Origin of the sequence: Paraburkholderia sp. CNPSo 3274 (assembly GCF_024206475.1) — a bacterium.
Classification (GTDB): Bacteria; Pseudomonadota; Gammaproteobacteria; order Burkholderiales; family Burkholderiaceae; genus Paraburkholderia.
The window spans coordinates 1-57671 of the sequence record NZ_JAMBPR010000015.1; the positions used below are offsets into that span (position 1 = coordinate 1).

Genomic DNA, 57671 nt, shown 5'->3' on the forward strand with positions numbered 1-57671 from the left:
ACCGGCACGCAGATCACGGCCTTCACGCCGAGCTTCGCCGCCGAAAGCGCCACGCCCTGCGCGTGATTGCCCGCCGAGGCGGTGATCACGCCGCGCTCGAGCTGCGCGGGCGTGAGATGCGCCATCTTGTTGTACGCGCCGCGCAGCTTGAAGGAGAACACCGGCTGGTTGTCCTCGCGCTTGAGGAACACGGCGTTGCGCAGGCGCGCCGAGAGATTCGGGGCGCGCTCGAGTTCGGTCTCGCGGGCGACATCGTAGACGCGGGCGGTGAGGATTTTCTTCAGGTAATCGTCGTGGGAGGCCATGCGAGGGCGCGCCGGGCGCGGGTTTAGGGCGGGAAAGCGTAAATGATAGCGCCAACGGCTCCGGCGCTGGCGGCGCGGGCAGGCGGCTGGCGCTCGATGCGGCAGCGCTATTCACCGACCGGCCGGAAGGCAAATCATCGTCAAAGCGCGCGCAATCCGGCGCGAATCACCCGTCTACGCAAGTGAATCTTGTGTGTTCACCAAGTTCCTACGCCGCGTCAGCGCGGGTGCGGATCATGCGGTAAAATCCTTTTTCGAAACAAGGATCGGATGATGCACTGGCAACCTCGGAGAGCCCATTTGATGCCCGCACGGCGCGTGACCCGCCCGGCGGCGCAGCGGCACGCCCGCCACGCACGATCGTGTCGCTAAATCCGAGCGCCGGGGAACCATCGGCGTGAGCGTTGCCGCCATGTGCCTCCCCACCCCTTTCGTCCGCAGCCTGCCACAGGCGGACACGATTTCAGAATAGCGCCCCACGCGCCCCGTCAGTATCCGTCGCAGCGGCCGCGAGCCGTGCGCGGGACTGGCCCAAAGAGTCGTCCAACCATGAACGCACCTCAAGTTTTCGATCCTCACGGCGCCCCCGCCGCCGTGGCCGCCGACATCGAACCGCGCCTGCGCGAGATTCCCTATAACTACACGTCCTTTTCGGACCGCGAAATCGTCATCCGCCTGCTTGGCGAAGAGGCATGGAACGCGCTCGCCGTGCTGCGCGCGGAGCGCCGCACCGGCCGCTCGGCGCGCATGCTCTACGAGGTGCTGGGCGACATCTGGGTCGTGCGCCGCAATCCGTATCTGCAGGACGATTTGCTCGACAATCCGAAACGCCGCGCGCTCCTGATCGAGGCGTTGAACCACCGCCTCGGTGAAATCGAGAAGCGCCGCCGCGCCGACCTGCAGGAGCATGCAGACAAGGAAGGCGTGGACCGTGCCGCGCGCGTGGAAAAGCTGGTCGGCGCCACGCGCCGCGCCATCGACGCCTTCGCGGGCGAGTTCGAGAAGGTGGCCGACCTGCGCCGCCGCTCGACGAAGGTGCTCGGCAAGCGCACGGCCAAGGACAACATCCGTTTCGACGGCCTCGCGCGCGTCTCGCACGTGACCGACGCGACCGACTGGCGCGTGGAATATCCGTTTGTCGTCCTCACGCCCGATACCGAAGCCGAAATCGCCGGCCTCATCAAGGCCTGTTTCGAACTGGGGCTCACCGTGATTCCGCGCGGAGGCGGCACGGGCTACACGGGTGGCGCGGTGCCGCTCACCCCGTTCTCGGCCGTCATCAACACCGAAAAGCTCGAGCAACTTGGCCCCGTCGAGATGACCGAGCTGCCGGGCGTGAACCGCAAGGTTGCGACCATTTTCTCGGGCGCGGGCGTGGTCACGCGCCGCGTGACCGACGCGGCCGACGCGGCGGGCTTCGTCTTCGCAGTCGATCCGACTTCGCTCGATGCGTCCTGCATCGGCGGCAACGTCGCGATGAATGCGGGCGGCAAGAAGGCGGTGCTGTGGGGCACGGCGCTCGACAATCTCGCCTGGTGGCGCATGGTCGACCCGCAGGGCAACTGGCTGGAAGTCACGCGCCTCGACCACAACATGGGCAAGATCCACGACATTCCCGTGGCGCGCTTCGAGCTGAAGTGGTTCGACGGCGAATACGCGCCGGGCGAAAAGCTCCTGCGCACCGAATCGCTCGATATCGAAGGCAAGCGCTTCCGCAAGGAAGGTCTCGGCAAGGACGTCACCGACAAGTTCCTCGCGGGCCTGCCGGGCGTGCAGAAGGAAGGCTGCGACGGGCTCATCACGTCCGCGCGCTGGGTGCTGCACAAGATGCCCGCGCATACGCGCACGGTGTGTCTGGAGTTCTTCGGCCAGGCGCGCGAGGCGATTCCGAGCATCGTCGAGATCAAGGACTACCTGTTCGAAACGTCGAAACAGGGCGGCGCGATTCTCGCGGGCCTCGAACATCTCGACGAGCGCTATCTGCGCGCTGTGGGCTACGCGACCAAGAGCAAGCGCAACGCGTTTCCGAAGATGGTGCTGATCGGCGATATCGTCGGTGACAACGCCGATGCCGTGGCTACCGCGACTTCGGAAGTCATCCGCATGGCGAACGGCAAGAGCGGCGAAGGTTTCGTCGCGGTGTCCGCCGAGGCGCGCAAGCGCTTTTGGCTCGACCGCAGCCGCACGGCCGCGATCGCCAAGCACACCAACGCATTCAAGATCAACGAAGACGTCGTGATCCCGCTCGACCGCATGGGCGAGTACACGGACGGCATCGAGCGCATCAACATCGAGCTGTCGCTCAAGAACAAGCTGCAACTGGTCGACGCGCTCGAAGCGTTCTTCAAGGCGGGCAAGCTGCCGCTCGGCAAGACCGACGACGCAAACGAGATTCCCTCCGCGGAACTGCTCGAAGACCGCGTTCAGCAGGCGCTCGACCTGCTCAAGCGCGTGCGCGAGCGCTGGACCTTCGTGGGCGAGAAGCTCGACCTGTCGCTGCGCGAGGCGCAGCACTATCTCGTGCAACTGGGCTACGAGGCGCTGGCGGAGAAGTTCGCCGACCGCGTGGACGCGCAGCCGGACGCCAACGTCTTCCACGTGACCCAGGACCGCACGGTGCGAATCTCGTGGAAGCAGGAGATCCGCGCGGAACTGCGCAAGATCTTCAATGGCGGCGAATTCAAGCCGATCCTCGACGAGGCCCAGGCGATCCACAAGAAGGTGCTGCGCGGCCGTGTGTTTGTGGCGCTGCACATGCACGCCGGCGACGGCAACGTGCACACGAACCTGCCGGTCAACTCCGACAACTACGAGATGCTGCAGGACGCGCATGTCGCTGTGGCGCGCATCATGAAGCTCGCGCGTTCGCTCGACGGCGTGATCTCGGGCGAGCACGGCATCGGCATCACGAAGCTCGAATTCCTCACGGAAGACGAGATCGCCGAGTTCCGCGCCTACAAGCAACGCGTCGATCCGCAAGGCCGCTTCAACGCGGGCAAGCTGCTCGAAGGCGCCGACCTGCGCAACGCCTACACGCCGTCGTTCGGCCTGATGGGCTACGAGTCGCTCATCATGCAGCAGTCCGACATTGGTGCAATCGCCGATTCGGTGAAGGACTGCCTGCGCTGCGGCAAGTGCAAGCCGGTGTGCGCGACCCACGTGCCGCGCGCGAACCTGCTCTACAGCCCGCGCAACAAGATTCTCGCGACCTCCTTGCTGGTCGAGGCGTTCCTGTACGAAGAGCAGACGCGCCGCGGCGTGTCGATCAAGCACTGGGACGAGTTCAACGACGTGGCCGACCACTGCACGGTCTGCCACAAGTGCGTGACGCCGTGTCCGGTCAAGATCGACTTCGGCGACGTGACCATGAACATGCGCAATCTGCTGCGCAAGATGGGCAAGAAGAAGTTCAACGCGGGCAACGCGGCCGGCATGTTCTTCCTGAACGCCACGAACCCGCAGACCATCAATCTCGCGCGTACCGCGATGATGGGCGTGGGCTACAAGGCGCAGCGCCTTGGCAACGACCTGCTCAAGAAGGTCGTGAAGAAGCAGACGGCGCATCCGCCCGCATCCACGGGCAAGCCGGCCGTGGTCGAGCAGGTGATCCACTTCGTCAACAAGAAGATGCCGGGCAACCTGCCGAAGAAGACGGCGCGCGCGTTGCTCGACATCGAAGACAACAAGATCGTGCCGATCATCCGCAACCCGAAGACGACGAACGTCGATTCGGAGGCGGTGTTCTACTTCCCCGGCTGCGGCTCGGAGCGTCTGTTCTCGCAGGTGGGTCTCGCCACCCAGGCCATGCTCTGGGAAGCGGGCGTGCAGACGGTGCTGCCGCCGGGCTACCTGTGCTGCGGCTATCCGCAGCGCGGCTCGGGCCAGTACGACAAGGCCGAGAAGATCGTCACCGATAACCGCGTGCTGTTCCATCGCGTCGCGAACACGCTCAACTACCTCGACATCAAGACCGTCGTGGTGTCGTGCGGGACGTGCTATGACCAGCTCGCGGACTATGAATTCGACAAGATTTTCCCGGGATGTCGCATCATCGACATCCACGAGTTCCTGCTGGAGAAGGGCATCAAGCTCGACGGCGTGACGGGCACGCGCTACATGTACCACGACCCGTGCCACACGCCGATCAAGACGATCGATCCGGTCAAGCTCGTCAATGAGCTGATGGGTTCCGAAAAGGACGGCTACAAGATCGAGAAGAACGATCGCTGCTGCGGCGAATCGGGCACGCTGGCCGTTACGCGCCCGGACATATCGACGCAGGTGCGCTTCCGCAAGGAAGAGGAAATCCGCAAGGGCGCGGCGAAGCTGCGCGGCATTCCGATCGTCGGCAACGGCGCGAACGGGGTGCAGCCGGCGACGCAGCAGGAAGCGGGCGGGCAGGGTACGACGCAGGACGTCAAGATTCTGACGAGCTGCCCGTCGTGCCTCCAGGGTCTGTCGCGGTACAACGAAGACGCCAACATCGAAGCCGACTACATCGTGGTGGAAATCGCCCGACACCTGCTTGGCGAAAACTGGATGGCGGACTACGTTCAGAACGCGAACAATGGCGGAATCGAGCGCGTGCTGGTCTAATGGCAGCGCTCAATTTTCCGTGAACGGGTTCGGGGACGACGATGACATGCATATTCTGCAGTGAGGAAGGCGGCGATGTGCTGTGGCAGGACGAGCGCATGCGCGTCGTGCTCGCGACTGCCGAGGCCGACTATCCCGGCTTTTGCCGGGTCATCTGGAATGCGCACGTTGCCGAATTCTCGGACCTGGGCGCGGCCGACCGGGAACATCTGATGCGGGCGGTGTACGCCGTCGAGCGTGCGCTGCGCCGCGTCATGCATCCTTCGAAGGTGAATCTGGCGAGCCTCGGCAACCAGGTGCCGCACGTGCACTGGCACGTCATTCCGCGCTTTACGAACGACGCACATTTCCCGCTGCCCGTCTGGGCGCCGCGCCAGCGCACGGTGTCCGAGGCGATGCTGGGCCAGCGCCGCGCGCAGGCCACGCTGCTGCGCGACGCGTTGCGCCAGGAAATGGAGCAGGCTTAAGGCCTGAAGGGGTGGGGGCGGTGAGCGTCCAATGCGCGTCCAACAGCAGGAACGATCATGAGTGGACTGAAATCCGATACGCCGGTACCGACCGGCGTCGTGGTGCACGCCGTCTCGCGCGTGCTGGAACTCCAGTATGCGACCGGGGAGAGCTACCGCGTGCCCTTCGAGCTGATGCGCGTGTTTTCGCCCTCGGCGGAGGTGCGTGGGCACGGCCCCGGCCAGGAAACGCTGCAGACCGGCAAGCGCGAGGTGACGATTACGGCGCTTGAAGGTGTCGGCAACTACGCGCTGCAGCCCACGTTCTCCGACGGCCACAACACCGGCATTTACTCGTGGGACCAGCTCTACGAGTTCGCCACGCGCCAGGACGAACTCTGGGCGGAATATTTCGCCAAACTGAAGGCGGCGGGCGTCGAGCGCGACGCACCCATGGCGGCGCCCCCTGCAGCGCATGGCCACTGCCACTGACGCTTCCTGTTACGATCCAGCCCCGCCGCTTCTCTGACAGACGCGGCGCAGCACTCCAATAGAACACCCTTCCGCGAAAGGACGAGCGCGATGAGCAAAACCCACTTCGGCTATCAGACAGTCGACGAACAGGACAAGGCGAAGAAGGTGGCCGGCGTGTTTCACTCGGTCGCCTCAAACTACGACCTGATGAACGACCTGATGTCGGGCGGGCTGCACCGCGCGTGGAAGGCGTTCACGATCGCACAGGCGAACATCCGGCCCGGCGCGAAGGTGCTCGACATCGCGGGCGGCACCGGCGACCTTTCCATGGCGTTCGCGAAGAAAGCGGGCCCGACGGGCGAGGTCTGGCACACCGACATCAACGAGTCGATGCTGCGCGTGGGCCGCGACCGCCTGATCGACAACGGCGTGATCACCCCGGCGCTCCTTTGCGACGCCGAGAAAATTCCCTTTCCGGACAACCACTTCGACGTGGTGACCGTGGCTTTCGGCCTGCGCAACATGACGCATAAGGACGCTGCGCTCGCCGAGATGCGCCGCGTGCTCAAGCCGGGTGGCCGCGTGCTCGTGCTCGAATTCTCGAAGGTCTGGGAGCCGCTCAAGAAGGCGTATGACGTGTATTCGTTCAAGGTGCTGCCGTGGCTTGGCCGGCGCTTTGCGCAGGACGCGGACAGCTACCAGTACCTCGCGGAATCGATCCGCATGCATCCGGATCAGGAAACACTCAAGACGATGATGGAACAAGTCGGCCTTGAAGCCGTCAAATATTACAATTTGTCAGCTGGCGTGGTAGCCTTACACGTCGGCACAAAGTATTAGTGTTCCCAACTTACTGTCTTTAAAGGAATTTCCGCTATGTCTGAGCCCCGAATCGATGCTTCCAGAAAGCTTTCAGCGTCATGGGCCAGACGAATCGGCGTCCTGGCTCTTGCCGGCGTGATGATTGCTGGCAGCCTCGCGTCGTTCGATGCGGAGGCTCGCCGTATGGGTGGCGGCCGCAGTTTCGGCAAGCAGTCGTCGGTCGCCTCGCAGCGCAGCACCACGCCGCCGCCGGCCCAGCCCGCTCCCGCGAATCCCGCGCAGCAGGCTGGAGCCCAGCGCGCTCCCGGCACGCCTGCGCCCACGCCTGCGCCCGCACCGGCGCGCAATCGCTGGCTTGGGCCTATCGCAGGCCTCGCGGCCGGTCTCGGCATCGCCGCGCTGCTTTCGCACTTCGGTCTTGGCGAGGCGTTTGCCGGCATGATGGCCAACATGATCGTGATCGCGATCATCGCCTTCGTCGCCATCTGGCTGATCCGCAAGTTCATGAGCCGCCGCCGTGCCGCGGAACCCGCGTACCAAACGGGCGGCGCCGGCTATTCGCACGCGTCGTCGAACAGCCTGAACCCGTCGTCGGGCGGGTATCAGCCGCTGGAGCCGCGCTACACTGCGCCGCCCACGGGGCAAGACCTCGCGCCTGAAGGCAATCCGGTGAGCACGCCGCATGTCGATACGCCGTCAACTGCAGCTGCGTCAATTCCGGCCGGCTTCGACGCGGAAGCCTTCGTGCGTAATGCGAAGGTCTACTTCGTGCGCCTGCAGGCCGCGTGGGACGCCGGCAACATGGACGACATCCGCGAATTCACGACGCCCGAGATGTTCGCCGAAATCCGCGTCGATCTCGCGGGCCGCGGCGCGCAGCCCAACCAGACCGACGTCGTGCAACTCAACGCGGACCTGCTCGGCGTGGAAGATCGCGGCAGCGAATACCTTGCGAGCGTGCGCTTCTCCGGCCTGATTCGCGAAGCCATGGGCGAGCCGGCCGCGCCGTTCGTCGAGGTGTGGAATCTCTCGAAGTCCAGCACGTCGGGCGAAGGCTGGCTGCTCGCGGGCATCCAGCAGGTCGAATCTCACTGAGTCGGTACTGAGGCCGCGCGTCTCGTGATTTGATTCAGATCACGGAGTGCGGCGCCTTCCAGCCGCCGCGCCGCATTGGACAGGGCAGGACGGCGGCGCGATCCTACGGCTCGAACGTTACAATAGGAACCCGCCCGGGCTTGTGCCCGTGCGGGTTTTCTTATTCCATGCCGATGACTCTTGCCGCCAAGCCCTTTGCTGCTGCCGTGAATCACCTGCTCGCCCGCGAAACGTGGGCACGTGAGCGCCTCGCCCCTTATGCCGGCAAGACGGCGCGTCTCACATGCCCGCCCATCGTGCTCACGCTGCTCGTGCAGCCGGACGGCTATCTGGGCGCGGTCGAGGACCACGATGCGGGCGACGTCGATGTCACGCTGTCAGTGCCCGCAGGCGCGCTCTCGTCGTTCATGCAGGGCGGCCAGGCGGCCGTGATGAAGCACGTGAAGATCGAGGGCGACGCCGAGTTTGCGCAGGTCATAGGCAAGCTCGCGGAGCATCTGCGCTGGGAGCCCGAAGAGGACCTCGCGAAGCTGATTGGCGACGCGCCGGCTTCACGCATCGCCACGCTCGCGCGCGCCGCGGGCGAGCAGGCCCTGCGCACCGGGCGCAACGTGCTCGGCTCGGTCACGGAATATCTGCTCGATGAAAATCCGCAGCTCGTGCGGCGCGCCGAGCTCGACGGCTTCAACGAGGAGCTGTCGCGCGCACGCGATGCGCTGGCACGTGTGGAAAAGCGCATCGAGCGACTCGAACAAAAATCACAGGCCAGCGGCGGGAGCCAAAGCGCTGCGCCGCTCGGCTCGCGCTAGTCAACAGGCCCCCCAGACATGCGTTTTCTGCGTTTCCTCAAGATTGTCTTCACCGTCATCCGCTTCGGCCTGGACGAGATGATGTTGAGCCGGATCAACGACCGGCGTGTGACGCTGCTCCTGCGCATCACCACGATCGGCCGTCGCTTCGACGACCCGCCCGGCTTGCGTCTGCGTCTCGCGCTGGAAAGCCTCGGCCCGATCTTCGTAAAATTCGGCCAGGTGCTGTCTACGCGCCGCGACCTGCTGCCGCCCGATATCGCCAACGAACTTGCGAAGCTGCAGGACCAGGTGCCGCCGTTCGATTCGAACGTGGCGATTGGCCTGATCGAGAAGTCGCTGGGCGCGCCGGTCGACGCGATCTTCGACGAGTTCGAACGCGTGCCGGTGGCGAGCGCGTCGATTGCACAGGTGCACTTCGCCAAGGTGAAGTCGGGCCAGCACGCAGGCAAGCCGGTGGCGGTGAAGGTGCTGCGCCCGAACATGCGTCCGGTGATCGATTCCGACCTCGCGCTGCTGCGTGACATCGCCGTGTGGGCCGAGCGCCTGTGGGCCGACGGCAAGCGCCTGAAGCCGCGCGAAGTGGTGGCCGAATTCGACAAGTACCTGCACGACGAGCTCGACCTGATGCGCGAAGCCGCCAACGGCAGCCAGTTGCGCCGCAATTTCGCGGGCCTCGACTTGTTGCTCGTGCCGGAAATGTACTGGGAATTCAGCACGGCCAACGTGCTCGTGATGGAGCGCATGGTCGGCGTGCCGATCAGCCAGGTGGACAAGCTGCGGGCGGCGGGCGTGGACATTCCGAAGCTCGCGCGCGAGGGCGTGGAGATCTTCTTCACGCAGGTGTTCCGCGATGGCTTCTTTCACGCCGACATGCATCCCGGCAACATTCAGGTGAGTCTCGATCCCGCGCATTTCGGCCGCTATATCGCGCTCGATTTCGGCATCGTCGGCGCGCTGTCTGACTTCGACAAAAACTACCTCGCGCAGAATTTTCTCGCGTTCTTCAAGCGTGACTATCACCGCGTCGCGACGCTGCATATCGAATCGGGGTGGGTGCCGCCCCATACGCGCGTGGAAGAACTGGAAAGCGCGATTCGCGCCGTGTGCGAACCGTATTTCGACCGGGCGTTGAAGGACATCTCGCTTGGTCAGGTGCTGCTGCGCCTCTTCCAGACCTCGCGGCGCTTCAACGTGGAAATCCAGCCGCAGCTTGTGCTGCTGCAAAAGACCATGCTCAACGTCGAGGGCCTCGGGCGCTCGCTCGATCCGGAGCTCGACCTCTGGAAAACGGCGAAGCCTTATCTCGAGCGCTGGATGACCGAACAGATCGGCCTGCGCGGCTGGTACGAGCGCTTCAAGATCGAAGCGCCGCAATGGAGCAAGACGCTGCCGCAATTGCCGCGCCTCGTGCACCAGGCGCTGCTGCACCGCCAGGAGCCGGGCGGTTTCGCGAACGACGAGACGATCCGCGCGATGCTCGCCGAGCAACGCCGAACGAACCGCCTGCTGCAGGGCCTGCTCGTGTTCGGCGTGGCCGTGGGCGTGGGCATGGTGGCGGCGCGCCTGTGGCTCGCGTTCGCCTACGGCGGCTGACGGCCACGAGAACAAGGAGTGAGACGATGAGCGACCCGACCCTGCCGCCGCAACCGGGCGAAGCGCCTGAGTTCGAAACCCGCGACCCAGCGTCGCCCTCGTTCTGGGACGAGCGCTTCGTGCGCGGCTTCACGCCGTGGGATCAGGCGGGCGTGCAGCGCCAGTTTGAAGCCTTCGCCACGGCACACCCTGAGGCTGCCGTGCTGATTCCGGGCTGTGGCAACGCCTGGGAGGCACGCTGGCTCGCCGAGCGCGGCCGCACGGTGCGCGCCATCGACTTCGCGCCGGCCGCGGTCGCGAGCGCGCGCACGGCGCTGGGGCAGTACGCCGGTGTCGTCGAAGAGGCGGACTTCTACGCCTACACGCCGCCGTTCACGGCGGCCTGGGTGTTCGAGCGCGCGTTCCTGTGCGCATTGCCCAAGGCGCAGCGCGCGAGCTACGCCACCCGCATGGCCCAGCTGTTGCAGCCCGGCGCATTGCTCGCGGGCTACTTCTTCATCGGCGAGACGCCCAAGGGGCCGCCGTTCGCCATCGCGCGCGACGAACTCGACGCCTTGCTCACGCCGTACTTCACGTTGGCCGACGATCAGCCCGTGGCTGACTCGCTGCCCGTGTTCGTCGGGCGCGAGCGCTGGCTCGTGTGGCGCCGCAACGACGTCGCGCCTTCGCACGCTTGAGCTGTCCCAGGCGGCACGCCATGCGCTCGCCGCCTTGCATGGCCGCGCGCGCTCTTGATGTGCGCGCAACCTGCCCTCATCTGAGTTGAGGCGGCCGCAACCCTCCGACCCTCCCTGCTGGACACCCAAGCCCGGTAAATGCCAGGGGCGATCCTGGTTTGCGGCTATAATTCAAGGCTTTGCAAGCAATTATCAGATTTTCATCAGGATAGAGACCATGCCGATCTACGCTTATCGCTGCGAGTCGTGCGGCTTCGACAAGGACGTGCTCCAAAAGATGAGCGATGCGCCACTGACGCAGTGCCCGAGCTGCGGCGCGGACACATTTCGTAAGCAGGTCACCGCAGCGGGCTTCCAGCTGAAGGGTTCGGGCTGGTACGTCACCGATTTCCGCAGCGGCAACGGCGGTAAGAGCGGTGCGGCGACTGGCGCGCAGGCGGCTGGCGAAAACGCGTCGTCGTCGGAGGCCAGCAAGCCGGCCGGCGAGGGCGCCGCGAGCGCTTCCAGCGATGCGAACGCAGCCGCGCCCGCCGCGAGCAGCCCAGCGAGCACGCCCAGCCCGGCAGCCTCGACCTGAAAAACCTGCGGCGCGATTCCTGCATCTCCGGGGACACGCGCCGCGCCGAAGCCGCGCCGGCAGCCCGTATGCCGCGCGCGGCCCGCATGGCGGTGTACATGACGATCAAGAAAGCGACGTTCAAATCGGTATTCCTGACCGGCCTGCTGGTGCTGGTGCCGCTGGCCATCACGCTGTGGGTGCTGAACCTCGTCATCGGCACGATGGATCAGACGCTGCTGCTGCTTCCCGAATCGTGGCGGCCGGAGCGCATGTTCGGCGTGCGCCTGCCGGGCCTCGGCGCAGTGCTCACGCTCGCGTTCATCTTCGGGGTCGGTGTGCTCACGCACAACTTCATCGGCCAGAAGCTGGTGGAGTGGTGGAACGCGCTGGTGCGCCGCATCCCGATCATCGGTCCGCTGTATGGCAGCATCCAGCAGGTTTCCGATACACTGCTTTCGAGCAACGGCAATGCATTTCGCAAGGCGCTCCTGATCGAGTACCCGCGCAAGGGTTCGTGGACGATCGCGTTTCTCACCGGCATTCCCGGCGGCGACGTGGTCAACCACCTGCAGGAAGATCACGTGAGCGTGTATGTGCCGACTACGCCAAATCCCACGTCGGGCTTTTTCCTGATGGTGCCAAAGAGCGAGGTGGTCGAGCTGGACATGACCGTCGACGCCGCGCTCAAGTATATTGTTTCGATGGGCGTGGTCGCGCCGGCAACCTCTCCACGCCGCCCCATCGATCCTCCGCTTTAAATACCGGACGACGCGCTACCGCGCGCCGCTCCCGTTCATTCATGCAAAACGAAAGACGAACATCATGTCGATGAGATCTGAATACTGCGGTCTGGTGACCGAACAGCTGCTGGGCCAAACTGTTTCGCTGTGCGGATGGGTGCAGCGCCGCCGCGACCATGGCGGCGTCATCTTCATCGACCTGCGCGACCGCGAGGGCCTCGTTCAGGTCGTCTGCGATCCGGACCGCGCGGAAATGTTCAAGATCGCCGAAGGCGTGCGCAACGAGTTCTGCGTGCAGGTAAAGGGTCTCGTTCGCAATCGTCCGGAAGGCACGGTCAACGCGAACCTCACGAGCGGCAAGATCGAAGTGCTGTGCCACGAACTCGTGGTGCTCAACGCGTCGGTCACGCCGCCGTTCCAGCTCGACGACGACAACCTCTCGGAAACCACGCGCCTCACGCATCGTGTGCTCGACCTGCGCCGTCCGCAGATGCAGCACAACCTGCGTCTGCGCTATCGCGTGACGATGGCCGTGCGCAAGTATCTCGACGCGCTCGGCTTCATCGACATCGAAACGCCGATGCTCACGAAGAGCACGCCGGAAGGCGCGCGCGACTACCTCGTGCCGTCGCGTACGAACCCGGGTCAGTTCTTCGCGCTGCCGCAGTCGCCGCAGCTCTTCAAGCAGCTCTTGATGGTCGCGAACTTCGATCGCTACTACCAGATCGTCAAGTGCTTCCGCGACGAAGACCTGCGCGCCGACCGTCAGCCCGAATTCACGCAGATCGACTGCGAAACGTCGTTCCTCGGCGAGCAGGAAATCCGCGACCTGTTCGAGGACATGGCGCGTCACGTGTTCAAGGAAACGATCGGCGTCGAGCTCGATGCGAAGTTCCCGGTCATGCCGTACTCGGAAGCCATGAGCCGCTTCGGTTCGGACAAGCCGGACCTGCGCGTGAAGCTCGAATTCACCGAGTTGACCGATGCCATGAAGGACGTCGACTTCAAGGTGTTCAGCGCACCGGCCAACACGAAGGACGGCCGCGTCGCGGCGCTGCGCGTGCCGAAGGGCGGCGAGCTTTCGCGCGGCGACATCGACGGCTACACGGAATTCGTGCGTATTTACGGCGCGAAGGGTCTCGCGTGGATCAAGGTCAACGAAGCGGCGAAGGGCCGTGACGGTCTGCAAAGCCCGATCGTCAAGAACCTGCACGACGCCGCGATTGCCGCGATTCTCGAGCGCACCGGCGCGCAAGACGGCGACATCATCTTCTTCGCGGCAGATCGCGCGAAGGTCGTGAACGACAGCCTGGGCGCACTGCGCCTGAAGATCGGCCACTCGGAGTTCGGCAAGGCCAACGGCCTCGTCGAGAAGGGCTGGAAGCCGCTGTGGGTCGTCGACTTCCCGATGTTCGAGTACGACGAGGAAGAAAACCGCTACGTGGCCGCACACCACCCGTTCACGAGCCCGAAGGACGAGCACCTGGAATACCTCGAAACGGATCCGGGCCGCTGCCTCGCCAAGGCTTACGACATGGTGCTGAACGGCTGGGAAATCGGCGGCGGCTCGGTGCGTATCTATCAGGAAGACGTGCAGAGCAAGGTGTTCCGCGCGCTCAAGATCAATGCGGAAGAAGCGCGCGCGAAGTTCGGCTTCCTGCTCGACGCGCTGCAATACGGCGCGCCGCCGCACGGCGGTATCGCGTTCGGTCTGGACCGCATCGTCACGATGATGGCCGGCGCCGATTCGATTCGCGACGTGATCGCGTTCCCGAAGACGCAACGCGCGCAGGATCTGCTCACGCAGGCGCCGAGCCCGGTGGACGAGCGTCAACTGCGCGAACTGCACATCCGTCTGCGTCAGCCCGAGCAGAAGACGGCGCAGTAAGCGGTACTCCTGCTGCGAAGGCCCATCAGGGCTTTTGCATCGCAACAACAAAAAAGGCGCATCGTGCGCCTTTTTTGCTTTTTGCGTTAAATTACCTTGAGACGCGCCGCAAGCGCGCAGCGCGCGTTCCTCCCCACGCTCCCTCACCATGCAGAAGCCGCCGAAGATTCCGGAATCCGTACTCGTCGTCATCCATACGCCGCAATTGGAGGTTCTGGTCATCGAACGCGCCGACCGCCCGGGTTTCTGGCAGTCGGTCACCGGCTCGAAAGATCGCCCAGGCGAGCCGTTCGCCGAAACCGCCGTGCGCGAGGTGGGCGAGGAGACCGGTATCGCTGTCGGCGCGTTGGGCGTTCCGCAGGCGGCGCTGCTCGACTGGCACCACGAGATCGAGTATGAAATCTATCCCGTGTGGCGCCATCGCTATGCGCCCGGCGTCACGCGCAATACCGAGCACTGGTTCAGCCTGGAAGTGCCCACGGGCACAGTCGTCACGCTCGCGCCGCGCGAGCATACGGCTTATGTGTGGCTGCCATACGAGCAGGCGGCGGCGAAGTGCTTCTCGTGGTCGAACCGCGAGGCCATATTGCAACTGCCCGAGCGGTTGCGTGGAGCAAGCAAGTGAGCGAGACCCAGCGCGAGCGCCCCGATCCCTTCGCGGACGAGAACGGCCGCGAAGTCGAGCCGCACCGCCTGGTTCGGTTGCGCGAGGCGCTGCTTGGCCGGCGTTATCGTTCGCGCTATCGCTTTACGAGCGGCAACGACGTGCGGCTTTTCCAGTCGGGCACGGCTCTCTTCTCGGCGATGATCGAGCGCATCGACGCGGCCCAGCGCGATGTCGCGCTCGAAACCTACATCTTTTGCCATGACGATACCGGCCAGGCCGTGTCCGACGCGCTCGTGCGCGCGGCGGGGCGCGGTGTGCGCGTACGAGTGATCACCGACGGCGTGGGCACCGAGAGGCTGGATCTTTTCAACGAATGGCCTGCCGCCGGCGTCGAGCATCGTATCTACAACCCGCATATCTTTGGGCGCTTCGGCTTCTCGCGAACGCACCGCAAGCTGGTTGTCGTCGACGATCTTTACGCGTACTGCGGCGGCATCAACGTCGTCGACGACATGTTGAACGACGGCAAGCCGCTGCCGTTTCCGCGCTGGGATTTCGCGGTAGAGCTGACGGGCCCGGTCGTCGTGGATGTGCGTGAGGCCGTCGAACTTCAATGGCGGCGTATCCGGCTCGGCTATCGGCCGCCGCTTGCCGCGCCGGGGTCGCCAACCTCGCTTTCGCCGGGCGTCCCCGCGAGTGCCGGCTATCTCGCGCCGCATCCAACAGGGCACACCATCGGCCGGCCAACCAAGGCCGTCAATGAAATGCTGCGCGAACTCGCGCCCGTCATGCGCACGGGCCGTGCGCGGCGCATTGTCGAGCGTTTGCGCGAGCGCCTGCGCGCGGGCGTGCCCGATCCGCGCACGGCGCACGTGCCTTGCGTGGCGTTCGTGGCGCGCGACAACGTCGTGAACCGCCGCGCGATCGAGAAGGCCTACCTCGAAGCCATCGGCGAGGCGCGCAAGGAAGTGCTGCTCGCCAATCCGTATTTCATGCCGGGGCGGCGGCTGCGGCGCGCGCTCGTCGAGGCGGCCACGCGCGGCGTCGACGTGAAGCTTTTGATCGGACGAAAAGAATTCAAGGTGCTCGACTACGGCACCCCCTTCCTTTATCACCAGTTGCTCAGCGCGGGCGTTCAGATTGCTGAGTACGAGAAGACCATGCTGCACGGGAAGGTGGCCGTGGTCGATTGCCTGTGGGGCACGGTCGGTTCGTCGAACCTCGACGCGCTTAGCCTGGTGCTCAACAACGAGGCCAACGTCCTGCTCGTGAGCCATGCGCAGATCGAGGAGCTGCGCGACGCCATCCTCGCCGCGTTCGAGGAGTCGCCCGAGATCGACCGCGCACGTTACGAATCGCGCCCGTGGCACGTGCGAGCGGTGAGCTGGTTCGCTTTTTCGCTGTACCGTGCGGTCATGAAACTCATCACCATCGGCGGCTACGACTAGCATCGCTCGCGGGCTGCCGCGCGGCATGTCTGCCATACGCCCCCCCGCACGTGCAATCGAGAGAATGTCGGCTTGCGCGCGGCGCACGAACCCCGAAAATTAGAGTGCCGGTTAGAAATCGGTTTCTAATAAAGTCCTTGTTTCGCGGACGGCTGTCCTCAACAATAGTACGGCCGTTCGATTTAATTCGGGTCTTGATGTAAGCAGTTGACGAGTAGTTGACGGCAACATCGCGGCCACATCGTTACGGTAAAGAAAGCTATGCGAAAAGGCGAACAGACACGAGCCGCCATTCTGGATGCAGCACTCGACCTGGCAGGTCGCGATGGCCTTGAAGGCCTGACCATCGGCCTGCTCGCCGAGCGCATGCAGATGAGCAAGAGTGGCGTCTTCGCTCACTTCGGGTCTCGGGAAGACCTGCAGGTCGAGGTGGTCCGCGAGTACCACCGTCGATTCGAGGAAGAAGTCTTCTTTCCGAGTTTGCGCGAGCCACGCGGTTTGCCGCGTCTGCGTGCGATGCTGTCGCGATGGTTTGAGAAGCGCATTCACGAAGTCACGACCGGCTGCATCTACATCAGCGGCGCCGTCGAGTACGACGACCGCGCGGACAGCCAGGTGCGCGAGACGCTGGTCGCGAGCGTGTCGATGTGGCGCTCGGCGCTCCTGAGGGCCATTTCGCAGGCAATCGAAGAAGGCCATTTGCGCAAGGAGACCGATCCCGCGCTGATGCTCTTCGAACTGTATAGCGTGACGCTCGGCCTGCATCATGACGGCCGCTTCCTGCATCTGCCGGACGCGGTCGAGCATACGTGGGCCGCGTTCGAGAAGCTGATTGTTTCGTATCAGAGCGAGACCCAGTAGCGCCTAAGCCGCAACATCGAAGTCGCGGCGGCGCGCGAGGGACCCGAAGCTCAAATTTTGGAGAGAAGACATGGGACAGTACACCGCGCCGCTGCGCGACATGCAGTTCGTTCTGCACGAACTGCTGAACGTGGAAGGCGAAGTGAAGCAGATGCCGAAGCACGCCGACCTCGACGCCGACACCATCAACCAGGTGCTCGAAGAAGCCGGCAAGTTCTGCTCCGAGGTGCTGTTTCCGCTGAACCAGGTCGGCGACCGTGAAGGCTGCACCTACGCCGGCGACGGCGTCGTCACCACGCCTGCTGGTTTCAAGGAAGCGTACAAGCAATACGTCGAAGCCGGCTGGCCCGCGCTCGGCTGCGATCCCGACTACGGCGGCCAGGGCCTGCCTGCGTTCGTGAACAACGCGCTCTACGAGATGCTGAACTCGGCGAACCAGGCGTGGACCATGTACCCGGGTCTTTCGCATGGCGCCTACGAGTGTTTGCATGCGCACGGCACGCCCGAACTCCAGAAGGCCTATCTACCGAAGCTGGTCGAAGGCGTGTGGACCGGCACGATGTGCCTGACCGAGCCGCACTGCGGCACCGACCTCGGCATCCTGCGCACGAAGGCCGAGCCGAACGGCGACGGCTCGTACGCGATCACCGGCACGAAGATCTTCATCTCGAGCGGTGAGCACGACATGGCCGAGAACATCATCCACCTCGTGCTCGCGCGTCTGCCTGATGCGCCGCCGGGAACCAAGGGCATTTCGCTCTTCGTCGTGCCGAAGTTCATTCCCACGGCAACGGGCGAAGTGGGCGAGCGCAATGGCATCAAGTGCGGCTCGATCGAGCACAAGATGGGCATTCACGGCAACGCGACCTGCGTGATGAATCTCGACGGCGCAAAGGGCTGGCTCGTCGGCGAGCCGAACAAGGGCTTGAACGCCATGTTCGTGATGATGAACGCGGCGCGTCTGGGCGTTGGCATGCAGGGCCTCGGTCTCACCGAAGTCGCTTACCAGAACTCCCTCACGTATGCGAAGGAGCGTCTGCAGATGCGCGCGCTGACCGGCCCGAAGGCGCCTGAAAAGGCCGCTGACCCGATCATCGTGCATCCGGACGTGCGCCGCATGCTGCTCACGCAGAAGGCCTGGGCCGAAGGCGCGCGAGCCTTCACGTACTGGTCGGCGCTGCAGATCGACAAGGAGCTCTCGCACGGCGATGAAAGCGAGCGCAAGGAAGCCGGCGACCTCGTCGCGCTGCTCACGCCGATCATCAAGGCCTTCCTCACCGATAACGCATTCGAGAGCACCAACCTCGGCATGCAGGTGTACGGCGGCCACGGTTTCATCGCCGAGTGGGGCATGGAGCAGTACGTGCGCGACGCGCGTATCAACCAGATTTACGAAGGCACGAACACGATCCAGTCGCTCGACCTGCTGGGCCGCAAGGTGCTGGGCGACATGGGCGCGAAGCTCAAGAAGTTCGGCAAGCTCGTGACGGATTTCGTCGAAGCCGAAGGCATCAAGCCGGAAATGCAGGAGTTCGTGAATCCGCTCGCCGACATTGGCGACAAGATGCAGAAGCTCACGATGGAAATCGGCATGAAGGCGATGCAGAACCCGGACGAAGTGGGCGCGGCCGCGGTGCCGTACCTGCGTACGGCGGGCCACCTCGTGTTCGCGTACTTCTGGGCGCGCATGGCGCGTATCGCGCTCGACAAGGAAAGCTCGGGCGATCCGTTCTACAAGTCGAAGCTGGCCACGGCGCGTTTCTACTTCGCGAAGCTGCTGCCCGAAACGGCCACGTCGATCCGCCAGGCGCGCGCGGGTTCGAAGACGCTGATGGAAGTCGACGAAGCGCTGTTCTAAAAGCCAACGGGCGCGCGTTTTTCAAGGGCGCGCGCCCCGTCAACACGATGTGCAGAGGCGGTGCCCGTTGACGCGCGCCGCCCTCACACCTCAATCCGCTCGACATTGCATACCCGCTGGAGGAACAACGTGAGCAACCTCAATATTCGCAAGGTGGCCGTGCTCGGCGCCGGCGTGATGGGCGCGCAGATCGCCGCGCACCTGATCAACGCCCGCGTGCCCGTGCTGCTGTTCGATCTGCCCGCGAAAGAAGGCCCGAAGAACGCCATCGCGCTGAAGGCGATCGAGACCCTCAAGAAGCTCTCGCCCGCGCCGTTCGGCGTGAAGGACGACGCGCAATACATCACGCCCGCGAACTACGAAGACGACATCGCCAAGCTCGCGGAATGCGACGTGGTGATCGAGGCGATCGCCGAACGCATGGACTGGAAGCACGACCTCTACAAGAAGGTCGCGCCGCACCTCGGCCCGAACGCGATTTTCGCGACCAATACCTCGGGCCTGTCGATCACCGAACTCTCGCATGGCTTCGACGATGCATTGAAGACGCGCTTCTGCGGTGTGCACTTCTTCAACCCGCCGCGCTACATGCACCTCGTCGAGCTGATTCCGACGTCGCAAACGAAGCCCGAAATCCTCGACCAGCTCGAATCGTTCCTCACGAGCGTGGTCGGCAAGGGCGTGGTGCGCGCGAAGGACACGCCGAACTTCATCGCAAACCGCGTGGGCGTGTTCTCGATCCTCGCGGTGATCGCCGAGGCGAAGAAGTTCGGTCTGCGTTTCGACGAAGTCGATGACCTCACGGGCGCGCGCCTTGGCCGCGCGAAGTCGGCGACGTTCCGCACGGCGGACGTCGTGGGTCTCGACACGATGGCGCACGTCATCAAAACGATGCAGGACAACCTGAAGGATGATCCGTTCTTCCCGGTCTACGAGACGCCGGCGGTGCTCGCGGGTCTCGTGGCGAAGGGCGCGCTCGGCCAGAAGACGGGCGGCGGTTTCTATCGCAAGGAAGGCAAGTCGATCAAGGTGCTCGACGCCAACACGGGCGAGTACGTCGACGGCGGCGGCAAGGCCGACGATCTGGTGGGCCGCATCCTCAAGCGTCCGCCCGCCGAGCGCCTGAAGCTCCTGCGCGAAACGCAGCATCCGCAAGCGCAGTTCCTGTGGTCGATCTTCCGCGACGTGTTCCACTACATCGGCGTGCATCTGCAGTCGATCGCCGAGAACGCGCGTGATGTCGATCTCGCGATCCGCTGGGGCTTCGGCTGGAACGAAGGTCCGTTCGAAGGCTGGCAGGCCGCGGGCTGGAAGCAGGTCGCCGAGTGGGTGAAGGAAGACATCGACGCGGGCAAGGCGCTGTCGAATGCACCGCTGCCCGCCTGGGTGTTCGAAGGCCCGGTCGCGGCGAACGGCGGCGTGCATGGTGCGGAAGGTTCGTGGTCGCCCGCTGAAGCGCGCTTCGTGCCGCGCTCGAATCTGCCGGTGTACGAGCGTCAGGTATTCCGTGCGGCGCTGTTCGGTGAAACGAGCGCACGCGATCCGAAGACCTACGGCAAGACGCTGTTCGAGAACGACAACCTGCGCGCCTGGGTGGACGACCGCGCGGGCGAGGACGACGTCGTCATCGTCTCGTACAAGAGCAAGATGAACACGATGGGCCCGGGCCTGCTCGACTCCCTCGTGAAGGCCATCGACATCGCGGAAGACGGCTACAAGGGCCTCGTGGTCTGGCAACCGACGTCGCTCAAGCTCGGCGCGCCGGGCGGTCCGTTCTCGGCAGGCGCGAACCTCGAAGAGGCGATGCCCGCGTTCATGATGGGCGGCGCGAAGGGCATCGAGCCGTTCGTGAAGAAGTTCCAGGACACGATGCTGCGCGTGAAGTACGCGAACGTGCCGGTGATCACGGCGGTGTCGGGCATCGCGCTCGGCGGCGGCTGCGAAATCATGCTGCAAAGCGCGAAGCGCGTGGCGCATATCGAGAGCTATGTCGGTCTCGTGGAAGTGGGCGTGGGTCTCGTGCCCGCTGGCGGCGGCCTCAAGGAAGCGGCGATTCGCGCAGCCGAAGGCGCGCAGGCGATTGGCGCGGTACCGAGCGATCTGCTCCGGTTCCTGCAGAAGTCGTTCGAAAACGCCGCGATGGCGAAGGTTTCGGCCTCGGCGCACGAAGCACGCGCAATGGGCTACCTGAAACCTTCGGACACGATCGTCTTCAACGTGTTCGAACTGCTCGATACGGCGAAGAAGGAAGTGCGCGCACTGAGCGCCGCGGGCTACCGTCCGCCGCTGCGCGCGACGCAGATTCCGGTGGCGGGCCGCTCGGCGATCTCGACCATCAAGGCATCGCTCGTGAACATGCGCGACGGCCGCTTCATCAGCGATCACGACTTCCTGATCGCGAGCCGGATCGCGGAAGCGGTGTGCGGCGGCGATGTCGAGGCGGGCAGTCTCGTCGACGAAGAATGGCTGCTCAAGCTCGAGCGCCGCGCCTTCGTCGATCTGCTCGGCACGCAGAAGACTCAGGAACGCATCATGGGCATGCTGCAAACCGGCAAGCCGGTGCGCAACTAAGCGGCACGACGCACACCAGATACTGGAGTAAGAGATGAGCAAACAGTTGCAGGACGCATACATCGTCGCCGCGAGCCGCACGCCCATCGGCAAGGCGCCGCGCGGCGTGTTCAGGAACACCCGCCCGGACGAGCTGCTGGTTCACGCGATCAAGTCGGCCGTGGCGCAGGTGCCGGGCCTCGACACGAGCGTGATCGAAGACGCCATCGTCGGCTGCGCGATTCCGGAAGCTGAGCAGGGCCTGAACGTGGCGCGTATTGGCGCGCTGCTCGCGGGTTTGCCGCAGAGCGTGGGCGGCGTGACCGTCAACCGCTTCTGCGCGTCCGGCCTCACGGCGCTCGCGATGGCCGCGGACCGCATCCGCGTGGGCGAGTCCGACGCGATGATCGCGGGCGGCTGCGAGTCGATGAGCATGGTGCCGATGATGGGCAACAAGCCGTCGCTCTCGCCGCATATCTTCGATCGCAACGAAGACGTTGGTATTGCTTACGGCATGGGTCTGACCGCCGAGAAGGTCGCGGAGCGCTGGAAGGTGAGCCGCGAAGCGCAGGACGCGTTCTCGGTTGAATCGCATCGCCGCGCGCTCGCCGCGCAACAGGCCGGCGAATTCAAGGACGAAATCGCGCCGTACACGCTCGTCGAGCGTTTCCCGGATCTCGCAACGGGCGAAGTGAAGGTGAAGGAGCGTTTGATCGAGCTGGACGAAGGCCCGCGCGCCGATACGACGCTCGAAGGCCTCGCGAAACTGCGCGCGGTGTTCGCGAACAAGGGCTCGGTCACGGCCGGCAACAGCTCGCAGACTTCGGATGGCGCGGGCGCGCTGATCGTCGTCTCCGAGAAGATGCTCAAGCAGTTCAACCTCACGCCGCTCGCGCGTTTCGTGAGCTTCGCGGTGCGCGGCGTGCCGCCGGAGATCATGGGCATCGGTCCGAAGGAAGCGATTCCGGCGGCGCTGAAGGCCGCGGGCCTGAAGCAGGACGATCTCGACTGGATCGAGCTGAACGAAGCGTTCGCCGCGCAGTCGCTGGCGGTGATCCAGGACCTCGGCCTCGATCCTTCGAAGATCAATCCGCTTGGCGGCGCGATTGCGCTGGGCCACCCGCTCGGCGCGACGGGCGCGATCCGCGCCTCGACGGTCGTGCACGGCCTGCGCCGCCGCAACTACAAGTACGGCATGGTGACGATGTGCGTCGGCACCGGCATGGGTGCGGCGGGCATCATCGAGCGGCTGTAAGCGTTCGTCTGATCAGCGCTTCGGCGTTATCGACACGGTTCGCAGACTTCGCGGTTTGCGGACCGTTTTTCGTATCACGATTGGGATTCGAGGAGACAGCCACATGAGCAACGAAATCCTTGCAGCACACGAAAACGGCGTGCTCACGATCACCATCGACCGGCCCGCGCGCAAGAACGCGCTCACGCCCGCGATGTATCAGGCGATCACCGACGCGCTCACCGGAGCGAACGAAGACGCCTCGGTACGCGCGGTGCTGTTGCGCGGCCACGCCGAGATCTTCACGGCCGGCAACGACATCGAAGACTTCCTGAAGGGTCCGCCCGCTGGCGCCGATTCGCCCGTGATCCGCTTTCTCGACTCCATCGCGGCTTTTGAGAAACCGCTCGTCGCCGCGGTAAAAGGGCCGGCGATCGGTGTGGGGACGACGCTGCTGTTGCATTGCGACATGGTCTATGCGGCCGACAACGCGCGTTTTGCCGTGCCGTTCGCGCAACTCGGGCTGTGCCCCGAAGCGGCTTCGTCGCTGCTGCTGCCGCGCATTGCGGGCCACCAGGGCGCGGCGGAAAAGCTGCTCCTCGGCGAGACCTTCGATGCGGCGGAAGCGCATCGCATGGGCTTCGTGAACCGCGTGCTGCCGGCGGCCGAACTCGACGCGTTCGTTAGCGGCCAACTGGCGAAGCTCGTGGCGCTGCCCGCCTCGTCGCTGCGCGTGACGAAGTCGCTTATGAAGCGCGCGGATACGCACGAGATCAAGACGCGCATGAGCGAAGAGTTCGTGCACTTCGGCAAGATGCTGCTCGCACCCGAAGCACGCGAGGCGTTCACGGCTTTCCTCGAAAAGCGCAAGCCGGATTTCCGGCAGTTCGACTAAGCCGCGCCTCGCGACTCAGGCCGTTTCGTAATCGACGTACCCGGACTCGCGGCAAAAGCTCACGAGCCGCAGTCCGGCGCGCTTTGCAATGGCGATGGCAAGCGAGGAGGGCGCCGAGATCGTCGCGACCATCGGAATGCCCACGCGCGCGGCCTTGCGCACCAGTTCGTAGCTCGCGCGGCTCGAGAGGAAGACGAAGCCCTGCTGCGTGTCAGCGCGTTCCATCACGAGCTGGCCGATGAGTTTGTCGAGCGCGTTGTGGCGGCCCACGTCCTCGAAGGCGCGCAGGATCGCGCCGTTTTCGTCGCACCACGCGGCTGCGTGGAGGCCGCCGGTGAGCTTCGTGAGCGCCTGATGCTGCGGCAGTTCGCGTGCGGCGCGCGCGATGGCGTCGGGCGCGAGGCGCGCGGCGAAGCCCGTATCGGGCACCTGCTCGGGTTCGAGATCGAGCAGGTCGATGCTCTCGATGCCGCACACGCCGCAGCCGCTGCGCCCGGCGAGTGCGCGGCGCTTTTCCTTCAGTTCGACGAACGCCTGCTGCACCACCGTGAGGTGAACTTCGGCATGCGGCAGATCCGACTCTGCATGCCAGTACACCTCGATGTCCTGAATGTCCGCGTTGCGCCCGACAATGCCTTCGGAGATCGCGAAGCCCACGGCGAACGCTTCGAGGTCGCGCGGCGTGCACATCATGACCGCGTGCGAAATACCGTTGAAGACGAGCGCGACGGGCCATTCCTGGCCCACGTGGTCCTCACGCGTTTCCACGCCGCCGCCGCGGTGCCGATGCACGCGCAATTCGATGGCGCCAGGCTGGCCTTCGGTTTCGAGGGGATGCACCGGCGGATTCGTCGTCGTGATCTGCGGCCGGTTTGCGGTGCTCATTGGCGTGGGGGTTGGGGTGGTCAAGCGCAAAACTCCATTGGTCCTTGTGCGGCGCGGTACCGCAGCGCCGCCGGGGGACAGCGGGGCCGCGCCGCGCGCGGAAGGTTCTAAAATACCTCAAGCGGGCCGCCCGCGCTTATGTCCGCCTCGCGAGGATACCGTCATGGCATTGAACGAAGCTCCGCTGCTTTTCCGGTTCGAGGTCGACTCGTCGGAAAACCTCACCTATATCCCGATGTGCGTGCGCTTCAACCTGGATCGCTTTGGTCTGCGCATTTCTCTCGCGCAATGGCAGTTGCTGCCCTATGAGGACCGCCGGCTGCTGGCGTGTTTCCCCGTGGACGAGGACACGCAAATCGAGCCCAATTTCGACCACGCGCTCTTCGAGATGATGCGCACGCACGCGAACGTCGAACCCGAATGGTTCGCTCCCGAAGAAGCGCCCGCCTGGCGCGACGTGAACGCGGTGCCGGGCGGCGTTGCGCTTCAGTCCGAGCTTGCCAGCCTGCAGGCGCCCGGCCTCGAAGACTGGGCGCAGCTCGACCCGTTCCAGCGCTACGTGCTTGCGAAGCTCGCGCGCAAACCCGAGAGCAATCACGACTTCGCGCCGGCGATGCACGAGTTCGGGCTGGCGGTGTCGCGGTGATTTTTACCGGCTGCTTCCCGCCGATCCTGCCCGCCACGATTCACCGCCGATCCATACCCGATTCCCGCTAACCGCGGCTGCCTCGCGCGCCGCCGCGGGTTTTTTCCGCTCCTTTCTCCACATTTACCCTCAAGACCAGGCCGGCCCTGCCGTTATTTCGGGTTGGCGCGTCAGGCGCCGACCGGTCGCGCGCAGTCGTGACCCATCATCCCGCGCTCACGGCGCGGGCGCGAACGACGCTCGGCATTCATGAACCTTCTTTTTTCGAAGCGCCAACTCATCAATCTGGTCGTCGTCGCGGCGGCCGTTGGCGCGAACGCTTTTGTCGCGTGGACGCAGATCGACGGTCAGCGCCAGATCGACCTGCGCGCGAGCCAGGCTGCGACGATCCGTCACGACCTCGACCGCTATCGCGATGCGCTTGGCAGCGGCGTGAGCGCGCTGGGCCGTTTCGCAGTGCAGGGCCAGCCGGAGTCAGCCGCCGCGCACGACGCGCGCGCCGCCGTGCTCGACGCAACCGCCCGCGCACTGCGCGCGGAGCTGGCCGGCAACGCCGACCTCGCAGCCCGATTCGACGCGTTCGCAGGACAGGCCAGCGCGATTGCGAGCGAGATCGACGTGACGCTTGCGCGCGCCGAGCAACGCGTTGCCGACGAGAGCGGGCAGGCTGCCGTGGCGGCGGGGGCGAGCGGGACCGCGGCAGCACAGGCTGTGCCGGCTGAAGGCGCGGCCAGTCAGGAATTCGGCACGGCAATGCCCGCGAATGCCGCGCGCTCGCCCGCGGCGCCGTGGGGCGCGCGCGAGGCGCTCGCCCACAACGCTGCCGCCGCGAAGACGGTTCAACTCGGGAGCGCCGCAGACGCGCGCATGGCCGGTCATGTCGTGACCGGCACGATCTTGCCGCTGCACGCCGCGGCGGATGGGGCGGCGAGCGCCGTGACGCTAGATACGCTCACGGTGGCGCCGACTGTCGAGAACGGCGCGGCAAACGGCGCGGCAAACGGCGCCCAGAACCCCATCGCGGCGATCGCTGCGCTGCCTGACCCGGCAACGCCAACGCCCGCCGCAGTGCCCGCAGCCGGGGCCGCAACGCCGTCGCCCGCGACTGCCGCGTGGCTCGCCGGCGAATACATCCGCATCGACAACCTCGTGGACCAGCTCGACGGGCAACTCGCGTCGCTGCAACGCGCGGAGGATTTGGCCCTCGCCGCCGCGCTCGCCGACTCGGCGCGCTCGGGCGGCCGCGCGCTGTTGCTGCTGATCGTGACGATGCTCGCGGGCGCGACGCTCCTCATCTACACGTTCGGCGCGCGCGAGAGCGCTGCACGCGAGAAGCTGCGCGCCGTGAGCGGCATGCGCCTGCGCAGCGAGCGCTTTCAGGGTCTGTTCGACGCGCATCCGGTGCCGATGTACGTGTTCGACCGCGAGACGCTGCGCTTTCTCGCCGTGAACGCCGCCGCGATCCAGCAGTACGGCTACAGCGAGGAAGAGTTCCTCACGATGACGATCCGCGCTATCCGTCCCGCTGAGGATGTCTCGCGCCTCGAGCAACACCTCACGCGTTCGGACATGCTCACGCAGAACGTGCGCATGATGGCCGGCATCTGGCACCATCGCCGCCGCGACGGCTCGATCATCAGCGCCGACATCTCGCATCACTCGCTCACCTTCCTCGGCCGCGACGCCGTGTTCGTGCTCGCCGACGACGTGACCGAACAGATCAAGGCCGAAGCGGAGGCGCAGCGCTCGAACCAGATGCTCGAGTCGGTGATCGACAACATCCCGCAGCGTATCTTCTGGAAGGACGCACAGTCGCGCTATCTCGGCTGCAACATGACCTTCGCGCGCGACGCGGGCCTCGCGTACCCAGAACAGATCATCGGCAAGTCCGACGACGATCTGCCGTGGCGCGCCTATGCCGACGGCATGCGCGAACAGGACCGCGAGGTGATCGACTCGGGGCTGCCGCGCATCAACTACGAGGACAACCACACGATCGACGGCCTGCACCGCACGACGCTTACGAGCAAGCTGCCGCTGCTCGACGGCGACGGCCGCGTGATCGGCGTGCTCGGCTCTTACTCGGACACCACCGAAAGCAAGCGCGCCGACCTCGCGCTGCGCCTGCAAAGCCGCGCGCTGGACGCGTGCGTGAACGCCATTCTGATCACCGCGCCGGGCCCGGGCGGCAGCAATCTGATCGAGTATGCGAATCCGGCGTTTCGCCGCATCACGGGCTTCGATCCGGCCGAGGTGATCGGCCAGGACTGCCGCCTCCTGCAGCGCGACGACCGCGATCAGGACGGCCTCATCGCCGTGCGCAAGGCGCTGCTGTCCAATCGCGAAGTGAGCGCCGTGCTGCGCAACTACCGCAAGGACGGTGCGCTCTTCTGGAACCAGCTGCTGATCGCGCCGGTGCCCGATCTCGATGGCCGCATCACGCATCACATCGGCATCATCAACGACGTGACCGAGCTGATCCGCTACCAGGAACAGCTCGAATACCAGGCGAACTACGACAGCCTCACGCTGCTGCCCAATCGCAACCTGCTGCGCGACCGTCTTCAGCACGCCCTGCTTGCGGCGCAGCGGCACGACACGGGCGTGGCCGTGGTGTTCATCGACCTCGACGGCTTCAAGAACGTCAACGACAGTCTCGGCCACAGCGTGGGCGACCGGCTGCTGGGTGTGGTGGCCGAGCGGCTCCAGCGCTGCACGCGCACGACCGACACGGTCGCGCGCCACGGCGGCGACGAGTTCGTGATCGTGCTCACCGACACCATCGACGAGAAGTCGCTGATCGGCTGGATGGAGCGCGCGCGCGCGCTGATCTCGGAGCCGGTGTGGATCGACGGCACCGAGCTGTATGTAGGCTGCAGCATGGGCGCGAGCGTCTACCCGCAGGACGGCAACGATGCCGAAACGCTCATGAAGAAGGCCGACGTCGCGATGTACCGCGCGAAGGACATGGGCCGCAATACGTTCCAGTTCTTCGAGCCCGAAATGAACGCGAATGTAGGGGCGCGCCTGAATCTGGAGCGGCGCCTGCGCCGGGCGCTGCGCGACAGCGAGTTCCTGCTGCACTACCAGCCGCAGGTGGAGATCGAGGGCGGGCGCATCATCGGCATGGAGGCGCTCGTGCGCTGGCGCGATCCCGAGGTCGGGCTCGTCTCGCCTGCGCAGTTCATTCCCGTGGCCGAGGAGAGCGGCCTGATCGGCCCGCTTTCCGACTGGGTGTTGCGCGAGGCCTGCCGGCAGAATCGCGCGTGGCAGCTTGCGGGGCTGCCGCCCGTGCGCGTGTCCGTGAACTTCTCGGCGAAGACGTTCCACCAGCGCGACATTGCGCAACTCGTGAAGGACGTGCTGCAGGAGACCGGGCTGGAAGCCTGCTGGCTCGAAATCGAGCTGACCGAGAGCACGCTCATGCGCAATGCCGAAGAAGCCGTGTCGATGTTGAACGAGCTGCACGCGCTGGGCATCGGCATTGCCATCGACGACTTCGGCACCGGCTATTCGAGCCTGAGCTACCTGAAGCGTCTGCCGGTGGACCGGCTCAAGATCGACCGCTCGTTCGTGGCCGACATCGGCACGAGCAGCGACGACGAAACGATCACGGCGGCCATCATCGCGCTTGCGCACGAGTTGCAGTTGCAGGTGATCGCGGAAGGGGTGGAGACCTCGGCGCAGTTCGCCTTCTTGCGCGAGCGCGCGTGCGACGAGCTGCAAGGCTACTTCTTCGCGCCGCCACTGCCCGGCGACGAGGCGGCGGCGCTCTTGCGCGCAAGCGCTACGTACGAGGACGCGCCTGGGCTTGCGTGGACGGTTTGAGCCGGGTTTGAGCCGGGTTTGAGCCGAGTGCAAGCGCCGGGGGCGCTTGCGGCCTGGTTATTCGATCGGCGGCAACTGACGCGGACGGCGGTCCGTGCCGGTCGCGACATAGGTGAGGGTGGCTTCCGTCACCTTGACGACTTCCTCCTGGAGGCGCATACGCTGCGCGTACACCTCGACCTCGACGGTCACCGAGGTGTTGCCGGTCTTGACGATATCGGCGTAGAAGCTCAGCAGATCGCCCACGAACACCGGTTGCTTGAACACGAACGAGTTCACCGCGACGGTCGCGACGCGTCCGTTGGCGCGGCGGCTTGCCGGAATCGAGCCGGCAATGTCGACCTGCGCCATGATCCAGCCGCCGAAGACGTCGCCATGAACGTTGGCGTCCGAAGGCTGTGGCACGACGCGCAGCGCAGGCGATTTTTGGGGGAGCGGGAAGGAGTCGGTCATCGGGCTTCCATGAAAAGGGATCGAACGGCGGATGGTGCTGCGGTGCGGGCCTGGGGCCGGCGTGGGACGCTCAGCGGCGCGCGCCGCCTTCTGCGACAATACGTTGATCAGGAATTGTACGGGAAAGCTTAAGGCGTGGCGGGCGGGTCGATTAGCGCCCTCCACCTTTGCGAAACCCGTCGCCTGGAACCTCACATCAGCCCCACATGACTCGCCGTGCCGCTTGCGCCGCGCCAGGTTCCGGTCCCCGAACCGGACTTCGTGCACCGCATCGCACAGGCATCTCGCCGCTCGCCCCATGCGCCGCTTTCCCGCTTCCAACGAACCCGCGCTGCCCGCCACCGGGCCGCGCAACGACTGGCAGACGATCGTTTCGCTGCTGCCTTACCTCACCGCTTACCGGTGGCGCGTGGCGTTCGCGCTCACCTGCCTGATCGGCGCGAAGGTGGCCAACCTCGGCGTGCCGATCGTGATGAAGCATATCGTCGACGGTCTTGCCCCGGTGCGCCATCTCACGGCGCTCGGTCGTGCGGAGCACGCGCCCGGCATCGTGCTCGCGGGCGGCATCGGACTGCTCGTGGTGGCGTACGCCGTCGTGCGTCTCTCGACGTCGCTTTTCACCGAGCTGCGCGAAATCCTTTTTTCGAAGGTGACTGAGAGCGCCGTGCGCCAGCTGGCGCTCAAGGTGTTCCGCCATCTGCATGCGCTCTCGCTGCGCTTTCACCTCGAACGGCAGACGGGCGGCATGTCGCGCGACATCGAGCGCGGCACGCGCGGCATCACGCAGCTCATTTCGTACTCGCTCTACAGCATCCTGCCGACGCTCGTGGAAGTGGGCCTCGTGCTTGGCTTCTTCACGGTGAAGTACGAGGCGTATTACGCGATCGTCACGCTTATCGCGCTCGCTGCGTACATCGTGTTCACGGTGAAGGTGACCGAGTGGCGCACGCATTTCCGCCGCACGATGAACGAGCTCGATTCGCGCGCCAACGCGCGTGCGATCGATTCGCTCATCAACTACGAGACTGTGAAGTACTTCGGCAACGAAGAGTGGGAGACGAAGCGCTACGACGAAAACCTGCACCGCTACCGGCAGGCCGCGATCAAGTCGCAGCACTCGCTTTCCGCGCTCAACTTCGGGCAGCAGGCGATCATCGGCACGGGGCTCGTGTTCATCCTCTGGCGCGCCACGCAGGGCGTGATGGCGGGGAGGCTCACGCTCGGCGACCTCGTGCTCATCAACACCTTCATGCTGCAACTCTATATTCCGCTGAATTTTCTCGGCGTGGTGTATCGGGAGCTCAAGCAAAGTCTCACCGACATGGACCGCATGTTCACGCTGCTCACCGTCGAGCGCGAAGTGGCCGACGTGCCCGGCGCGCAGGCGCTTGCGGTGCGCGGCGGCGAGGTGCGCTTTTCGCACGTGAACTTCGCGTATGAGCCGTCGCGCCAGATTTTGCACGACTTGAGCTTCACGATTGCGGCGGGCACGACCACGGCCGTGGTGGGGCATAGCGGTTCGGGCAAGTCCACGCTCGCGCGGCTCTTGTTCCGCTTTTACGATCTCGATCGCGACGATCCTGGCAAAAGCGGTGGAGCGATCACCATCGACGGCCAGGATATCCGCGATGTCACGCAGGATTCGTTGCGCGCCTCGATCGGCATCGTGCCGCAGGACACGGTGCTGTTCAACGACTCGATCTACTACAACATCGCCTATGGCCGGCCCACGGCGAGCCGCGAGGAGGTGATCGCGGCGGCGCGCGCGGCGCACATTCACGCGTTCATCGAGAGCCTGCCCAAGGGCTACGACACGTCCGTGGGCGAGCGCGGCCTCAAGCTTTCGGGCGGAGAGAAGCAGCGCGTGGCGATCGCGCGCACGCTGCTCAAGAATCCGCCGATTTTGCTGTTCGACGAGGCGACGTCAGCGCTCGATTCGCGCTCGGAGCGCGCCATCCAGCACGAGCTCGACCAGATCGCGCGCGAGCGCACGACGCTCGTGATCGCGCACCGGCTCTCGACCGTCGTGCACGCACAGCAGATCATCGTGATGGATCACGGGCGCATCGTCGAGCGCGGCACGCATGCGCAATTGCTGCACGCGGGCGGACACTATGCGCAGATGTGGGCGCTTCAGCAGCAGAAGGCGAGTGAGGCGCCCCAGTCACAACAGGGGCAAGTAGAGTTGCCGGCGGCGGGCGGCAATTGAAGCGCGCCGCGCCGGCGTTTGCGCGGCGCATTGTGTTGCCGGTTTCAGCCGTGGTGCGCGTGGGTCGAATTTCGCAGCGCGGCGTCGAGCGCCGCGAGCTGCGCGGGCGTGCCGATGTTTTCCCATACGCCGTCGTATAGTTCGCCGCTCACGCGTCCTTGCGCGATCGCCTCGCGATAGTACGGCGTGAGCGCGCGCTTCGTGCCGGGCGCGAGATCGCGGAACATACGCGTGTCATACAGGCCGATATTGCCGAATGTGTAGCGCGGCGCGCCTTCGAGCGCGAGCCGGCCGTCGACGCTCAACGCGAAGTCGCCCTTCGGGTGGAATGGCGGGTTCGGCACCATCACGAGATGCATGCCCGGCTGCGCTTGCGCCGCGAGCACTTGCGCGTGCACGTTCAGGCGCGCGAAATCGTAGGCGCTGTAGACGTCGCCGCTCACCGCGAGGAACACCTCGGGCGTGCCCATCGACTCGATGAGCGACAGCGCCTGGGCAATGCCGCCCGCCGTTTCGAGCGCGTCGTGCTCGGGCGAATAGTGGAGCGTCACGCCAAAGCGCGCGCCGTCGCCGAGCGCGGCTTCGATCTGCGCGCCAAGCCATGCGTGATTGATGACGATGCGCGTGTAGCCCGCCGCGGCGAGCCGCTCGATCTGCCACACGACGAGCGGTTTGCCACCCACGGCGAGGAGCGGCTTCGGGCAGGTGTCGGTGAGCGGGCGCATGCGTTCGCCGCGTCCGGCGGCGAAGATCATCGCGGTGCGGCCGTGGCCCGCCGTGGCCGGCGTGTGATTCGATTGGGTCATGACGGCCCGCTTCAGAAGGTGTAAGCGACTGCGACGGCGCTGCCCTGCAGCTCGTCGATGAGCCGCGCGAACGGCGCGAGCGGGCGATAGCGGTGCGCGACCTTGCTCGCGTAGCCGAGAAAGCGCGGCAGGTCGGCCATGTAATGCGGTTTGGCGTCGCGATAATTGATGCGGCAGAACAGGCCGAGCACCTTGATGTGCCGTTGCAGGCCCATCCACTCGAGCTGGCGGTAGAACTCGCCGAAGTCGGCATCGACAGGCAGTCCCGCCTTCTTTGCGCGCTCCCAGTAGTGCGCGAAGCAGTCGAGCTCGAACTCCTCGTCCCAGCTCAGGAACGCGTCGCGCAGCAGCGAGACGACGTCGTAGGTGATCGGGCCGTACACGGCATCCTGGAAGTCGAGCACGCCGGGGTTCGGCGTGGCGATCATCAGGTTACGGGGCATGAAGTCGCGCAGCATGAAGCTTTGCGGCTGCGCGCGGGCGCTCGCCACGAGGAGGGCGAAGGTGCGATCAAGCACGCCGCGCGTGGCTTCGTCCACCTTGCGGCCCAGATGGCGCTCTAGATACCACTCGGGCATCAGCTCCATCTCGCGGCGCATGAAAGCTTCGTCGAAGTCCGGCAGCACGCCTGGCCGTGAGCTGAGCTGCCAGCGGATCAGCGCGTCGATGGCGTCGCGCATCAGCTCGCGCGAGCGCGCGTCGGGGCCGGCTTCCTGCAGCGTTGTCAGGTAGGGCGCGGTGCCGAGATCGGTCACGAGCATGAAGCCCGCGTCGAAATCGGCTTCGAGCACGCGCGGCACGTGGACGCCGGCCGCCTCGAGCCACTGCGCGATCTGGGCGAATTCGCGGCTTTTTTCGGGCGGCGGGGCGTCGACGGCAATCAGCGTCGCGCCGTGCGCGCCCGCGCTAGCGAGGCGGAAATAGCGCCGAAAGCTCGCGTCGGCCGAGGCCGGGGCGAGCGTTGCGAGGTCGAGGGCGTACTGTTCGGCGAGGCTGCCGAGCCAGGCGACGAGCAGGTCGCGGCGGCTGTCGGTCAGCGAAGCGGCCGGGGAGTCGCCAGGAGAAGCGGCGGGAGAATGCGCGGCGGAAAAGGTCATGAAAGCCAGAGGCAAAATCAGTGGATCAACGTCTTGCCATATAATACCCCACGACTTTTTTGACGCGACTCGCGCCAAAGCCCGCATGACGGTTCGCTCGCCGCATTCATCGTTGCTTCAGGGTTCGATGAATTGTAATTAATTGTTTGCAGCCCGGCCTCGATCCGGTTCATCGGGAGGCGGGTGTCCAGGCGGGCCACCATCATGGAGAGGGCAGGCGGCCGGGCCGATTCGCCAAAACCATACATGCCGCCCAGACAGTTTTTCCAGACGATCTCTCATAGTGACGACGGCGTGCCGGGCAAGCGGCGGCTCCTCGCGGCACTCCTGGCCGTACCGGGTCTGGTGCCCGCGCTCGCGCACGCCCAGCTCTCGGGCGCGGCCGCGCAGCCTCAGCAGCTGGACGGTCCGTTGAGCCTGCGGCTCGCGCCGCAACTCGAGGATCACCCCAATGCGTCGGGCCAGCACCCGGCAACCTTCGTGCTCGGCGATTCGACGACCGGCACGGTGGACACCGACCTCGCCGTGAGAGGCGCGGCGGAGTTGCGCCAGGGTTCGAACCTGGTGAAGGGCGACGCCCTGCACTACGACCAGGACACCGACATGGCCAATGCCTACGGCAATGTCGTGGTCGTGCAGAACGGCACGACGTTCTCGGGGCCCGAGGCGCATTTGAAAGTCGAGGCAAACGAGGGCTTCATGCCCGCGCCGAAGTACCATTTCACGCTCACCGGCGGCTCGGGCAGCGCCGCACGCGCCGACCTGCTGGACAGCGAGCGCTCGGTGCTCACGACCGGCACCTACACTGCGTGCCACTGCTCGACCAATCCGGCCTGGTACATCAAGGGCAGCGAGTTCGATTTCGACACCGGCAGCGATGAAGGCGTTGCGCACAACGCCGTGCTGTTCTTCCAGGACGTGCCGATCTTCGCGAGCCCGTGGCTGTCGTTCCCGCTTTCGGGTGACCGTCGCAGCGGCCTGTTGCCGCCGACGTTCTCGGTCAGTTCGACGAACGGCTACGAAATCTCGCTGCCGTATTACTTCAACATCGCGCCGAACCGCGACTTCACGTTCACGCCCGAGATTATCTCGAAGCGCGGCGTGTTCCTGCAGGGCAACTACCGGTATCTCTCGACGAATTACTCGGGATCGATTACCGGAACGTTTCTGCCGGACGACGCGATCACGAAGACGAACCGCTACGCGCTGTTCATCCAGCACAACCAGAACTTCGGCAACGGGTTCGGCGGTTACGTCTATTACAACAAGGTCTCGGACAACACCTATCCGTCGGACCTGTCGTCGCCGGCCAACCAGTTCCTGAACGGCACGCAGACGCTGTACCAGCAGGAAGCCGGCCTCACGTATAACAGCGGGCCGTGGTCCGTGCTGGGCCGCTACCAGCACTGGCAGACGGTCGAGTCGTCGACGCCGCCCTATGGCCGCGAGCCGCAGTTGAACGTAAAGTACGCGAAGTACAACGTCGGCGGCTTCGACTACGGCATGGAAGCCGACTATTCGCGCTTCCGCATCACGGAAGACAATGCGACCGAAGGCGATCGCGTCGTCTTCAATCCGTACCTGTCGTACTCCTTGATGGGGCCGGGTTACTTCGTCACGCCGAAGGTTCAGTGGCACTTCGCGTCGTACAACCTGAGCAACATCGGCCCGGCGGGCACGACCTTCGGCTCGCCTGTCGGCACGCCGAAGAGCTTCACCGAATCGATCCCGACCTTCAGCTTCGATACGGGCCTCGTGTTCGACCGCTCGGTGCACCTGTTCGGTCAGGATTACATCCAGACGCTGGAACCGCGCCTGTACTACGTGTACACCCCGTACCGCAATCAGCAGTTCGCGCCCCTTTTCGATACCGCCGAGTCGGACTTCGGCCTCGCGGAAATCTTCACGCCGAACACCTTCGTCGGTAACGACCGCATTGCCGACGCGAACCGCATTACGGCCGCGCTCACCACGCGCTTCATCGATCCGGCTTCGGGCGACGAGCGCGCGCGTTTCGTGATCGCGCAGCAGTACTACTTCCAGGATCAGCGCGTCACGCTCAACTCGGGCGAAAGCACGAGTCAGGCGACGCATTCGGACCTGATTGCGGGCGCCGCCCTGAAAATCGGGGCCGGTTTCGCTTCGGAAACGGCGTTCCAATATAATGCCGACAGCAACCAGCTCACGAAGGCGAGCATCGGTTTCGGGTACAGCCCGGGAACGAGCCGAGTGCTGAACGTGGCCTACCGCTATACGCGCGCGAACACCACACTCGACTTCCAGCCGATCAATCAGGTTCTGATCTCGGCTCAATGGCCGTTCTCGCACCGGGTGTACGCCGTGGGCCGCTTCAACTACGATCTGAACGGCCATCGGATCGTCGATGGCCTGGTCGGCATGCAGTACGACGCCGACTGCTGGGTGCTCGGGGTCGGCCTGCAGCGTTACGCGAACGGGCTCAATACGTCGGGCACGCCGAATTCGTCAACGCGGTTTCTCGCGCAGCTCACGCTCAAGGGACTGTCGAACGTCGACAACGGGCTGGTGGCGGCGTTCAGGACCGCAGTGCCGGGGTACACGCAGCTGCCGGCTCAGTCGCCGCCGGATTCGCGCTTCACTGATTATCAATAACGCGTGATCCGGAGCGCCTTGCTTGCGCGAGGCGCCTCGGGGCAACGCGGTGTCGGTTGCATAGAGACGGGTGAAGCGTGCCCGCCAACATTGGAGTATCTGTGGGAATCATGAAAAAGCTTCGCCTGGCAGCGTACGCTGCGAGTCTCTTCGCCGTCGCAGGCGTGTTGCCGGCCGCGCCGGCGCAAGCTCAAGGTCTCGCGGCTGGCAACGGCCAGACGGTCGACACGATCGCCGCAGTCGTCAATGACGGCGTGATCACGCAGCGCGAGCTCGACAGCCGCGCCGAAATGATTGCTCACCGGCTGCAGCAGCAAAACGCGCCGGTTCCGCCCGAGGGCCAGTTGCGCGCGCAGGTGCTCAACCAGATGGTGCTCGAGCGCATTCAGCTCCAGAAGGCCAAGGAAGACGGCATCACCGTCGACGACGCCGCCGTGCAACGCACGCTGGAGCGCCTCGCCCAGGCCAACGGCATGGATCTCGCCACCTATCGCGCGCGCATCGAGGCGGCCGGCGTGCCCTGGACTACGTTCATGCGCGATGCGCGCACCGAGCTCACGCTCTCGAAGCTGCGCGAGAAGGAAGTGGACAGCAAGGTCACGGTGTCCGACGCCGAAGTCGCGAACTACATCGCGAGCCAGCGCGGACCGAACGCGGGCCAGTCGAACGACCTGCACTTCCAGCATATCTTCATCAAGGCGCCGCTGAACGCCTCGGAAACTGACATCGAAGCCGCGCAGACGAAGGCCAATGCGCTGCTCAAGGAAGCCCAGTCGGGTAGCAAGTTCGAAAGCCTCGCGAAGTCGAACTCGCAGGCGAGCGACGCGGGCAAGGGCGGCGACATGGGCTTCCTGCCGCAGTCGAAGCTGCCGCCCGAATTCGTGACCGCCGCTTCCACGCTGCGTCCGGGCGAGGTGAACCCCTCGGTGATCCGCACCAACGACGGCTTCGAGATCGTGCGCCTCGTCGAGCGCCGCCAGGGCCAGGGCACGGCCGCCGACGCGCCCAAGCTCGTGCAAACGCACGTACGCCACATCCTGCTGCGCGTGGGCGACGGCATGTCCGAGCCCCAGGCGCGCCAGAAGCTGCTCGAAATCCGCCAGGAAATCGGGGCGGGCGGCGACTTCGCCAAGTTCGCGCGCACCTACTCGCAGGACGGCTCGGCCTCGCAGGGCGGCGACCTCGGCTGGATCAGCCCGGGTGAAACCGTGCCCGAATTCGAGCGCGCCATGAATACGCTGCAGGACGGCCAGTTGAGCGAGCCGGTACGCACCGAGTACGGCTACCACCTGATCCAGGTGCTGGGCCGCCGCGACGCCGAAGGCTCGATCGCGCAGCAAATGGAACTCGCGCGCCAGGCCATCGGCCAGCGCAAGGCAGAGCAGGCCTATGCCGACTGGCTGCGCCAGCTGCGCGACAGCGCCTACGTCGATTACAAGATCGCGGGCATGACGCCGCCGCACAACTAAGCGCAGTCACCAGGGATCGAGCCATGAACGCCTCCGCATCGTCGTCGCCGGCTCCGCGGAGGGCGGGGCCGATCCGCGTCGCCATCACCACGGGTGAGCCGGCCGGTGTCGGCCCCGAGCTGACCGCCGCCGCGCTGGCGGGCGCCTCGGCGCACTGGCCCGACGCGCAGTTCGTCGTGCTCGGCGACAGCGCGCTGCTCGACGCGCGTGCGAAGGCCGTGAGCGTCGACTGGGCCGCCGTGCTGGCGAACCAGCCCGTGCAGGTCGAGCATGTGGCGCTGGCCACGCCCGCCAAGCCAGGCAAACTCGACCCCGCGAACGGCCGCTATGTGCTGGCGCTGCTCGACCGCGCCATCGACGGCGCACTGGCAGGCGAATTCGACGCGATCGTCACCGCGCCGCTGCAAAAGAGCACCATCAACGACGCCGGCGTGCCCTTCACCGGCCACACCGAATATCTCGCCGAGCGCACGCACACGCCGCGCGTGGTCATGATGCTGGCGGGTACCGGCGCGCGCCCGTTGCGCGTGGCGCTCGCCACGACGCATTTGCCGCTCAAGGACGTGTCGGCGGCGCTCACTGTCGAGGGGCTCGTTGAAACCCTCGGCATCATCGACCATGACCTGCGTCATCATTTCGGCGTGCCGCTGCCGCGCATCCTCGTGACCGGCCTCAACCCGCATGCGGGCGAGAATGGCTACCTGGGGCGCGAGGAAATCGACACGATCTCGCCGGCGCTGGCCGCCGCCGCCGCGCAAGGCATCGACGCGCGCGGCCCGTATCCCGCCGACACGCTGTTCCAGCCGCGCTACCTCAAGGACGCGGACTGCGTGCTGGCGATGTTCCACGACCAGGGCCTGCCGGTCCTGAAATACGCGACGTTCGGCGAAGGCATCAACGTCACGCTCGGCTTGCCGATCGTGCGCACCTCGGTCGATCATGGCACCGCGCTCGACCTCGCCGGCACTGGCCGCGCGGACGCCGGCAGCCTGATCGCCGCCCTCGACACCGCCGTTTCGATGGCGCGCCACCGGCGCGCTATCTGATTGATTCCAGAGAAGATGTCCAACAGCAGCAGACAGCACCAGGGCCACTTCGCGCGCAAGCGCTTCGGCCAGAACTTCCTCGTCGACACGGGCGTGATCGATTCGATCGTCGACGTCATTCGCCCGCAGCGCGGCGAGCGCATGGTCGAGATCGGGCCGGGTCTCGGCGCGCTCACCGAGCCGCTCATCGAACGGCTCGCTACGCCCGAATCGCCGCTCCATGCGGTCGAACTCGACCGCGACCTCATTGCGCGCCTCACGAAAAAATTTGGCCCGCTGCTAGAACTCCATGCTGGCGACGCGCTCGCGTTCGACTTCGGCTCGCTCGCGGCGCCGGGCGAGAAGCCCTCGCTGCGCATTGTCGGCAACCTGCCGTACAACATTTCGAGCCCGCTGCTGTTTCACCTCACCACGTTCGCCGAGCGCGTGATCGACCAGCACTTCATGCTGCAGAACGAAGTGGTCGAGCGCATGGTGGCGGAGCCCGGCAGCAAGGCGTTCGGCCGTCTCACGGTGATGCTCCAGTACCGCTACGTGATCGACAAGCTGATCGACGTGCCGCCCGAATCGTTCCAGCCGCCGCCCAAGGTGGATTCGGCGATCGTGCGCATGATTCCCTACGCGCCGTACGAACTGCCGAAGGTCAACGACGCCGTGCTCGGCGAACTCGTGACGGCGGCCTTCTCGCAGCGCCGCAAGATGCTGCGCAATACGCTCAGCGATTACCGCGAGCGCCTCGATTTCGACGCGCTAGGCTTCGATCTCGCGCGCCGCGCCGAGGAAGTGCCCGTCGAGGAATATGTGAGTCTCGCGCAGGCGCTGGAAGGGGCTGGCGGCGCTTGATGTGCGCGTGGTGCGCCGCCTTGCCGGTGCGCCAGCCGCCGTTCAGGCAGCCTCGGCGCGCTGCGCCTCGTAGGCCTTGAGCTGGCTGTACACGACGCGCAGCACCGAAAGCTCGCTCGACGCGTGCTGTACCGCGCCGCCGCGCTGGATCAGGTCGCCGAGCACGTGATCGGCCTCGATGCGCGAACCGTTCTGCACGTCGCGCAACATCGATGCGGTGAGCGACGAACCCTTGGCGAACAGCATCGCGCGCGAACGCTCGAGGAAGCTGTCGCGCACGGCGTGGCCGTGTTCGGCTGCGATCGCGCGGCATTCGGCGAAGAGGCGCTCGATGATCGCGGCGCCGTCGGGCGTGGCGAGAATCACGCCAATGGGCGCGCGGAAAAGACACGTGCTGCCCGCGAGCGACGCGAGGAACACCCACTTCTCCCACATTTCCTGAAGGATGTGATCGCTCGCCTTCAGGTGGAAACCGGCATTGCCGAACTGATCCGCCACGGCTTGCACACGCGGCGAGACGCCGCCGCCGAGTTCGCCGAATGTGATGGCCTGCACGTCGTTCAGATGCACGATCTCGCGCTTGTCGTTGAGCGTGGACGCGATCAGGCAGACACCGCCCAGCACCGCCTGTGTGCCGAAGCGCGCCTGCAGGACTTCGAGATGACGCATGCCGTTGAGCAGCGGCAGGATCAACGTGTTCGGGCCGACGGCCGCGGCGAACGAATCGATGGCGTTGTCGAGGTCGTAGGCCTTGCAGCTCAGCAACACGAGATCGAACGGTTGGCCGCCTTGCGACTCGAGCGCTTCGCGTGTGACGGTCTTGACGTCGCGCAGCGTGAGATCGCCCGCCGGACTGCGAATGACGAGGCCCGCTTCGCGCAGTTGCGCGGCGCGTGCCACACGCACCAGAAACGTTACGTCACGCCCCGCAGCGGCGAGCCGGCCGCCGAAATAGCCGCCCGTCGCACCCGCACCGACTACCAGAATTCGCATGTCTACTCCTCGTTCTCGCGTTCATCGCGTAGGCGCCTTGCTTACGCGCCCGGCTTACGCTTAGTTAGCAAAATTGCCGCGGCAATTTCGGGATGGCGTCCATGCTAGAGCAAATCGGTGCATCTTGCCGGCGCCGGCAGGGCCGGCGCGTTTTTGGTACAGTCCGTTTTTTGACGACGGCAAAACGGAGTACACCATGCGCCTGCTGCACACGATGATCCGGGTCGGCGACCTCGATCGCTCGATCAAGTTCTATACCGAACTGCTCGGCATGAAACTGCTGCGCCGCGAAGACTACCCCGATGGCAAGTTCACGCTGGCCTTCGTCGGGTACACGGACGAGCGCGACGGCACCGTGATCGAACTTACGCATAACTGGGATACGGCTTCGTACGATCTTGGGACTGGCTTCGGCCATCTGGCGGTCGAGGTGGCGGATGCCTACGCTGCCTGCGCGAAGATCAAGGAGCAGGGTGGGACGGTGGTGCGCGAGGCCGGCCCGATGAAACACGGGACCACGGTGATCGCGTTCGTGACCGATCCGGATGGGTACAAGATCGAGTTTATTCAGAAGAAGTAAGGACGTGGCACGGGCTGGCAATCCAGCCCGTTTTTTGGGAAATTCTTTCGAAGTGCGAATCAACTAAAATTCGCGAACTTGCAATGGGGATATCACATCCCCGGCACCATCTCGGGCGGATGCTGCTTAAGCTGCTTCCTCGCCTCGCGAAACTCCGGAAAAATCGACTCCACTGTCTGCCAGAACCGCGGACTATGGTTCATCTCGCGCAAATGCGCGAGCTCATGCGCCACCACATAGTCCACAACGGAGAGCGGGAAATGAATCAACCGCCAGTTCAGGCGAATCCGCCCTTCGCTTGAACAGCTCCCCCACCGCGTCGCTGCCGAAGAGAGCGCATACGACCGAAACGAGACCTCAAGCTTCTCGGCATATACCTCAAGCCGCTCACCAAAAATCCGCGTCGCTTCACCCTGAAGCCACCCAGTCACGCGGTCCTTGATCTGCTGCGCGTCGGCATGCGGCGGCAGCGGCAACGCAAGCACGCGCGTCTCTTGATCGAACGCGAGCAAAGAAGCTCCCAGCTTCACCGTAATCGGCTTGCCGAGAAAAGGCAGCTCAGCCCCATCGCTCCATTCCACGCGCGGCAAGGCTCGCTGCTCCGTGCGCGTCTGCCATTCGCCGAGCTTGGCGAAGATCCACCGCTGCTTCTCGGCGATAGCGGTCTCGATATCGGAGATCGTGACCCACCTGGGCGCAGTGATGCTAAGCCCGGTACCGTCGATCACGAACCCGATCGATTTGCGTGACGACCGCTTGAGCCGGTAATGCAGCGTGCGCGCGCCAAGCGCGATAGTACGCAGCCGCGTGCCATCCGGCGCGAGCGGTGCCTTGCCAGGCTTTCCGTGCGGCGCAGCAGGTGCAGGTGTGAGAGAAGGTGAGAAGACATCAGGCGCCACAACAGGCGCCGGTTCAGCAAAGAGCGGCAAGTCGAGTTGCCGGTTGTCGAGTGCCGCGTTTGGGCGCGGCGTGGGGGACTTCTGCATCGTCAGGCCTGGTGCGGATGGGCGTGCGCGGCGTGGGTGTGCGCCGTTCGCGGGGCGTTTGCGTGCCGCGTTTGCCGGCGAGTCTGGCGCAGTGTTGCGCGGGGCGCTCAGCCGTGCGGCGAGCAGCGCCCACATCCGCGCCACAACGCTTCGCGCGACGCGAGCCAGCACGCCCTGCGCCTCAAATCCGTGCCGCTTTCGCCGCTGCGCCATCCGTTTCGCGATACGCCTCAGGATCGATCCGCCGCATTTCCGTTTCGATCCACGCTTCCACGCGCGTGTTCACTTCGTCGGGCGTGAGTCCGGTCGTCTCGATCGGCTTGCCGATCGACACCGTGACTATACCCGGATATTTGATGAACGAGTTTCGGGGCCAGACGTGGCCCGCGTTGTGCGCGATCGGCACCACGGGCGCGCCCGATTCAATGGCGAAGCGCGGGCCGCCGGTCTTGTACTTGCCCTGCTTGCCCACCGGTATGCGCGTGCCTTCGGGGAACATGATCACCCATGCGCCTTCGGCCATGCGCTGCTTGCCCTGGCGTATCACCGAGGTGAACGCGTTCTTGCCTTCCTTGCGGTTGATGTGAACCATCTTCAGCATGCCCAGCGCCCAGCCGAAGAACGGCACGAACAGCAGCTCGCGCTTGAACACGTAGCACATCGGCCGTGGCATGAGCGCAGGGAACGCCAGCGTCTCCCATGCGGACTGGTGCTTCGAGAGCAGCACGGCCGGCCCGTTGGGCAGGTTCTCCATGCCCTCGATGCGGTAGCGAATGCCATTGAGGTGGCGCGCGACGAAGAGCGTGGAGCGGCACCATCCCACGGCCATCCAGTAGCGCCGCGTCGCGTTCATAAACGGGAACGCGATAAAGCACGCCGTGGCGTACGGCATCGTGTAGACGATGAAATAGATGAACAGCAGCAGGGAGCGGAGAAAGCGCATCGGTCGAGCCGGTTTAATGTTCGCGTGAACCACCTGCGCCTTCACGCAGGGGCGTTCGCGAGAAAGTCGAGCGCAAAAGTGCGCAGGTCGTCGTGGATCATCGTGCCTTCGGGCAAGCCGCCTGCGGCGAGCGTTTTCTCGCCCTTGCCCGAACGCACGAGATGCGTGCGAAAGCCGAGCACCGCGCCTGCTTGCAGGTCGCGCAGCGAGTCGCCCACCACTGGAGTATCGGCCGGTTCGATCTCGAAGCGTTCCGCGATCATCTTGAGCATGCCCGGCTGTGGCTTGCGGCACTCGCAATGGTCCTGCGCCGTATGCGGGCAGAAGAACACTGCGTCGATGCGGCCGCCCACGGCTGCCGCCTGGCGGTGCATCTTCGCGTGCATGGCGTTGAGCGCGGCCATGTCGAACAGTCCGCGCCCGATGCCCGACTGGTTCGACGCCACCGCGACGCGGTAGCCCGCCTGGTTCAGGCGCGCGATCGCTTCGAGGCTGCCGGGTATCGCGATCCATTCGTCCGGCGACTTGATGAACGCGTCGGAGTCGACGTTGATCACGCCGTCGCGGTCGAGGATCACGAGTTTTCTGGTGTTGCTGGTCGGCATGGCGTCTCGCTCAGTTCCGCATGTTTGTGCTTATGCAGCCAGCCTCGAGATGTCCGCGACGCTGTTCATCTGGCGATGCAGTGCTTTGAGCAGCGCGAGGCGGTTCGCACGCAGCGCCGGGTCTTCGGCGTTGACCATCACGTCGTTGAAGAACGTGTCCACGGTTTCGCGCAGCGCCGCGAGCGCGGTGAGCGCGCCCGTGTACTCGCGTGCGGCGAGCTGCGTTTCCACGCGCGGCGCGACCTGTTCGAGCTGCGCGTAGAGCGCCTTCTCGGCGGCTTCGACGAAAAGCGCGATCTGCACGCCGGCATCTTCCGCACCCTCGGACTTCTTGAGGATGTTCGAGATGCGCTTGTTGGCCGCCGCGAGCGAGGCCGCTTCCGCGAGCGCTGCGAATTCGCGCACCGCGTCCAGACGCGAGACGATGTCGTCGAGGCGCGTGGGGTTCAGTGCAAGCACCGCATCCACTTCGGTGGCCGCGAAGCCGCGTTCGCGCAGCATGCCACGCAGGCGGTCCATGCAGAACTCGTAGATGGCCTGGGTCGACTCCGTCACGGCCTCGATGCCTGCAAATTGCGCGGAGGTGGCACGCAGCAGTTCGACGAGGTCGAGCGGCAGTTGCTTCTCGACGAGAATGCGCAGCACGCCCAGCGCGTGACGGCGCAGCGCGAACGGATCCTTTTCGCCCGTGGGCGCGAGGCCGATGCCCCAGATCCCGACGAGCGTTTCCAGCTTGTCCGCGAGCGCGACGATCGTGCCCGTCGTGGTGGCGGGCAGGGCGTCGCCGGAGAAGCGCGGCTGGTAGTGCTCGGAGCACGCAATCGCCACTTCTTCGGGCTCGCCGTCGTGGCGCGCGTAATAGGTACCCATCGTGCCCTGCAGCTCGGGGAACTCGCCCACCATGTCGGTCAGGAGGTCGGCCTTCGCGAGACGCGCGCCGCGTTCCGCGAGCGCGATATTGGCGCTGCACATCAAGGCAATCTGTCCCGCGAGCGCTTCGAGGCGCTCCACGCGTTGCAGCGTCGAGCCGAGCTTGTTGTGATACACCACGTTCGCGAGCAGCGGCACACGGTCGGCCAGCGGCTTCTTCTTGTCCTGCTCGAAGAAGAACTTCGCGTCGGCCAGACGCGGGCGCACCACGCGCTCGTTGCCCTCGACGATCTCGTCGGGCGTTTGCGTCGCGATGTTCGAGACAATCAGGAAGCGCGAGCGCAGTCGGCCCTGGTCGTCGGTGAGCGCGAAGTACTTCTGGTTCGTCTGCATCGTGAGGATCAGGCATTCCTGCGGCACTTGCAGGAACTCGTCCTCGAACTCGCATGCGTAGACGACCGGCCATTCGACGAGCGAATTCACTTCGTCGAGCAGCGACTCGGGCATGACGACCTTGTCGCTGCCAGCCTGTTCGATGAGTTGCGCGCGAATCGACTCGCGGCGGTCGGCGTAGCTCGCGATCACGAAGCCCTTGTGCTGGAGCGTGTGCGCGTACTCGTCGGCGTGCTGGATGGCGATCAGGCCTTCGGAGAGGAAGCGGTGGCCGCGCGTGGTGTCGTCGGCGTCGACGCCGAATGCCGTGACCGGCACGATCTGGTCGCCGTGCAACACCGTGAGGCGATGCACCGGGCGCACGAACTGGACGTTGCTGCCATCCGGGCGCTGGTAGGTCATGACCTTCGGGATCGGCAGCTTGCCGAGCGCTTCGTCGAGCACGGCTTGCAGGCCGTCGGCGAGCGTGGCGCCCGGCGCCGAGTAGCGCAGGAAGAACGCTTCGTTCTTGCCGTCGCTCGCGCGCTCGAGGTCGCTAACCGGGAAATCGGGGAAGCCGAGCGCCGCGAGCTTCTTCGCGAGCGGCGCGGTGGGCTGGCCGTTGGCGTCGAGCGCGACCGAAACGGGCAGCACTTTTTCGCGCACCTGCTTTGCGGGCGCGACGCTGCGCACGTTCTTGATCGTGACGGCCAGACGGCGCGGCGTCGCGTAACGTTCGAACGAGAGATCGCCTTCGATCAGGTCGCGCGCGGCGAGGCGCTGCGCGATGCCTTCGGCGAACGCGTCGCCCAGGCGCCCGAGGGCCTTCGGCGGCAGTTCCTCGGTCAGCAGTTCGACGAGGAGAGTGGCGTGATGAGCTTGCGTCATTGTTCTGGAGATCCGGTCAAGCCTCGTCGAACTTGCGTTCGACCTTCAGCGGCGGCGCCCAGGCGGGCATCGCGGCGTCCTGTTCGTCGGTGGTGAGGCCCGGCACGCCGTGCACGGGGTTGCCGAGCATCGGGAAGCCGAGCTTTTCGCGCGACTCGTAGTACGACTGCGCCACGCTGCGCGAAAGCGCGCGAATGCGGCCGATGTACGCCGCGCGCTCCGTCACGGAGATCGCGCCGCGCGCGTCGAGCAGGTTGAACGTGTGGCCGGCCTTGAGCACGAGTTCGTAGGCGGGCAGCGCGAGCTGCAGATCGATCATGCGCTTCGCTTCGGCCTCGTACGCGTTGAAGAACGTGAACAGCAGTTCGACGTTCGCGTGCTCGAAGTTGTAGGTCGATTGCTCGACTTCATTCTGGTGGTAGACGTCGCCATACGTGAGGCGGCGCATTTCCGGGCCGTTCGGGCCTTGCTCTTCCCATTCGGTCCAGACGAGGTCGTAGACGTTCTCGACCTTCTGCAGATACATCGCGAGACGCTCGAGACCGTAGGTGATTTCGCCGAGCACCGGCTTGCAGTCGATGCCGCCCACCTGCTGGAAGTAGGTGAACTGCGTGACTTCCATGCCGTTGAGCCACACTTCCCAGCCGAGGCCCCAGGCGCCGAGCGTGGGGTTCTCCCAGTCGTCCTCGACGAAGCGCACGTCGTTCTGCTTCAGGTCGAAGCCGAGCGCCTCGAGCGAGCCGAGGTACAGGTCGAGAATGTTGTCCGGCGCGGGCTTGAGCACCACCTGGTACTGGTAGTAGTGCTGCAGACGGTTCGGGTTCTCGCCGTAGCGGCCGTCCTTCGGGCGGCGCGAAGGCTGCACGTAGGCCGCGCGCCACGGCTCGGGGCCGATTGCGCGCAGGAAGGTGTGGACGTGCGAGGTGCCGGCGCCGACTTCCATGTCGATCGGCTGGAGCAGTGCGCAGCCCTGCTTGTCCCAGTAAGACTGGAGCGTCAGGATGATTTGCTGAAACGTGAGCATGTGTGCCTGCAGTGTCTTTCGGGCTTTCGGGGGCGGAATGCGGCGGCCCCACCAGGCGAGCGCGCCGGCGGGGCGGCGATTCTCCGCCTTGCCCCTTCCTCTTGCGTGGCCCGGGCCGGGAGGCGGCCAGGTGCTAAAACATTGAATTTTACCGGATTGCCGGAGCCTTGAAACCTGGACGGGGTTCGGGCGGCCGGCAGCGGTGTAGTTGCGTCGTCAGCGGGTCGTCGCGGGCGGCTTATTTTCCGTTCGTAGGCTTTGGTTTCTTCGCGCCCTTGAAGGCCGGTCCGAACGCAAAGCCGAGCGCCAGCAGCAGCAACGAAATGGCAATCACCGTGTTGTTGCCGCTCGTCACGTAGGGCGTGAAGCCGCTCGTGCCTTCCACCTTCACGTCGAGCGAGCCCACCGTGAACGTGGGCAAACGCGCGATCACGCGGCCTTTCGCGTCGATGGCGGCCGTCGCGCCCGTGTTGGTCGCGCGCAGCATCGGGCGGCCGGTTTCGAGTGAGCGCATGCGCGCGATCTGCAGATGCTGGTCGAGCGCGATGGTGTCGCCGAACCACGCGAGGTTCGTCGAATTGATCAGGATGCCCGGCGAGGTCGGGCTCTCGCGCACGGTGCGCGCGACCTCCTCGCCAAAGATATCCTCATAGCAGATGTTCACGGCCACGAGTTCACCGTGCACGCGGAAGGGCGGCTGCACGGGAGCCCCGCGCGCGAAGTCGCCGAGCGGGATGTTCATGAGATTGACGAACCAGCGGAAGCCCCAGGGCACGAATTCGCCGAACGGCACGAGGTGATGCTTGTCGTAGCGATAGAGGCCGTTCTGGCCCGGCGTGATGCCGAAGAGGCTGTTGGTGTAGTCGATCACGCGCCCGTCGGACGTGATCGTGCCGCCCACTGCGCCAAACAGGATGGCCGTGTTCGTGCCGTCGGCGAACGCGCGGATATCGCGGCCGAACTTCTGGGGAATTTCCTGCACGAGCACCGGAACCGCGGTTTCGGGCGTGACGACGAGATCGGCGGGCTTGTCGGTAATCAGCTTCTGGAACTCGTTGAGCGCGTCGATCGTGCCCTGCTCGGAGAACTTCATGTCCTGCTTGACGTTGCCTTGCAGCAGCCGCACGTTGAGCGGAGTCCCGGAAGGTTGCGTCCACGAGACGAGCGAGAGCAGCAGGCCGGCTGCGATCACGGCGACAGCGAGGAGCGCCGGCGTCGCCACCGCGCCGCGCCGCGGTGACGCGCCATACCCCTTCATGTCGCGCGCACGCAAAACCGCCTGCGCGATGAGCGCTGCGACGAGCGCGAGCACCCAGCCCACGCCATACACGCCCACGATCGGCGCAAAACCGGCGAGCGGACCGTCCACTTGCGCGTAGCCGCTCGAAAGCCAGGGAAAGCCGGTGAATACATAGCCGCGCGCCCATTCACCGAGCGCCCACGCACTCGCGAATGCGAAGGCGCCGTGCCACGTGGGCGAGAACGGCAACTCGCCGCTGCGTCCATTCTTCGCATGTCCCGCGCAAAACGACCAGATGAGTGAGGCGAGCGCCGGATACACACCGAGGTACAGCGAGAACAGCACGAGCGCCGCGCCCGCGAGCACCGCGGGCATGCCGCCGTAGAAGTGCATGCTCACATAGAGCCACCACACGCCGCTCACGAAGTTGCCAAAGCCGAACGCCCAGCCCGTGAAGAGCGCGCTCTTCCAGCCGGTGGTGCGCGTGAGCCAGAAGTAGAACAGCGCAAAGATCGCAATGGCGAGCCAGCCGCCGTGCGGCGTGGGCGCGAATGACAGCGTGTTGAGCGCGCCCAGCGCGGCGGCGGCGAGATAGTGCCAGAAGGGCAGCGCGCGGCGCGCGGCGCCGTTGGTGGTTTCGGTCGCGCGCGCCTCGGTGCGCGTGCGGGTATCGATCGGTTCGGCCATGCGGTGCTGTGGAATGCGATGGAATGTGCGCTGAAAAGCGCGAGCGCGGATTGCGCGACGAGCGCAACGATAGCACTTTCGTGCGTCGCTACCGGGACGCGCTCCTGGGGACGGATCAGAGCTTCTCAGTGCTCGAAGCAAAAACGCCAGCCCGAAGGCTGGCGTCGTCTGCGCATGGGAGGCGCGCTCGCGTTTCGTCAGGTGCCCGGCGGCTGCAGCGCGGCTTCGCGCTGTCCTGCCATCGGGTCGCGCTGCACCAGCAGCATGTGAACCTGGCGTGCGTCGGTGCGCAGCACCTCGAAGATCAGGTCGTCGATGCGCACCTTCTCCCCGCGATGCGGCACGTGCCCGAAGTGATTCGTGACGAAGCCGCCGATCGTATCGACTTCCTCGTCGGAGTAATGGGTGCCGAACGCGTCGTTGAACTGCTCGATTTCGGTGAGCGCGCGCACGCGGAACCGCCCATCGGGCGAGGCGATGATGTTGCCGCTTTCCTCGTCGAAGTCGTACTCGTCCTCGATGTCGCCCACGATCTGCTCCAGCACGTCCTCGATCGTGATGAGACCGGCAACGCCGCCGTATTCGTCCACGACGATGGCGATGTGATTGCGGTTCTGGCGAAAGTCGTGCAGCAGCACGTTCAGGCGCTTGGACTCGGGGATGAACACGGCCGGGCGCAGCATGCCGCGCACGTCGAATTCCTCTTGGGCGTAGTAGCGCAGCAGGTCTTTCGCGAGCAGCACGCCGATCACGTTGTCGCGGTTGCCGTCGTACACGGGGTAGCGCGAGTGCGCTTTCTCCAGCACGAACGGAATGAATTCGTCAGGACTTTCGGCGATGTTGATCGCGTCCATCTGGGCGCGCGGGATCATGATGTCGCGCGCGCAAAGCTCGGACACCTGGAACACGCCTTCGATCATCGAAAGCGAATCGGCGTCGATCAAGTTGCGCGCGTGCGCGTCCTGGAGGATTTCGAGAAGCTCGCTGCGAGAGTCGGGCTCGGGCGAGATGAAGTCGGTCAGCCGCTCGAGCAGGGAGCGCTTTTCCTGCGGTTTGTCGGTCTGGCGTCGACTGGGATAAGAGTCGTTCATGGTGGTGCGCCCTTTGCCGCTTGGGGCAGGGCGCGCTGTTGCGGAGGGTTAAGGATACAACATGCCTGTGGCGCGACCGTGTAATGCCACACGCAGGGCATACACCGGCAGATCAATCCTAACGCAGATGCGGCGTGGCCGCCCGGTGGACGAAAAAGCGGCGTGCCGTTACGCGAACCGCCGTTTGGTCAACGCTATAAGCGCAACCTCAAGCGCAGCGCGCGAGCAACCGCTCCAGCGCGCGGTCGCGCATGCCGCTCTCGCGCAGTGCATCGACGGTGCGGCGCACGTAGTCGAGCGTCGTGCCGTAGCGGCCAGACGCGCAGCCGAACACGGTGCGCACCGTGGCTTCGGAAAGCTTGCCGGTGTACGACGCCACATCGCGCCGCATGACGAATGCGAGCGCGGCGACGCGGCGGCCGTCTGCGAGCACGCAGGGCAGCCAGGCAGGGCGGTACGAGCCCATCGGCATCTCGCGGCGCCAGAGCGCTTCGAGGTGCGGCATCACGCCTTCGGCCGCAAGACGGAACGCGACGCCCGCGCACGAGCCGCCGCGGTCGAGCGCGAGCACGAGACCGGGCTGCTCGGGCGTGCCGCGGTTCACGCGCGACCACAGGTAAAGCCCGCGATGGTAGCCGTGCACGCGCGAACGCACGTTCTCGACGGTGGGCAGCCCCGGGTTCCAGATCAGCGAGCCATAGCCGAAGAGCCAGATGTCGTTCGCGCCGTCCCAGCCATTCACTTTCAGCGTGCAGGCGAGCGAGGCACGCAACTCGTCTTCGCTCAGGAGCCGCGACTCGCCGAGCGCCGGCGGGTAGCCGGGGCAGGGCACGCTCGCATCGCCCGCCTCGGGCAGTGCTGAGGGTTCGGCGAAATCGGGCGTGCGTTTGTCGTTCATGGCGGGGACTTACTTGTACGGATCCGGAAAGCCCAGCGAGTTGAGCACCTCGGTCTCGATGCCTTCCATCTCTTCGGCTTCGGTCTCGTCTTCGTGATCGTAACCCTGCGCGTGCAGCGCGCCGTGCACGAGCAGATGCGCGTAGTGCGCGGCGAGCGGTTTGCCCTGCTCGGCGGCTTCCTTTTCCACTACAGGGCAGCACAGGATCAGATCGCCCGTGACCGGATCGTCCTCGCTCTCCGCATAGGCGAAGGTGAGCACGTTGGTCGCGTAGTCCTTGCCGCGATAAGTGCGGTTGAGCGTGCGGCCTTCCTCGGCATCGACGAAGCGCACGGCCAGTTCCGCGTCCGCGAAGAGCGCGGCCTTGAGCCACGCCGCCACGGTGGCGCGCGGCAGCGCGGCCTTGTGCTCGGGGAACGCCTTCGCGGCGGGGAACTGCACGGTCAGTTTGAGTTTCGGTGCGCGGGGCATGGGGCTAAAGCTGTGAAACGACGCAGGCGGCGGCGTTAGCGCGCGTCGCCAACGCCCTCATCCTTTTTCGAATGCGCGTCATAAGCCTCGACGATACGCGCGACGAGCGGATGGCGCACCACGTCCGCACTCGTGAAGTGCGTGACGGCGATGCCGCGCACGTCCTTCAGCACATGCTGCGCCTCGATCAGGCCGCTCTTGTGGCCGCGCGGCAAGTCGATCTGCGTGGTGTCGCCGGTCACGACCGCCTTCGAGCCGAAGCCGATACGCGTGAGGAACATCTTCATCTGCTCGGGCGTGGTGTTCTGCGCCTCGTCGAGAATGATGAACGCGTGATTGAGCGTGCGCCCGCGCATGTAGGCGAGCGGCGCGATTTCGATCATCTGGCGCTCGAACATCTTCGCGGTCTTGTCGAAGCCGAGCAGATCGTAAAGCGCGTCGTACAGCGGACGCAGATACGGATCGACCTTCTGCGACAGATCGCCGGGCAGGAAGCCCAGACGCTCGCCCGCTTCCACGGCCGGACGCGTGAGCACGATGCGCTTGACCTGGTCGCGCTCGAGCGCGTCCACGGCGCAGGCCACGGCGAGATAGGTCTTGCCGGTGCCCGCGGGCCCGATACCGAATGTCACGTCGTGCGAGATGATCTGCTTCAGATACTCGCGCTGCGCGGGCGTGCGGCCGCGCAGGTCGGCGCGGCGCGTGTAGAGCTTCGGGCCCAGTTCCTCGACGTCGACGCCTTCGCGCGCGGGCTCGTCGAACGGATGATCGGGGTCGCCGCGAAAACGCGGGTCGATTTCGGCGGCGTCATTGCCGCCGCTGTTGCCACCGTTCACATTGCCGCGCACGCCGCCGCTGCCATTGCCGCGCGGATCGTTCGCCGAATTGCTGCCGAAGTTGACGGGGTGCCGGGCTTCGACGAGCGCCAACTGAATGTCGTCGACGGAGAGCGGATCGCGCGCCCGGTTGTAGAAGTTCTCGAGCGCCGCGAGCGCCAGCTTGGCGCCACGCCCGCGAATGGTGATGCGATGGCCGCGCCGCGCGAGCGTCACGTCGAGCGCCTGCTCGATCTGCCGCAGGTTTTCGTCGAGCGGGCCGCAGAGGTTGGCGAGCCGCGCGTTGTCGTCGCGCGGCGCGGTGAATTCCAGATGCTGCTGATTGGGCTTCAAGGTGTCTCTGAACTCCTGAATTCCTGGGATGCGCTGATTAATGCGCAAGCGTCGAAGCGTCTTCGTGCGCGAGCACGAGTTCGCCGCGCAGCGAGTGCGGGTACGCGTGGTTGATCTTCACGTCGATCATCTGGCCGATCAGGCGAGCATGCGAAGCGAGCGGCGCCGGGAAGTTCACCACACGGTTGTTCTGCGTGCGGCCCGAGAGTTCGCTCGGGTCCTTGCGCGAAGGGCCTTCCACGAGAATGCGCTCGACTCGGCCAACCATCGACTGGCTGATGCGCGCCACGTTCTCTTCGATCGTGGCCTGCAGGTGCTGCAGGCGCTTGAGCTTGACCTCGCGCGGCGTGTCGTCTTCGAGATTCGCGGCGGGCGTGCCAGGGCGCGGGCTGTAGATGAACGAGAAGCTCGTGTCGTAGCTCATCTCTTCGACGAGCGCCATCATCTTCTCGAAGTCCTCTTCGGTCTCGCCTGGGAAGCCGACGATGAAGTCCGTGGAGAGCGACAGGTCCGGGCGGATCGCGCGCAGCTTGCGGATGATCGACTTGTACTCGAGCACGGTGTAGCCACGCTTCATCGCCATGAGCACGCGGTCCGAACCGTGCTGCACCGGCAGATGCAGGTGGCTCACGAGCTTGGGCACCTTCGCGTAGGTGTCGATCAGGCGCTGCGTGAATTCCTTCGGGTGCGAAGTCGTATAGCGGATGCGCTCGATGCCAGGGATTTCGGCGACGTATTCGATCAACGTGGCGAAGTCCGCGACATCGTGCGCGCCGGCCGTCAAAGCGCCACGATAGGCGTTCACGTTCTGGCCAAGCAGCGTGACTTCACGCACGCCCTGGTCGGCGAGGCCCGCGATTTCAGTGAGCACGTCGTCGAGCGGACGCGAGACTTCCTCGCCGCGCGTATAGGGCACGACGCAGTAGCTGCAGTATTTCGAGCAGCCTTCCATGATCGAGACGAACGCGCTCGGGCCTTCCACGCGCGCGGGCGGCAGATGGTCGAACTTCTCGATTTCGGGGAAGCTGATGTCCACCTGCGCGCGGCCCGAGGCGCGGCGCGCGTCGATCATCTGCGGCAGGCGGTGCAGCGTTTGCGGACCGAACACGAGGTCCACATACGGCGCGCGCGCGACGATCGCGGCGCCTTCCTGGCTCGCCACACAACCGCCTACACCGATCAGCAGGTTCGGGTTCGCTGCCTTCAGCTCGCGCACGCGGCCGAGGTCGGAGAAGACCTTCTCCTGCGCCTTTTCGCGCACCGAGCAGGTGTTGAAGAGAATGACGTCCGCGTCTTCGGGGGTATCGGTCTTCACGAGGCCTTCGGCGGCGCCGAGTACGTCGACCATCTTGTCGGAGTCGTACTCGTTCATCTGGCAGCCAAAGGTCTTTACATAAACTTTCTTGGTCATCGGGTTTCGCCGTTCGCAGTGGTTGACCTGGGGGCGTCGTCCGCTTGATGCACGCGCGTGATGCACGGTCTGCACGTCAGGACTACGGTGTTTTAAGGGGCTGAATCGGGGTGCGGCGAAGTCGGCCGTGAGACGGCTTCGGCATCCTGTTTCTGGCCATGCGCGTTTGGCAACTTGGGACGTTCCGCGTTGCTTTTCACTTCTTTTTGCCGGCGCCGCATTTGCCAATATTTACCAATGCGGATGCGGCTGCGGATCGCTATCTGCGCAATCCACCATTATATCCGTTTGCGTCTTCGGCTTTGCGTCGCAACGGCTGGATCCGTGCAGGGGACGAGCGCCTCCAGTTCGCCCGAAGTCTGCGCGAAACGCTCGGTGAGGAAATCGAGCAGCGCCCGCACGCGCGGCGCGAGAAAGCGGTTGCGGTGATAGAGCGCGTGCAGCGGCGCGTCGGGGTAGCGCCACTCGGGCATCACGGTCTTGAGCCGCCCGGCGCGCAGATCGTCCGCGACATCCCAGATCGACTTCACCGCGAGGCCATAGCCGCACAGCGCCCACTGGCGCACCACTTCGCCATCCGTGGATTCGAGCGCGCCGTCGAGCGGCACCGTATAGGTCTGCGTTTCGGTCTGCGATTCGCCGCCGCGCGTGAAGCGCCATTCGTTCACCGGCCCTGCCGCCGAGCCGATCACGATGCAGTCGAATCGGGCCAGATCGTTCGGCTCCTGCGGCTCGCCACAGCGCGCGAGGTAGTCGGGCGAGGCGCACAGCACGCGGCGGTTCGGCGCTAGCCAACGCGCCACGAGCGAACTGTCTTGCGGCGTGCCGAAGCGGATCGCGAGATCGATGTCTTCGAGCACGAGATTCGAGAGCGAATCGGTCAGCATCAGCGCGAAACGCACCTCGGGATAAAGGGCGCGGAATTCGTCGAGCCAGGTCATCAGCAAATTGCGGCCGAAATCCGACGTCGCCGAAATACGCAGCTTGCCGCGCACCGCGTTCTGGCCCTCCTGCAAGGCCGCCTTGGCGTCGTCGAGCGAGCGCAGCGCGTGCTCGCTGCAGGTGAGGTAGAGGCGGCCTTCGTCGGTAAGGCGCAGCTGGCGGGTGGTGCGGTCGAAAAGACCATCGCACTGATGTTCACGGGGCTCACGCTTGCCACCGTGCTGGGCGTGCCCTTCGGCACAGCCTTTGGCCAGCAGTTCGGCTGGCGCGTGGCGTTCTGGATCGTGAGCGGCTTTGGCGTGATTTCGCTGATCGGCGTGACGGCTCTGGTGCCCAACCATCACGACAGCGGCCCGGCCGGGCTCCGCCACGAAGTGCGCGTGCTGCGCGACCCGCAGGTGCGGCTCGCGCTCGGCATGACGGTGCTGGGCTTTGGCGGCGTGTTCGTCGTGTTCACCTACATCGCGCCGATTCTCGAACAGGTGGGCGGCTTCTCGCCGCGCGGCGTGACGCTGATGCTCGTGCTGTTCGGCGTGGGCCTGACGCTCGGCAACACACTGGGCGGCAAGCTCGCGGACCACGCGCTGATGCCTTCGCTCATGGGCATTCTTGTGATGCTCGCCGTGGTCATGGCCATCTTCACGAAGACGAGCCACGCCATGTGGCCCGCCGCGATTACCGTATTCGTGTGGGGCATCGCCGCGTTCGCGACCGTGCCGCCGTTGCAGATGCGTGTGGTCGCGAAGGCTGCAGCGGCGCCGAATCTCGCTTCGACGTTGAATATCGGCGCGTTCAACGTGGGTAACGCAATGGGCGCGTGGATGGGGGGTCTCGCCATTGCGCACGGTGTGGCGCTCGACTCGCTGCCGTGGGTGGCCGCGGCCGTTTCGGTGGCGGCGCTCGTGCTCACATGGGCGGCGGCGCGGCGCGGCACGACACGCGCGCCGTACCGCTGCGCGATGCGCGCGTGGCGGCGCGGCAGAATACGTGAGCGCGGGATGAGGTCCATGTGCAAGGCCGTGCAGAAGGCAATGCGCCTTATGCACAGGGCGCGAAAGCAATGCTGGATTCGCGCTCTGCAATACTGATAACAGTGTGAAGATAACTTCGTTGGGCGCGGCAAGTTGCGATGCTAGTCTTGCCTCCATTCATGCTCTTGCGCCGCAATGACGCGGCGCGCCTGGAGGCAGCCATGCATTCACCTCTCGCGCTCGTCCGCGATGCACAGCCCAATATTGCGCACACCGAAGGATCTTGCGAGACGCTGGAGCATCTCGTGGGTGTGAACCTCGCCCGGCTGCGCGCCGAACGCCAGCTTTCGCTCGATGCGCTCGCACGCGCCTCGGGTGTCTCGCGTGCGATGCTCGCTCAAGTCGAGTCGGCGCGCAGCGTGCCGTCGATCAAGGTGCTGTGCAAGGTGGCGGCGGCGCTCAAGGTCTCGGTTTCGGCCTTCCTGCGGCGGCATGCCGTGAACGGCTTCGAGCATTTGCCCGCCGAGCGCGCGTCGCGCCTCGTTTCCGCCGACGGGCGTTATTCGGCGCGCGCGCTCTATCCGGAAGGGGAGCCCTCCGCCGCCGAATTCCACGAACTGCGCATCGCGCCGCTGCACACCGAGCCCGGCGTGCGCCGCCTGCCCGGCACGACGGTGAACCTCGTGGTGAGCGAGGGCACGCTCGAAGTGAGCGTGCACGAGCGACGCCAACTGCTCGCAACCGGCGACGCGATCGTATTCGACGCCGACCAGCCGCACAGCCTGCGCAACCCAGGCGACACCGAGGCGCGCGTGTTTCGCGTCACGCTCAACGCCGAGACGCCGCCGCGCTGGGACGTGCCAGCCGCACCGGCTGGCGGCGAAGCGGCATCGGCCGTCGAAGCGGTCAGAACGGCCGAGACGGTCGCAGCCGTGGCGGCGCAGCCGGCATGAGCCGCGTCGCATCTTCGAGAAAATTGTCTAGTCGTACTTTTTCGCGCTGCACAGTTGCGCAGCCTGTTGTATCCTTTGCCCGCCGGTTGAACCGGTAATCAGTGCGTCTTCAGGGCGGGGTGAAATTCCCCACCGGCGGTATGCCGGCCGCGCCGCAAGGCAAGGTCGACGAGCCCGCGAGCGCCTGCGCGAGCCTCATTGTGTCGTGCGCAGGGTCAGCAGATCTGGTGCGAAGCCAGAGCCGACGGTCATAGTCCGGATGAAAGAAGATGTGCAGATGGTCATGTTTGCCCATCCGCCGCGGCGTTTCGGCCGATGTGCGTGCGTCCCCATTTTTGGGGCGCGCCGCATCCCTGCCGAATGACGTGTGCCGGGGAATCCTGTCTGTTTGCAATGCCCTGAAACGTTTTTCGCCCAACTCTCGCGAGGAGCGTTTCACATGTCCCTTACTGCCAGTACCACTCTCGCTGCATCCCACGGCGCGCCGCTCGACGCCGCCGCCGATCTCCCGTTCATCGATTCCGAGCCGGTGCCGCCGCGCATTGCCGCCGCGTTACAAGCCATGCGCGAAGGCCGCCCGGTCGTGCTGCAGGACGACCACGACCGCGAGGACGAGGCCGATCTGATCGTCGCCGCCGAACGCCTCACGCCCGAAACGATGGCGCTTTTCATCCGCGAATGCAGCGGCATCGTGTGCCTGTGTCTGTCCGACGAAAAAGTGCGCGCGCTCGAACTGCCGCCGATGGTGGCCCACAACGAGAGCCGCAACCGCACCGCGTTCACGGTCTCGATCGAAGCGCGCGACGGGGTGAGCACGGGCGTTTCGGCCGCCGACCGCGTGACGACGATCCGCGCCGCGATTGCCCCGAACGCGAAGCCTGCCGATATCGTGCGCCCTGGCCACGTGTTCCCGCTGCGCGCGCAGAAGGGCGGCGTGCTGGCGCGCCGCGGCCATACCGAAGGCACCGTCGATCTGGCGGTGCTCGCGGGCCTCGCGCCCGCCGGCGTGCTGTGCGAGCTGATGAACCCGGATGGCACCATGGCGCGCGGCAAGCAGGTCGACGACTTCGCAAAGCTGCACGATCTGCCGGTGCTCTCGATTGCCGAGCTCGTGGCGTTTCGCGAGTCGCTCGCCGTGGCGCGCGAGCGCTGCGCCGAGCCGGCGTGAGGCGCGCTGAAGTAGCGGCGTGAGGGACGTGGCGCC

Annotated in this window: 45 protein-coding genes, 2 pseudogenes and 1 riboswitch; of the genes and pseudogenes, 29 read left to right on the forward strand and 18 right to left on the reverse strand. The window is 65.4% G+C overall.

Going from position 1 to position 57671, the window contains the following annotated elements; translation table 11 throughout:
- A partial coding sequence (locus tag M3I54_RS12520; protein WP_254336246.1) for a pyridoxal-phosphate dependent enzyme occupies window positions 1-305 on the reverse strand: 305 nt, incomplete at its 3' end.
- Between the two features lie 549 nt (window positions 306-854).
- On the opposite strand from M3I54_RS12520, the gene M3I54_RS12525 reads away from it, so the two are divergent.
- The 18 genes from M3I54_RS12525 (at window position 855) to M3I54_RS12610 (ending at window position 23460) form a co-directional block, all read left to right on the forward strand.
- Complete coding sequence (locus M3I54_RS12525) at window positions 855-4901, forward strand: FAD/FMN-binding oxidoreductase (RefSeq protein ID WP_254336248.1); 4047 nt, start codon at window positions 855-857, stop codon at window positions 4899-4901.
- A gap of 41 nt (window positions 4902-4942) precedes the next feature.
- On the forward strand, window positions 4943-5368 hold the full coding sequence (locus M3I54_RS12530) for an HIT family protein (protein ID WP_254336250.1): 426 nt from the start codon (window positions 4943-4945) through the stop codon (window positions 5366-5368).
- Window positions 5369-5425: 57 nt separating this feature from the next.
- A complete protein-coding gene (locus tag M3I54_RS12535) occupies window positions 5426-5839 on the forward strand; it encodes a gamma-butyrobetaine hydroxylase-like domain-containing protein (RefSeq protein ID WP_254336252.1) in 414 nt (137 codons plus the stop codon).
- 90 nt (window positions 5840-5929) lie between these two features.
- On the forward strand, window positions 5930-6661 hold the full coding sequence (ubiE, locus tag M3I54_RS12540; protein WP_254336254.1) for a bifunctional demethylmenaquinone methyltransferase/2-methoxy-6-polyprenyl-1,4-benzoquinol methylase UbiE: 732 nt from the start codon (window positions 5930-5932) through the stop codon (window positions 6659-6661).
- A gap of 36 nt (window positions 6662-6697) precedes the next feature.
- The gene (locus M3I54_RS12545) at window positions 6698-7738 is read left to right on the forward strand and encodes a Tim44 domain-containing protein (protein ID WP_254336256.1); all 1041 of its coding nucleotides are present in this window, start codon (window positions 6698-6700) and stop codon (window positions 7736-7738) included.
- 173 nt (window positions 7739-7911) lie between these two features.
- A complete protein-coding gene (locus tag M3I54_RS12550; protein WP_254336449.1) occupies window positions 7912-8547 on the forward strand; it encodes an SCP2 domain-containing protein in 636 nt (211 codons plus the stop codon).
- A gap of 18 nt (window positions 8548-8565) precedes the next feature.
- The gene (gene ubiB / locus M3I54_RS12555; protein WP_254336258.1) at window positions 8566-10143 is read left to right on the forward strand and encodes a ubiquinone biosynthesis regulatory protein kinase UbiB; all 1578 of its coding nucleotides are present in this window, start codon (window positions 8566-8568) and stop codon (window positions 10141-10143) included.
- A 26-nt stretch (window positions 10144-10169) separates the two neighbouring features.
- Window positions 10170-10820, forward strand: coding sequence for a methyltransferase domain-containing protein (locus M3I54_RS12560; protein WP_254336260.1), 651 nt, complete (start codon window positions 10170-10172; stop codon window positions 10818-10820).
- Between the two features lie 217 nt (window positions 10821-11037).
- Window positions 11038-11397, forward strand: a complete 360-nt coding sequence (locus M3I54_RS12565) for an FmdB family zinc ribbon protein (protein WP_254336262.1) — start codon at window positions 11038-11040, stop codon at window positions 11395-11397.
- Between the two features lie 98 nt (window positions 11398-11495).
- Window positions 11496-12137: a DUF502 domain-containing protein gene (locus tag M3I54_RS12570; RefSeq protein ID WP_254336264.1), complete on the forward strand. Its 642-nt coding sequence runs from the start codon at window positions 11496-11498 to the stop codon at window positions 12135-12137.
- Window positions 12138-12201: 64 nt separating this feature from the next.
- Complete coding sequence (aspS, locus tag M3I54_RS12575) at window positions 12202-14007, forward strand: aspartate--tRNA ligase (protein WP_254336266.1); 1806 nt, start codon at window positions 12202-12204, stop codon at window positions 14005-14007.
- Between the two features lie 148 nt (window positions 14008-14155).
- A complete protein-coding gene (nudB, locus tag M3I54_RS12580; protein ID WP_254336268.1) occupies window positions 14156-14632 on the forward strand; it encodes a dihydroneopterin triphosphate diphosphatase in 477 nt (158 codons plus the stop codon).
- Between the two features lie 68 nt (window positions 14633-14700).
- The gene (clsB, locus tag M3I54_RS12585) at window positions 14701-16062 is read left to right on the forward strand and encodes a cardiolipin synthase ClsB (protein ID WP_254336451.1); all 1362 of its coding nucleotides are present in this window, start codon (window positions 14701-14703) and stop codon (window positions 16060-16062) included.
- A 261-nt stretch (window positions 16063-16323) separates the two neighbouring features.
- Entirely contained in the window at window positions 16324-16923 is a 600-nt protein-coding gene (locus M3I54_RS12590) for a TetR/AcrR family transcriptional regulator (protein ID WP_254336270.1), read from the forward strand.
- A 70-nt stretch (window positions 16924-16993) separates the two neighbouring features.
- Window positions 16994-18781: an acyl-CoA dehydrogenase C-terminal domain-containing protein gene (locus M3I54_RS12595; RefSeq protein WP_254336272.1), complete on the forward strand. Its 1788-nt coding sequence runs from the start codon at window positions 16994-16996 to the stop codon at window positions 18779-18781.
- Between the two features lie 129 nt (window positions 18782-18910).
- On the forward strand, window positions 18911-21352 hold the full coding sequence (locus M3I54_RS12600; protein WP_254336274.1) for a 3-hydroxyacyl-CoA dehydrogenase/enoyl-CoA hydratase family protein: 2442 nt from the start codon (window positions 18911-18913) through the stop codon (window positions 21350-21352).
- Between the two features lie 34 nt (window positions 21353-21386).
- A complete protein-coding gene (locus tag M3I54_RS12605) occupies window positions 21387-22586 on the forward strand; it encodes an acetyl-CoA C-acyltransferase (RefSeq protein WP_254336277.1) in 1200 nt (399 codons plus the stop codon).
- A gap of 103 nt (window positions 22587-22689) precedes the next feature.
- Window positions 22690-23460: an enoyl-CoA hydratase gene (locus M3I54_RS12610; protein ID WP_254336280.1), complete on the forward strand. Its 771-nt coding sequence runs from the start codon at window positions 22690-22692 to the stop codon at window positions 23458-23460.
- Window positions 23461-23475: 15 nt separating this feature from the next.
- Here the strand turns inward: M3I54_RS12610 and fdhD are convergent, their stop codons facing one another.
- The gene (gene fdhD / locus M3I54_RS12615; protein WP_254336453.1) at window positions 23476-24300 is read right to left on the reverse strand and encodes a formate dehydrogenase accessory sulfurtransferase FdhD; all 825 of its coding nucleotides are present in this window, start codon (window positions 24298-24300) and stop codon (window positions 23476-23478) included.
- A gap of 208 nt (window positions 24301-24508) precedes the next feature.
- Here fdhD and M3I54_RS12620 point away from each other — a divergent pair, with 208 nt between their 5' ends.
- Together M3I54_RS12620 and M3I54_RS12625 are read left to right on the forward strand one after the other, a co-directional pair.
- The gene (locus tag M3I54_RS12620) at window positions 24509-24991 is read left to right on the forward strand and encodes a nitrate reductase associated protein (RefSeq protein ID WP_254336282.1); all 483 of its coding nucleotides are present in this window, start codon (window positions 24509-24511) and stop codon (window positions 24989-24991) included.
- Between the two features lie 249 nt (window positions 24992-25240).
- Window positions 25241-28819: an EAL domain-containing protein gene (locus tag M3I54_RS12625; protein ID WP_254336284.1), complete on the forward strand. Its 3579-nt coding sequence runs from the start codon at window positions 25241-25243 to the stop codon at window positions 28817-28819.
- A 57-nt stretch (window positions 28820-28876) separates the two neighbouring features.
- Here the strand turns inward: M3I54_RS12625 and M3I54_RS12630 are convergent, their stop codons facing one another.
- Window positions 28877-29272, reverse strand: coding sequence for an acyl-CoA thioesterase (locus tag M3I54_RS12630; RefSeq protein ID WP_158758619.1), 396 nt, complete (start codon window positions 29270-29272; stop codon window positions 28877-28879).
- A 298-nt stretch (window positions 29273-29570) separates the two neighbouring features.
- On the opposite strand from M3I54_RS12630, the gene M3I54_RS12635 reads away from it, so the two are divergent.
- Window positions 29571-31481 carry an ABC transporter ATP-binding protein/permease gene (locus M3I54_RS12635; protein WP_254336286.1) on the forward strand — a complete coding sequence of 637 codons (1911 nt, stop codon included), beginning with the start codon at window positions 29571-29573 and terminating at the stop codon, window positions 31479-31481.
- A 44-nt stretch (window positions 31482-31525) separates the two neighbouring features.
- Here M3I54_RS12635 and murU read toward each other — a convergent pair whose 3' ends face one another.
- Together murU and M3I54_RS12645 are read right to left on the reverse strand one after the other, a co-directional pair.
- Complete coding sequence (gene murU, locus M3I54_RS12640; RefSeq protein ID WP_254336455.1) at window positions 31526-32236, reverse strand: N-acetylmuramate alpha-1-phosphate uridylyltransferase MurU; 711 nt, start codon at window positions 32234-32236, stop codon at window positions 31526-31528.
- Between the two features lie 62 nt (window positions 32237-32298).
- Window positions 32299-33462 (reverse strand): aminoglycoside phosphotransferase family protein, encoded by a 1164-nt coding sequence (locus M3I54_RS12645; RefSeq protein WP_375542137.1) that lies wholly within the window; start codon window positions 33460-33462, stop codon window positions 32299-32301.
- A gap of 168 nt (window positions 33463-33630) precedes the next feature.
- On the opposite strand from M3I54_RS12645, the gene M3I54_RS12650 reads away from it, so the two are divergent.
- The 4 genes from M3I54_RS12650 to rsmA all read left to right on the forward strand — a co-directional run bounded on the left by M3I54_RS12650 (window position 33631) and on the right by rsmA (window position 39373).
- A complete protein-coding gene (locus M3I54_RS12650; protein WP_254336290.1) occupies window positions 33631-36015 on the forward strand; it encodes an LPS-assembly protein LptD in 2385 nt (794 codons plus the stop codon).
- A gap of 101 nt (window positions 36016-36116) precedes the next feature.
- Entirely contained in the window at window positions 36117-37484 is a 1368-nt protein-coding gene (locus tag M3I54_RS12655; protein ID WP_254336292.1) for a peptidylprolyl isomerase, read from the forward strand.
- Window positions 37485-37507: 23 nt separating this feature from the next.
- Window positions 37508-38530: a 4-hydroxythreonine-4-phosphate dehydrogenase PdxA gene (gene pdxA, locus M3I54_RS12660; RefSeq protein ID WP_254336294.1), complete on the forward strand. Its 1023-nt coding sequence runs from the start codon at window positions 37508-37510 to the stop codon at window positions 38528-38530.
- Window positions 38531-38545: 15 nt separating this feature from the next.
- A complete protein-coding gene (rsmA, locus tag M3I54_RS12665; protein ID WP_254336296.1) occupies window positions 38546-39373 on the forward strand; it encodes a 16S rRNA (adenine(1518)-N(6)/adenine(1519)-N(6))-dimethyltransferase RsmA in 828 nt (275 codons plus the stop codon).
- A 42-nt stretch (window positions 39374-39415) separates the two neighbouring features.
- On the opposite strand, the gene panE is transcribed toward rsmA, so the two are convergent.
- A complete protein-coding gene (gene panE / locus M3I54_RS12670; RefSeq protein WP_254336298.1) occupies window positions 39416-40366 on the reverse strand; it encodes a 2-dehydropantoate 2-reductase in 951 nt (316 codons plus the stop codon).
- A gap of 196 nt (window positions 40367-40562) precedes the next feature.
- Between panE and gloA the strand changes: the two genes are divergently transcribed.
- Window positions 40563-40946 carry a lactoylglutathione lyase gene (gloA, locus tag M3I54_RS12675; RefSeq protein WP_254336299.1) on the forward strand — a complete coding sequence of 128 codons (384 nt, stop codon included), beginning with the start codon at window positions 40563-40565 and terminating at the stop codon, window positions 40944-40946.
- A gap of 92 nt (window positions 40947-41038) precedes the next feature.
- Here the strand turns inward: gloA and M3I54_RS12680 are convergent, their stop codons facing one another.
- The 12 genes and pseudogenes from M3I54_RS12680 to M3I54_RS12735 form a co-directional block, all read right to left on the reverse strand.
- Window positions 41039-41932 (reverse strand): M48 family metallopeptidase, encoded by an 894-nt coding sequence (locus M3I54_RS12680; RefSeq protein ID WP_254336302.1) that lies wholly within the window; start codon window positions 41930-41932, stop codon window positions 41039-41041.
- Window positions 41933-42113: 181 nt separating this feature from the next.
- Window positions 42114-42875 carry a 1-acyl-sn-glycerol-3-phosphate acyltransferase gene (locus M3I54_RS12685; RefSeq protein ID WP_254336304.1) on the reverse strand — a complete coding sequence of 254 codons (762 nt, stop codon included), beginning with the start codon at window positions 42873-42875 and terminating at the stop codon, window positions 42114-42116.
- 41 nt (window positions 42876-42916) lie between these two features.
- Window positions 42917-43480: a D-glycero-beta-D-manno-heptose 1,7-bisphosphate 7-phosphatase gene (gmhB, locus tag M3I54_RS12690; protein WP_254336306.1), complete on the reverse strand. Its 564-nt coding sequence runs from the start codon at window positions 43478-43480 to the stop codon at window positions 42917-42919.
- 30 nt (window positions 43481-43510) lie between these two features.
- Complete coding sequence (gene glyS, locus M3I54_RS12695; RefSeq protein ID WP_254336308.1) at window positions 43511-45610, reverse strand: glycine--tRNA ligase subunit beta; 2100 nt, start codon at window positions 45608-45610, stop codon at window positions 43511-43513.
- A 16-nt stretch (window positions 45611-45626) separates the two neighbouring features.
- Entirely contained in the window at window positions 45627-46634 is a 1008-nt protein-coding gene (gene glyQ / locus M3I54_RS12700; protein ID WP_254336310.1) for a glycine--tRNA ligase subunit alpha, read from the reverse strand.
- A 238-nt stretch (window positions 46635-46872) separates the two neighbouring features.
- A complete protein-coding gene (lnt, locus tag M3I54_RS12705) occupies window positions 46873-48561 on the reverse strand; it encodes an apolipoprotein N-acyltransferase (RefSeq protein WP_254336312.1) in 1689 nt (562 codons plus the stop codon).
- Window positions 48562-48758: 197 nt separating this feature from the next.
- Complete coding sequence (locus tag M3I54_RS12710) at window positions 48759-49652, reverse strand: HlyC/CorC family transporter (protein ID WP_254336315.1); 894 nt, start codon at window positions 49650-49652, stop codon at window positions 48759-48761.
- 208 nt (window positions 49653-49860) lie between these two features.
- Window positions 49861-50550, reverse strand: a complete 690-nt coding sequence (locus tag M3I54_RS12715; protein WP_254336316.1) for a gamma-glutamylcyclotransferase — start codon at window positions 50548-50550, stop codon at window positions 49861-49863.
- Between the two features lie 9 nt (window positions 50551-50559).
- Window positions 50560-51021 (reverse strand): rRNA maturation RNase YbeY, encoded by a 462-nt coding sequence (gene ybeY, locus M3I54_RS12720; protein WP_028205986.1) that lies wholly within the window; start codon window positions 51019-51021, stop codon window positions 50560-50562.
- A gap of 35 nt (window positions 51022-51056) precedes the next feature.
- Complete coding sequence (locus M3I54_RS12725) at window positions 51057-52190, reverse strand: PhoH family protein (RefSeq protein WP_254336319.1); 1134 nt, start codon at window positions 52188-52190, stop codon at window positions 51057-51059.
- A 37-nt stretch (window positions 52191-52227) separates the two neighbouring features.
- Window positions 52228-53601: a tRNA (N6-isopentenyl adenosine(37)-C2)-methylthiotransferase MiaB gene (gene miaB, locus M3I54_RS12730; protein WP_254336321.1), complete on the reverse strand. Its 1374-nt coding sequence runs from the start codon at window positions 53599-53601 to the stop codon at window positions 52228-52230.
- A gap of 278 nt (window positions 53602-53879) precedes the next feature.
- Window positions 53880-54722 (reverse strand): annotated as a pseudogene (locus tag M3I54_RS12735) (substrate binding domain-containing protein); the annotation flags it as partial.
- Between M3I54_RS12735 and M3I54_RS12740 the strand changes: the two are divergent.
- The 3 genes and pseudogenes from M3I54_RS12740 to ribB form a co-directional block, all read left to right on the forward strand.
- Window positions 54723-55478: pseudogene (locus M3I54_RS12740) on the forward strand (MFS transporter); the annotation flags it as partial.
- Window positions 55479-55735: 257 nt separating this feature from the next.
- On the forward strand, window positions 55736-56467 hold the full coding sequence (locus M3I54_RS12745) for a helix-turn-helix domain-containing protein (protein ID WP_254336323.1): 732 nt from the start codon (window positions 55736-55738) through the stop codon (window positions 56465-56467).
- 101 nt (window positions 56468-56568) lie between these two features.
- Window positions 56569-56742: riboswitch (FMN riboswitch) on the forward strand.
- Window positions 56743-56906: 164 nt separating this feature from the next.
- Complete coding sequence (gene ribB / locus M3I54_RS12750) at window positions 56907-57635, forward strand: 3,4-dihydroxy-2-butanone-4-phosphate synthase (RefSeq protein ID WP_254336325.1); 729 nt, start codon at window positions 56907-56909, stop codon at window positions 57633-57635.
- Window positions 57636-57671: the final 36 nt, after the last annotated feature.

Coding starts and splice junctions, on each gene's coding strand:
- M3I54_RS12545 (WP_254336256.1), top strand. CDS start 6,698: ATGTCTGAGCCCCGAATCGATGCTTCCAGAAAGCTTTCAGCGTCATGG.
- ribB (WP_254336325.1), top strand. CDS start 56,907: ATGTCCCTTACTGCCAGTACCACTCTCGCTGCATCCCACGGCGCGCCG.
- M3I54_RS12625 (WP_254336284.1), top strand. CDS start 25,241: ATGAACCTTCTTTTTTCGAAGCGCCAACTCATCAATCTGGTCGTCGTC.
- glyQ (WP_254336310.1), bottom strand. CDS start 46,634: ATGCTCACGTTTCAGCAAATCATCCTGACGCTCCAGTCTTACTGGGAC.
- gmhB (WP_254336306.1), bottom strand. CDS start 43,480: ATGCCGACCAGCAACACCAGAAAACTCGTGATCCTCGACCGCGACGGC.
- M3I54_RS12650 (WP_254336290.1), top strand. CDS start 33,631: ATGCCGCCCAGACAGTTTTTCCAGACGATCTCTCATAGTGACGACGGC.
- miaB (WP_254336321.1), bottom strand. CDS start 53,601: ATGACCAAGAAAGTTTATGTAAAGACCTTTGGCTGCCAGATGAACGAG.
- nudB (WP_254336268.1), top strand. CDS start 14,156: ATGCAGAAGCCGCCGAAGATTCCGGAATCCGTACTCGTCGTCATCCAT.
- M3I54_RS12745 (WP_254336323.1), top strand. CDS start 55,736: ATGCATTCACCTCTCGCGCTCGTCCGCGATGCACAGCCCAATATTGCG.
- M3I54_RS12620 (WP_254336282.1), top strand. CDS start 24,509: ATGGCATTGAACGAAGCTCCGCTGCTTTTCCGGTTCGAGGTCGACTCG.
- M3I54_RS12550 (WP_254336449.1), top strand. CDS start 7,912: ATGACTCTTGCCGCCAAGCCCTTTGCTGCTGCCGTGAATCACCTGCTC.
- M3I54_RS12685 (WP_254336304.1), bottom strand. CDS start 42,875: ATGCGCTTTCTCCGCTCCCTGCTGCTGTTCATCTATTTCATCGTCTAC.
- M3I54_RS12605 (WP_254336277.1), top strand. CDS start 21,387: ATGAGCAAACAGTTGCAGGACGCATACATCGTCGCCGCGAGCCGCACG.
- M3I54_RS12525 (WP_254336248.1), top strand. CDS start 855: ATGAACGCACCTCAAGTTTTCGATCCTCACGGCGCCCCCGCCGCCGTG.
- M3I54_RS12680 (WP_254336302.1), bottom strand. CDS start 41,932: ATGCAGAAGTCCCCCACGCCGCGCCCAAACGCGGCACTCGACAACCGG.
- glyS (WP_254336308.1), bottom strand. CDS start 45,610: ATGACGCAAGCTCATCACGCCACTCTCCTCGTCGAACTGCTGACCGAG.
- M3I54_RS12535 (WP_254336252.1), top strand. CDS start 5,426: ATGAGTGGACTGAAATCCGATACGCCGGTACCGACCGGCGTCGTGGTG.
- aspS (WP_254336266.1), top strand. CDS start 12,202: ATGTCGATGAGATCTGAATACTGCGGTCTGGTGACCGAACAGCTGCTG.
- M3I54_RS12715 (WP_254336316.1), bottom strand. CDS start 50,550: ATGAACGACAAACGCACGCCCGATTTCGCCGAACCCTCAGCACTGCCC.
- pdxA (WP_254336294.1), top strand. CDS start 37,508: ATGAACGCCTCCGCATCGTCGTCGCCGGCTCCGCGGAGGGCGGGGCCG.
- lnt (WP_254336312.1), bottom strand. CDS start 48,561: ATGGCCGAACCGATCGATACCCGCACGCGCACCGAGGCGCGCGCGACC.
- M3I54_RS12710 (WP_254336315.1), bottom strand. CDS start 49,652: ATGAACGACTCTTATCCCAGTCGACGCCAGACCGACAAACCGCAGGAA.
- M3I54_RS12530 (WP_254336250.1), top strand. CDS start 4,943: ATGACATGCATATTCTGCAGTGAGGAAGGCGGCGATGTGCTGTGGCAG.
- M3I54_RS12610 (WP_254336280.1), top strand. CDS start 22,690: ATGAGCAACGAAATCCTTGCAGCACACGAAAACGGCGTGCTCACGATC.
- ubiE (WP_254336254.1), top strand. CDS start 5,930: ATGAGCAAAACCCACTTCGGCTATCAGACAGTCGACGAACAGGACAAG.
- murU (WP_254336455.1), bottom strand. CDS start 32,236: ATGATCTTCGCCGCCGGACGCGGCGAACGCATGCGCCCGCTCACCGAC.
- M3I54_RS12560 (WP_254336260.1), top strand. CDS start 10,170: ATGAGCGACCCGACCCTGCCGCCGCAACCGGGCGAAGCGCCTGAGTTC.
- M3I54_RS12570 (WP_254336264.1), top strand. CDS start 11,496: ATGACGATCAAGAAAGCGACGTTCAAATCGGTATTCCTGACCGGCCTG.
- M3I54_RS12595 (WP_254336272.1), top strand. CDS start 16,994: ATGGGACAGTACACCGCGCCGCTGCGCGACATGCAGTTCGTTCTGCAC.
- ybeY (WP_028205986.1), bottom strand. CDS start 51,021: ATGCCCCGCGCACCGAAACTCAAACTGACCGTGCAGTTCCCCGCCGCG.
- M3I54_RS12565 (WP_254336262.1), top strand. CDS start 11,038: ATGCCGATCTACGCTTATCGCTGCGAGTCGTGCGGCTTCGACAAGGAC.
- panE (WP_254336298.1), bottom strand. CDS start 40,366: ATGCGAATTCTGGTAGTCGGTGCGGGTGCGACGGGCGGCTATTTCGGC.
- gloA (WP_254336299.1), top strand. CDS start 40,563: ATGCGCCTGCTGCACACGATGATCCGGGTCGGCGACCTCGATCGCTCG.
- M3I54_RS12630 (WP_158758619.1), bottom strand. CDS start 29,272: ATGACCGACTCCTTCCCGCTCCCCCAAAAATCGCCTGCGCTGCGCGTC.
- M3I54_RS12635 (WP_254336286.1), top strand. CDS start 29,571: ATGCGCCGCTTTCCCGCTTCCAACGAACCCGCGCTGCCCGCCACCGGG.
- M3I54_RS12590 (WP_254336270.1), top strand. CDS start 16,324: ATGCGAAAAGGCGAACAGACACGAGCCGCCATTCTGGATGCAGCACTC.
- ubiB (WP_254336258.1), top strand. CDS start 8,566: ATGCGTTTTCTGCGTTTCCTCAAGATTGTCTTCACCGTCATCCGCTTC.
- rsmA (WP_254336296.1), top strand. CDS start 38,546: ATGTCCAACAGCAGCAGACAGCACCAGGGCCACTTCGCGCGCAAGCGC.